Source organism: Lysobacter antibioticus (assembly GCF_001442535.1).
GTDB classification, from domain to species: domain Bacteria; phylum Pseudomonadota; class Gammaproteobacteria; order Xanthomonadales; family Xanthomonadaceae; genus Lysobacter; species Lysobacter antibioticus.
Genome location: NZ_CP013141.1, coordinates 4323022 through 4380692, shown reverse-complemented (window position 1 = coordinate 4380692; position 57671 = coordinate 4323022). Strand labels below are relative to the sequence as shown.

Genomic DNA, 57671 nt, shown 5'->3' with positions numbered 1-57671 from the left:
GGGTCGTCCTTGGCCGGCAGGTCGAACTGCGCGCCGGACCAGGAATTCTTGACCACGTCCCAACCGTAGGAGGCGCCGGCATCGTCGTGGACGATCAGCGCGGCGGCGGCGCCCTGGCGGGCGGCTTCCTCGAACTTGTAGGTCCAGCGGCCGTAATAGGTCATGCGCCGGCCTTCGAACAAGGTCGCGTCCTGGCTGTGGAAGCCCGGGTCGTTGACCAGGATCACCACGGTCTTGCCCTTGACGTCGACGCCGGCGTAATCGTTCCACTTCTGCTCGGGCGCGTTGACGCCGTAGCCGACGAAGACCAGGTCGCTGGCGGCGAGCTTGACTTCGGCTTGGCCGGTGCGCGTGCCGACGACCATGTCGCTGCCGAACTTGAGTTCGCGCGGCTGGCCCTTGACCTCGAGCTTGAGCGAGGTGGACTCGTCGGCGGTGGTCTCGACCATCGGCACGGTCTGGAAGTAGCTGTCGCCGTTGCCGGGCTTCAGGCCGAGGCGCTTGAACTGCGCTTCCAGGTACTGGACGGTCTTTTCTTCGCCGGCGCTGCCGGGCGCACGGCCCTCGAACTCGTCGGAGGCCAGCACCTTGACGTGCTGGGCGAAGTCGGCGGCATTGATCGCGCCGTCGAAGGCGTGATCGGCGGCGGTGCCGGGCGTCGCCGCCGGGGCATCGGCCGGAGCCTTCGCGTCCGGTGTTTCGGCCGGCTTGTTGCAGGCCGACAACACCAGGGCGGCGGCCACCAACGAGGTGGCGGTGAGGAGCGGGGTACGGGACATCAGACCTCCAGGAGCGGCCGGTGGGCCGGGGGTGGGGGAGGTCCATTCTAGGGGCAACGTCCAAGGGGCGTTGTCCCGTGCGTGGCCACTGGCGAAGGCGGTTCCCGCCCGCACACCCGGCCCGGCCCCTTCAGCGGACCGGGCCAGGCGGATCGACGGCTTACTCGGCCGGCGGCTTGGGCGTGTTGTAGGCGATCGCGGTGGCGCCGCGGATCGCGCCGGTCTTGGCGGTGGCGTGCACGTACAGGGTGACTTCGCGTTCGAACACCAGCGGGCCGTCGACGCGCGCGTTCGGGCCGATCACCACGCGCGGGTTGCGCGGCTTGAGCTTGATGCCGATGCCGCTGGGCTTGGTGTAATGGATGCCGCCGCTGACGTGGGAATTGACGCCGACAGTGACGTCGCCATTGACGGTTTCGATGCCGCCGGTGACGTCGGTGTCGACCAGGCCGATCGCGCCGTTGACGGTCTCGACATCGCCGCGCACGGTGCCGCCGCGGTCGACGAAGATGCCGCCGTTGACGGTTTCCAGGCCGCCGCCGGCGGTGAAGTCGGTGCCGGCGCGGATGCTGCCGTTGACCGTCTCCAGGCTGCCGGTCTGGCTGCGCGCGCCGACGTTGATACTGCCGTTGACGGTTTCGGCGTCGGCGACGCGGGCGTTGTCGCCGATCTTGATGCTGCCGTTGACGGTTTCCAGCGTGCCTTGGCTTTCGCCGGAGCCGACGGTGATGCTGCCGTTGACCTTGCTGATGCCTTCGGCGGCGAACGCCAGCGGCGAGGACAGAGCGATCAGGACCGAGAGGCTGAGAGTGAGGCGGGGGCTCGTCATGGCGTGTTCCGTTGTTTGGTGGACAGGGACTGAGATGCGGGCAATGCGCAAACGGTTTACGTGCGGGGAAAGAAATCCTGCATCGGCCGCCGCCGGGCTTTGAGGATCAAGCACTTGCCGGCGCTGCTTCGAGCCGGGCCGTGCTCGATCCGCCGTCGCGCGGCGGTTGTTCGGGGCTTCATGCCCCGCTTCGCTACAATCGCAGGACCCGCCCGTGGCGGCCCCTGCCCCAAGTCATAGGAACTCCCGACGTGTCAGCGCCTTCCCGCCCCAAGCCCGTAGTGTTGTTGATCCTGGACGGTTGGGGCCATCGCGACGATCCCGCCGACAATGCCCTGGCCCAGGCGACCCTGCCGAACTGGCACGCCCTGCTCGCGAGCGAACCGCATACCCTGATCCACACCGAGGGCCGTCACGTCGGCCTGCCGGACGGGCAGATGGGCAATTCCGAAGTCGGCCACATGAATCTCGGCGCCGGTCGCATCGTCTACCAGGACCTGACCCGCGTCGATGCGGCGATCGAGGACGGCAGCTTCTACGCCAACGAAGAACTGCGCGCGGCCTGCGCCGCGGCCAAGGCGAACGGCGCCACCTTGCAGGTGATGGGCCTGCTCTCGCCGGGCGGCGTGCACAGCCACGAGCAGCACATCTTCGCCATGCTCGAACTGGCCCGCCGCGAAGGCGTGGCCCGGGTTGCCGTGCATGCCTTCCTCGACGGCCGCGACATGCCGCCGAAGTCGGCTGCACCGAGCCTGGAGCGTCTGCAACAGGTGTGCGAGCGCGTCGGCAATGCGCACATCGCCTCGATCAGCGGCCGCTACTATGCGATGGACCGCGATCAACGCTGGGACCGCCAACTGCGGGCCTGGAATGCGATCGTCGACGCCGCCAGCGAACATCGTGCGGCGAGCGCACTCGAAGGGCTGGAGGCCGCCTATGCGCGCGGCGAGACCGACGAGTTCGTTGCTCCGACCGTGATCGGATCGAGTGCGGCGATGGCCGACGGCGATGCGGTCGTGTTCATGAATTTCCGCGCCGACCGCGCCCGCCAGCTGACCGCGGCCTTCGTCGATCCGACGTTCTCCGGCTACGAGGCGCGCCGGCCGAAGCTGTCGCGCTTCGTTTGCCTGACCGAGTACGACGCCAAACTGCCGGCGCCGGTCGCGTTCGGTCCCGACGACCTGCACAACACGCTCGGCGAACTGCTGGCCGCGAACGGCCTCACCCAGTTGCGCATCGCCGAGACCGAGAAGTACGCGCACGTGACGTTCTTCTTCAGCGGCGGCCGCGAGGAACCGTATGCCGGCGAAAGCCGCATCCTGATCCCGAGCCCGAAGGTCGCGACCTACGATCTGCAGCCGGAAATGAGCTGCCCCGAGCTGACCGAAAAGCTGGTCGCGTCGATCCGCTCCGGCGCCATCGACGTGGCGGTCTGCAACATCGCCAACCCCGACATGGTCGGCCACACCGGCGACCTCGGTGCGGCGATCAAGGCCGCCGAAGCGGTCGACCAGGCCATCGGCGCGGTCGCCGCGGCGGTACGCGAGGTCGGCGGCGCGCTGCTGGTCACCGCCGACCACGGCAACCTGGAAATGATGCGCGACCCGGAAACCGGACAGCCGCACACCGCGCACACGGTCGGTCCGGTGCCGTTCGTCTATCTCGGCTCGCGCAAGACCACGTTGCGTAGCGGCGGCGCCCTGCGCGACGTCGCCCCGACCATGCTCGACCTGCTCGGCCTGGCGCAACCGGCCGAAATGACCGGGCAGAGCCTGCTGGAGCGCTGATGGCCAATCTGCGCGATCTGCGCGGCTGGGGCGCGGCGGCGACGCAAGCGCTGGCGGCGATGACGCTGGTCGCGGCGTCGCTGCTCGTGCCTGCATCGGCCGCGATGGCGGCGGCGCAGAACAGCAGCCGCGAGACCGAACGCAAGCTCGAGAAGATCAAGACCGAGTTGAAGTCGGTCGCCGCCGAGCGTCGCCAACTCGAAGGCCAACGCGGCGACGCTTCGCAGCAACTGCGCGCCGCCGACGAACAGGTCGGTCATTCCAACCGCGCCCTGCGCGAGACCGAAACGCGTCTGGCGCGCGAGCAGGCCGCGTTGAAGGACCTGCAGACGCGTCGCGACGAGCTCAACGGCAAGCTCGGCTCGCAACGCCAGGAGCTCTCGCGCCTGTTGCGCGCGGCTTACGCGCAGGGCAACGACGCGCCGTTGAAGTTGTTGTTGTCGCAGGACAAGGTCGCCGACAGCGGCCGCATCCTGACCTACCACGGCTACGTCCAGCGCGACCGCGCACGCCGCATCGCCGAGCTCAGCACGCAAGTGCGCGAACTCGATGCGATCGAGCGCGAGATCGTCGAGCGCCGCGTCACCCTCGACAGCACCCGCAAGCAGCAGCGCAACCAGCTCGGCCAGCTGGAGAAAGACCGCAAGGCGCGTGCCGCGCTGGTCGCGCAAATCAACGAGAAGTACGAAGACCGCAGCACCCGCGAGCGCGAGCTCGGCCGCGATGCCAAGGGCCTGGAGCAATTGCTGGCGAAATTGCGCGCCGCCGCCGCCCGCGCCGAGGCGCAACGCCGCGCCGCCGCCAAGGCCAAGGCCGAACGCGAAGCGCGCGAGGCGAAAGCGGCAGCCACCGCGGCGGCTTCGGGCAAGCCCGCGCGCACGACCACGCCTCGCAAGCCGCCGGTCGCGGTCGCCAGTACGCCGCCGCCGCAGGTCGGCGGCCTGGGCTGGCCGGTGTCGGGCGCCTTGCTGGCCGGGTTCGGCGGCACCATGCCCGACGGCCGCAGCAGCGAGGGCCTGTTGATCGGCGCCGCCGCCGGCAGCACGGTCAAGGCGGTCAGCGACGGCACCGTGGTCTATTCGGAGTGGATGACCGGTTACGGCCTGCTGCTGATCATCGACCACGGCAACGGCTACATGAGCCTGTACGCGAACAACGACGCCCTGCTCAAGGACGCCGGCGCCGCGGTCAGGAAAGGCGAGGGCGTCGCCACGGTCGGCAGCTCCGGCGGCCATGGCCGTCCGGCCCTGTATTTCGAGCTGCGCCGCGGCGGCCAACCGGTCAATCCGAACACCTGGTTGCGACGCTGATCGCGCATTTAACAAAAGCTTGCAAACGCGCCGATTAACGTGCGCAGATAGCCGGTCGAACCCGGGCCGCCTGCCGCGGTCCAACCGGTACCTGTCTCGGAGCTTCGTGCATGTCCCTGCGTCATCCTTTGCGTAGTCTGCTTCCGCTCGCACTCGCGTTCGGCGCCGCTCCGGCCTTGTCGCAGCAGGCGCCTGCGCAGCCGCCACCGGTGCAGCAGGCGCCGGCGACTCAGGCGCCCGATGAGCCGGCGCCTGGCAAGCCGGCTCCCGATAAGCAGACTCCCGACAAGCAGGCCGCCGAACAACCGGCCGCGGACGAACCCGCGGCACAGCCGCCGACGCCGGATGCAGCGCCGGCCAAGGATCAGGAGGTCCCGCCGGCGCAGGCGCCGAGCAGGGATGCGCCGGCCAAGGACGCGCCCGGGCAGAAGGCGCCGGAACAAAAACCGGCGCAGGATAAACCTGCCGACAAGCCCGCCGACAAAGCCGTCGCCGGCAAGGGCAAGAAGGGCGACGACGCCAGCGATTCCAAGGTGCCGATCGAGGAGATCCGGCGTTACGTCGCTGTCTACAACGCGGTCAAGCAGGCCTATGTCGAACCGGTCGACGACGCCAAGCTGATGCATTCGGCGATCCGCGGCCTGTTGTTCGATCTCGATCCTCACAGCGTCTATCTCGACAAGGTGGCGGCCGAGGATTTCGACGAGCAGTCGCGCGGCGCCTACGACGGCATCGGTGTGGAACTGCAGCGCCAGCCCGACGGCAGCCTGCGGGTGATCTCGCCGATCGACGACACGCCGGCCGCGCGCGCCGGCATCAAGGCCGGCGACCTGATCACCGCGATCGACGGCAAGCCGTTCAAGGTCGACGAAGGCGACAGCTCCGGTCCCTTGCGCGGCGCGCCCGGCAGCAAAGTCGTGCTGACCATCGTGCGCGAGGGCCGCGACAAACCCTTCGACGTCACCGTCGCGCGCGAGACCATCCGCGTCGCCAGCGTCAAGGGCCGCATGCTCGAACCCGGCTACGGTTATGTGCGGGTCAGCGCGTTCCAGGCCGACACCGCGGCCGATTTCGAGAGCCAGTTGGAGAAACTCAAGACCCAGGCCGGCGGCAAGCTGCGCGGCCTGGTGATCGACCTGCGCAGCAACCCCGGCGGCCTGTTGACCTCGGCGGTGCAGATCGCCGACGACCTGCTCGAGAAGGGCAAGATCGTCAGCACCCGCGGCCGCATCGCAATCAGCGATGCCGAGTTCGGCGCGACCCCGGGCGATCGTCTCGATGGCGCGCCGGTGGTGGTCTTGGTCGATGCCGGTTCGGCCAGCGCCTCGGAAGTCTTAGCCGGCGCGTTGCGCGACAACGGCCGCGCGCGCGTGGTCGGCAGCCGCACCTTCGGCAAGGGCTCGGTGCAGACCGTGCTGCCGCTCGACAACGGCGACTCGGTCAAGCTGACCACGGCGCGTTATTACACCCCGAGCGGCAAGTCGATCCAGGCCCTGGGCATCATCCTCGACGTGCTGCTGCGCGCGGCCAAGAGCGAGGACGACAAGCGCCCGAGCTACTACAGCGAAGCGACCTTGCCCGGCCACCTGCATGGCGACGAAGAGGACGCGCCCGGCACCAACGCCGGCGAAGTGCTCGAAGGCGATGCGCCGATCGCCTCGGCCTTGGCCGAACTCAAGAAACCGGTCGCGACCGCGGCCGGCGACAGCAAGCATCGCTGAAGCAGACGTCGCTGAGGCAGGCGTCGCGCCGATCGCAACGCAAGCAAGGCCGCGCACAAACGAAGAACCCGGCCATTGGCCGGGTTCTTTCGTTGCGGCGCCTGAACCGTCGCCGGCGTTCGCTCAGCGCGGTTTGGCCGGCAGCGGGAATGGCGTCACCACTTTCTCGCCGGTGGTGGCGTCGCGGATCGCCGACTGGCCTTTGCGCTCGACTTCCTCGACCCGCACGATGCTCTGCATCGGCAGGTGCAGCACGCGGGTGCTGCCGAACTCGTCGCGCAGACGCTCCTCGGTCGGGTCGACCACCAGGCCTTCGTGCAGGTCGAAGACCAACTCGCTGACCTCGGTGAACCCCCACAGATTGCCCGAGGCGATCTTGCGCGCGTACAGCTCGTAGATCTTGCCGGCGTTGAGGAAGGTGACTTTGTAGAGGGTGGCCATGTGGAGCCGGGAATGGGGAATGGGGAGTCGGGAATCGTAGGAGCGACAACGCTGGTGCTGTGGTTAGCGTGGGGCCGGAGGCCAGGAACTCAAGACCGATCGAGGACCGCAGAGAGGCCGGGAATCGGGAATCGGGAATCGGGAATCGGGAATGGGGAATGGGGAATGGGAAAAGCAGAGTGCTACGGCCGACCCGCGTTAGCGGCCGCCGCCACGCCGCCGCTCTTACGATTCCCGAATCCCCATTCCCGATTCCCGGCCCCTAATCAATAGCCCCGCTTGCGCCGCAGCCGCCGTGCGATGCCGGCGCGGGCGATCAGGGCGAACGCGCCGCCGAAGGCGAAACCGGCCAGATGCGCCGACCAGGCCACCGCACCGAAGGCCGGGCCGATGAAGGTGAAGACCACCTGCAGCAAGGCCCAGACCCCGATCAGCAGCGGCGCCGGGACTTTGACGAACTGCAGGAACAACCCAAGCGGCACCACGACTCCGAGCTTGGCGTTCGGGAACAGGGCCAGGTAGGCGCCGATCAAGGCCGAGACCGCGCCGCTGGCGCCGATGATCAGCCGGTCGGGGGTGCCGATCGCGATCACCGCGGCCAGGTTGGCGACCGCGCCGCCGCACAGGAACAGCGCCAGCAGCCGCCAAGGCCCCATCGCGCGTTCGGCCGGCAGCCCGAAGATCAACAGGAATACCAGGTTGCCGAGCAGATGGGCCCAGTCGGCGTGCAGGAACAAGGCGCTGAACAGGCGCAGCGCGCTGCCATCGCGGATCGCCTCCCACCAGGCCAGCGGGCTCGACAGGCCGCCCGACAGCGCCCCCCACTCGAGCATGAGCCGGCGCTGCTCCGGGTCCGGCAGCACCACCGCCGAGACGATGAAGCACAGCCAGAGCAGCGCGAACAGCAAGGGGGTCGCCCAGCGCAACCGGGTCCGCTCGCGCGAGGGAATGGCGACGAACATGACCTCAGCTCCGTCCGTCGGGCACGGCCGGGCCAGCTCCCGGGAGGGGGCCAAATGGCGGAAACGTCCGTGGGGCGTGGCTTTGCGACATCGGTACGGTACGGGTTTGCGGCCTTGGGCGTATTGTTAGCGTTCGGTTAATAGCCGCGCTATAGTGCATACGGCGTCGTACGTCGGGAGGGGTTTCCGGCGGAACCGGGCCTAACCCGCGGCACCGTGTATACGGCCGTGTTAGACAAAAAATACTCCAACGGAGACTACACGCATGCAACCCTCACAACGCATCTCTCGCCTGACCGCACTCGCGCTCGGCATCGCCGGCGTCATCAGTGTCGGTTCGGCCGGTGCGACCGGCTTCCAGATCCGCGAAAACAGCATCCGCAACCAGGGCCGCAGCTTCGCCGGTAGCGGCGTGGCCAAGAACGACGCTGCCGTCGTGTCGAACAACCCGGCGGCGATGGTCAACGTGGACTCCACCACGATCCGCAGCGACATCACCATCATCGACCTCACCGCCAAGTTCACCGGCGGCGGTTCGGCCGCAGCCGGCAGCCCGCTGGCGCGTCCGCTCACCGGCGGCAACGGTGGCGACCCGGGCGACGCGACGCCGGTTCCGGCGCTGTCGCTGGTGGTGCCGCTGACCGGTTCGTTCGAGAAGCTGACCCTCGGCGCCAGCCTCAGCGCGCCGTTCGGCCTGAAGACCGAATACGACAAGGACTGGGTCGGCCGCTACAACGCCGTCGAGTCCGAAGTGAAGACCATCGACCTGACCTTCTCGGCCGCGGTCGCCCTGACCGACCGCTTCTCGGTCGGTGCCGGCCTGATCTACGAACGCGCCGAAGCCACCCTGACCAACGCCGTCGACTTCGGCTCGGCGATCTGCCGCGTCAGCGTCGCCGCCTGCGTGACCCCGAACCCGGTCGCCGCACCGTTCGGTCCGCAGAAGAACGACGGTTTCGCCAAGGTCAAGGGCGACGACTACGGCATCGGCTGGCTGGTGGGCTTCCACTTCCGCCCGACCGACAAGTTCTCGATCGGTTACTCGCACCGCTCGGAAATCGATCATGAGCTGGAAGGCACGATCGACTTCACCAAGCCGGGCAATGTCTCCGCGCTGTTCGCCGCGCGCGGCATCACCCAGTACAACAGCGGTCCGGGCGGCGCCAAGCTGACCACGCCGAGCGTGGATACGCTGAGCCTGCAGTACGAGTTCACCGATCAGTTCCGCATGATGGCCGACATCCAGGCCACCGATTGGCACTCGATGCAGTCGGTCGACATCGTCCGCGCCAACGGCACGCCGGTCACCAGCGAAGCCTTCGGTTGGGAAGACACGATGATGTACGCGCTCGGCGCCGAGTACGATCTCAGCGATTCGCTGACCCTGCGCGGCGGCGTCGCGATCGACGAAACCCCGACCAACGATCACGCCCGCACCCCGCGTCTGCCCGACAACGATCGCAACCTGTACTCGATCGGTCTGACCTGGAACGCCAACGAGCACCTGAGCGTGGATGCGGCCTATACCCGCATCACCATCGACAGCCCGACCATCAACACGGTCTCCAGCAGCGGTTCGACCCTGCAGGGTTCGTACAAGGGCCACGCCGACCTGTTCGGCCTGGCCGCTCAGTACAAGTTCTGATCGACGCCTCATCGCAGTAAACCAAAGCCCCGCTTCGGCGGGGCTTTTTTTGCCTGCGGTTTTCGCGCCGCTTCGGCAGGCAGCGGGGCGCCGCATGCCCGGGCCGGACGCGTATGCGAAAATCCCGCGTATACCGCCGCCTCCGAGTCCGAAGCGGCTTTGCGGCACTCGCCGCGCCTCCCAGCCCCGCCGCAGGCCGCGGCACAGGACGCCTCATTGAGCGCTGACGTCTCTTCCGATTCCCGCCGCATCCTGGTCGATACGTTGCTGTGCGGCCGTGCCCGACCTTATACGCGGCCCGGCAGCCTGAGCGCGATCGCCAAGACCCCGCTCGCGGGTCGTGTGCGCATCGGCGAGTCGGGTCTCGAAGGCGACGAGCAGGGCGACCGGCGCGTCCATGGCGGCCCCGACAAGGCCGTGCATCACTATCCCTACGATCACTACCGAGCCTGGCGCGAGGAACTCGGTCCGCATGCGCTGCTCGACCGCCCCGGCGCGTTCGGCGAGAACCTCAGCAGCAGCGGCCTGACCGAAGCCGAGGTCTGTCTCGGCGATCGGTTTCGTTGCGGCTCGGTGTTGCTGGAAGTCAGCCAGGCGCGCCAGCCGTGCTGGAAACTCAACGACCGTTTCGCGATCGCCGACATGGCGCGACGGGTGCAGGCCAGCGGCCGCACCGGCTGGTATTACCGCGTGCTCGAAGCCGGCGAGGTCGAGGCCGGCGATGCGCTGGACCTGGTCGAACGCGCGTGGCCCGACTGGAGCCTGCAACGCATCGCCACGATGCTGTACACGCGCACCCTGGATCGGGAGGAACTGCAGGCCGCGCTGGCGCTGCCGTTGGTGCCGTCATGGCGCAAGCTGGTCGAGGCGCGGCTCGCGCGCGGCGCGGTCGAGGATTGGAGCTCGCGCATCGAAGGCCCGGTTACTCCGTGAGGCCGAAATGCGTGTGTCGCAGCGTGCGTCGTAGTGCGCGGCGCAGCGAGTGCGATCCGTCCCTGCTATCTCTATGGTCGCGGCAGACGCTGCCGACGTCGCCTTCGGCGGCGTGTCCACCCCACCGATGCGGAGCCGTCGAGGCATGAGCGAGATCAAGTTCTCCAACGAGGAAAAGGCGCTGATCGTCGCCAAGCTGCAGCGCTACTTCAGCGAGGAGCTGAAGCAATCGATCGGCCGTTTCGATGCCGAGTTCATGCTCGACTTCATTGCCGACGAGATCGGCGCCTATTTCTACAACCGTGGCGTGCTCGACGCCCACGCGCTGTTGTCGGCCAAGTTCGAGGACATCGGCGACGCCTTCTACCAGCTCGAACAGCCGACCGACTTCAAGCGTTGATGTGGCCGCAGTACCGAGGACGAGCGCGGACGCCGCGGCGGTTTCGGACTTCTCATTCGGTGACGTGTCGGTTCGGCTTGGCTCGGCCTGCGTCGCCTTGAGTCACAAGCGCGGCCTCGTGTCGCCGATATGCCGGCATGCTTTTGCATCGCGCGGGGCACCGTGTGCCGCTCAGCTCGCCGGCGATTCGCGCCGTGTGCCCCCACTGTCTTGGGCGAAGCAGGCGCGCGCCGGCAGACTGATCACCAGCACCGCTTCCTGTTGGAATCGGCGTTTGTACTCGTCGGCGATCTCGACCACGCGCTGACGGCCGGCTGCGCTGTCGAGGTGAACCAGGTCGATCGCGCGCGAATCCTCGCGTTCGATCTCGCCGCTGGCGCCGCGCCACTGGCCTTGCGCCTGATAGATGGTCAAACCATCGGGGAAGCGCGGGGTGACGACCTCGGCGAGGAAGGCCTGCCATTGGCTGTCGCTGACCGGGCCGGACGGACTGTTCATGCCGAACAGCACCCGGTCGAGCCGGCGTTCGCCGCAGGCACTGGCGTCGCCCGGCTTGACCGGCAATGGAGCGAGCGAAGCGCAGGCCGTGAGTGCGCACAACAACGCGGCCGACAACAAGGATCTGCAGGACATCGGCGTAGCTCCGCGGGCGATGCAGCTATCTTGCGCGCGGCTCTGGCTTCGATGGGTCCGCCAGTAGGCGGTTATGCGATGCGTGTCGCAGAGCGGTGCAGGCCTGGATAGCGACGGCTTTGGGGTAGGAGCGGCGCGAGCCGCGACCCAACCGAAGAGGTGTGCGTCAGCGTCGCGCCCGGAGCCTGGACAGACGGGGAATCTCGCAAGGCAAGTCGAACGGCCGGGCTTCGGTTGCTGCGCTTTCGATCACCTTTCCGGTTGGTCGCGGCTTGCGCCGCTCCTACAGTGGAGCCGACGGGCACCGCCCCAAACGCGCACGGCGCGACCCGAGGGCCGCGCCGTGCGCGTTGCGTGGCCGCGTTTGGACGCGGCCGACGATGGGGTGCCGCGATCAGTCGCCGAGGGTCAGCAGCGAGGCATTGCCGCCGGCCGCGGTGGTGTTGACGGTGATGGTCTTCTCGGTGGTGAAGCGCGGCAGATAGTGCGGGCCGCCGGCCTTGGGGCCGGTGCCGGACAGGTTCTGGCCGCCGAAGGGCTGCACGCCGACGACCGCGCCGATCTGGTTGCGGTTGACGTAGCAGTTGCCGACCTTGACCCGCGCGCTGATGCGCTCGATGGTCTCGTCGATGCGCGAGTGGATGCCGAGGGTCAGGCCGTAGCCGGTCGCGTTGATCGCATCGATCACCGCATCCAGCTGATCGGCCTTCCAGCGGATCACGTGCAGCACCGGGCCGAACACTTCCTTGTGCAACTGGTCGAGCGACTTCAGGGTGTAGGCGCGCGGGGCGAAGAAGCTGCCGTGGGCGCTGTCGGCGTCGACCGCGACTTCGCCGATCTTCACCGCTTCCTTGTCCATGCGCGCAGCGTGCTCGACGAGCATCTTCAGCGCGTCTTCGTCGATCACCGGGCCGACGTCGGTCGACAGCAGGCCGGGGTTGCCGATCTTGAGCTCGGCCATGGCGCCGGCCAGCATCGTGGTGACCTTGTCGGCGATGTCTTCCTGCACGAACAGCACGCGCGCGGCCGAGCAGCGCTGGCCGGCCGAAGTGAAGGCCGAACCGATCGCGTCCTTGACCAGTTGCTCGGGCAGCGAGGACGAGTCGGCGATCAGCGCGTTCTGGCCGCCGGTCTCGGCGATCAGTACGCCGATGGCGGCGTCGCGCGCGGCCAGCGAGCGGTTAATGGCGCGCGCGGTGTCGGTCGAGCCGGTGAAGGCGACGCCGGCGACGCGCGGGTCGCGGGTCAGCGCCGCGCCGACGGTGGCGCCGTCGCCGGGCAGGAACTGCAGCACCGCTTCCGGCACGCCGGCTTCGTGCAGCAGTTTGACCGCGTAGTAACCGATCAGGTTGGTCTGCTCGGCCGGCTTGGCGATGACGCTGTTGCCGGCGGCGAGTGCGGCCGAGATCTGGCCGGCGAAGATCGCCAGCGGGAAGTTCCACGGGCTGATGCAGACGAACACACCGCGCCCGGACAGGTGCAGGGTGTTGGACTCGCCGGTCGGGCCCGGCAGCGCTTCCGGCGCGAACAGCTTGCGCGCCTGCTGACCGTAGTAACGCAGGAAGTCGACCGCTTCGCGCACTTCGGCGACGCCGTCGGGAATGGTCTTGCCGGCTTCCTTGGTGCACAGCGCGATGTATTGCGGCATGCGCTGCTCGAGCAGGTCGGCGGCGTGTTCGAGGATCGCGGCGCGGCTGGCGGCCGGGGTCGCATCCCAGGCTTCCTGCGCGGCGACCGCGTTCTTCAGCGCCAGCTCGACGGTGGCGCTGTCGGCGGCCTGCCACTGGCCGACGGTTTCGCGGCGGTCAGCCGGGTTGGTCACGGCGATGTTCGGGCCGGTGACGGTCGCGCCCGGCACCAGCGGCGCGGCGCGCCAGTCGCCGACGGCGGCGTTGACTTCGGCGGCGAGGGTCTGCAGTTGCTGGTCGTTGGCGAGATTGACGCCCATGGAATTGGTCCTTTCATTGCCGAAGCTGCGGTACAGGTCGGCCGGAAGCGGAATGCGCGGATGAGGAATGCTGGCGAACGCGGAGACGGTCTCGACCGGGTCCTGGATCAACTCGTCGATCGCGATGCTCTCGTCGGTGATGCGGTTGACGAAGCTGGAGTTGGCGCCGTTCTCGAGCAGACGGCGCACCAGGTAGGGCAGCAGGTCTTCGTGCGAACCGACCGGGGCGTAGACGCGGCAGGGCACGTCGAGGCGGTGCGAGGGAATGACCTCGGCGTAGAGGTCGTCGCCCATGCCGTGCAGCTTCTGGAACTCGTAGTGACGCTCGCGGCCCATCGCCTTGGCGCGCTGATGGATCGTGGCGATGGTCTGGGCGTTGTGGGTGGCGAACATCGGGTAGATCGCGTCGCTGGCTTCGAGCATGCGGCGCGCGTTGGCGAGGTAGGACACGTCGGTGTTCGGCTTGCGCGTGAACACGGGGTAGCCCACCTGTCCGTCGACCTGGGCGCGCTTGACCTCGCTGTCCCAGTACGCGCCCTTGACCAGGCGCACCGGAATGCGGCGGCCGGTCTTGCGGGCCAGGTCGGCGATGAAGTCGATCGCTTCCGGTGCGCGCTTCTGGTAGGCCTGGATCGCCAGGCCATAGCCTTCCCAGCCGTCGAGCGAGGCATCGGAATACGCCGCGGCGATGACATCGAGCGACATCTCCAGGCGGTCGGCTTCTTCGGCGTCGATGGTGAAACCGATGCCGTAGTTGCGCGCCAGCTGCGCCAGTTCGAGCACGCGCGGGGTCAGCTCGGCGAACACGCGTTCGCGCTTGGCATGTTCGTAGCGCGGATGCAGCGCCGACAGCTTGACCGAGATCGAAGGCGCGCCGAAAACGGCGTCCTTGTCGTTGGACGCGCTGCCCGACTGCGCGCTCTTGCCGATCGCGTGGATCGCGTCGCGGTAGGCCTGCAGGTAACGCAGGGCATCCTTGGTGGTCAGCGCGCCTTCGCCGAGCATGTCGAAGGAATAACGGTAGTTGGCGTTGTCGCCCTTCTTCGAGCGCGACAGCGCTTCGCCGATGGTGCGGCCCATCACGAACTGGTGGCCCATGATGCGCATCGCCTGGCGCACGGCCAGGCGGATCACCGGTTCGCCGACGCGGCCGACCAGGCGCTTGAAGGCGTTGTGGACGTCGCGCTTGGTGTCGTCGTTGAGGTCGACCAGCTTGCCGGTCAGCATCAGGCCCCAGGTCGAGGCGTTGACCAGTACCGAGTCCGATTGACCCAGATGACGCTTCCAGTCGGCTTCGCCGAGCTTGTCGCGGATCAGCTTGTCGGCGGTTTCCTGGTCCGGAATGCGCAGCAGGGCCTCGGCCACGCACATCAGCAGCACGCCTTCCTCGCTGCCGAGGTCGTACTGGCGCATGAAGGCTTCGATCGCGCCCTGGTCCTGGGCGCGGGCGCGCACGCGCTTGACCAGCTCGGCGGCGGTGGCCTGGGCGGCGTCGCGGTCGGCGGCCGGCAGGCGCGCCAGTTCGAGCAGGTGGCGGACGTGATCGGCTTCGTCGCGGACCCAGCCGGCGGTCAGGGCCGCGCGTGGGCCCGAAGGCGGTGCGGGCAGTTCGGGGCTGATCATGGCGGCTGCGGGCTGCGCGTTGGAAAGCGCAGCGCTCGAGCGCGCCGGCGGACCGTCGTGGGCGACGGTGGAAGAGACGTTGGTGGACATCGGACCCGGCACTGGGGTGGGAGTCCGGCATTTTAGAGCTTTCTATCGGTCGCGGCCTGTACCGGATCGGTTCGGGGCGGGCCCGGTGCGAGAGCGCCGTCGCAAGGCCGGCCAACCGGTCGGCCGCCGCCATCGGATGAGTGTCGTCGGATGGGCGCCGGAGCGGGCCGCCGCGGCTGCGGCGACCGGCCCGATCCGCGCGTTGCGCGCACTGGACCACCGCAACTTGCATCCGTCACGCCTGCGATCGGCCGTCGCCGACACTCATATGAGGCGCCGAACTGGCGCGCAAAGCTTGTCGCTGCGGGGCGCGGGCGGTTTCCGGACCGGTTGGGGCTAGCACCTCCGGGTTGCCGCAAGACGGGGCGGCCGCTACCATTTCTCGGTTATCCGTAGCGCCGATCCCGGCGTGATGGGCCCTCGACAGGGCTCGCCAGCCACCACTTCCGCACAGCCTCACGCCCAGGACATCGGCGCGGACGGGGCGGGAGGGGCAGCCCGCGGAGCACGAAAACGAAAACCACACTGATTTTTCGGGGCTCGAACTGATGAAAGCCGGTCGTTTCAAGCAGTGGGCAGCGGGCGTCGCCGCATCGGCGTTGCCTGTCCTTGCGTTTGCTCAGGCGGCCGATCCCAAGCCGTGGCAGCTGAATATGGGCAAGGGCGTGACCGCCCAGTCGATGAACGCCTACTCGGCGCACATGTTCGCGCTGTGGGTCTGCGTGGTGATCGGCATCCTGGTCTTCGGCGCTATGGCCGTGGCCATGTTCAGGTTCCGCAAGTCCAAGGGCGCCGTCGCCGACAAGGACTTCACCCACAGCACCAAGCTCGAGATCATCTGGACCGTGGTGCCGGTGGCGCTGCTGGTGTTGATGGCCTTCCCGGCCACCAGCAAGCTGATCGCGATGTACGACACCCGCAACGCGGCGATGACGGTCAAGGTCACCGGCTTCCAGTGGATGTGGAAGTACGACTACCTCGGCGAGAACGTCTCCTTCACCAGCCGCCTGGACCGCAAGAGCGACCAGCTGCGCCAGGCCGGCAAGCTCGTCACCAAGGCCGACCACGAGCATTACCTGCTCGACGTCGACAACGTCCTGGTGCTGCCGACCGACACCAAGATCCGTTTCGTGATCACCGCCGACGACGTCATCCACGCATGGTGGGTGCCGGCGCTGGGCTGGAAGCAGGACGCGATCCCGGGCATCGTCAACGAGGCCTGGACCGAAATTAAGGAGCCTGGCGTCTACCGCGGCCAGTGCGCCGAGCTGTGCGGCAAGGACCACGGCTTCATGCCGATCGTCGTGCGCGCCCTGCCCAAGGCCGAATACCAGCAGTGGCTGGCCGAGCAGAAGGCCAAGAACGCGCCGGCGGCCCCGGCTGCTGCACCCGCGGCCGCTCCGGCCGATGCCGCTCCGGCTTCCGCCGCAGCCCCGAACACCGACACCACGACCGCCGCGGCTCCGCACGCAGCGGTCGTCGGTTGATCGTCAGCACTCTTCAGAGGTAGGCCATGGCAGCCACGCACCCCGTCGCCGATCATCACGATCACCACGATGATCACGCCCACAAACAGGGCTTCATCGAGCGTTGGTTCTTCTCGACCAACCACAAAGACATCGGCACGCTGTACCTGATCTTCAGCTTCGTCATGTTCATCATCGGCGCCTTCATGTCGGTGATGATCCGCTGGGAGCTGATGGAGCCGGGCCTGCAGCATCTGAAGCCGGAAGTCTTCAACCAGATGACCACCATGCATGCGCTGGTGATGATCTTCGGCGGCGTGATGCCGGCCTTCGTCGGCCTGGCCAACTGGATGATCCCGCTGCAGATCGGCGCGCCGGACATGGCGCTGCCGCGCATGAACAACTGGTCGTTCTGGATCCTGCCGTTCGCCTTCACCCTGCTGCTGATGACCCTGTTCCTGGACGGCGGCGCTCCGGCCGGCGGCTGGACCCTGTACCCGCCGCTGTCGCTGCAAGGCGGCAACAACGTCGCTTTCGCGATCTTCGCCATCCACATGATGGGCATCAGCTCGATCATGGGCGCGATCAACGTCATCGCCACCATCCTCAACATGCGCGCCCCGGGCGTGGACCTGTTGAAGATGCCGATCTTCTGCTGGACCTGGCTGATCACCGCCTTCCTGCTGATCGCGGTGATGCCGGTCCTGGCCGGCGCGGTGACCATGCTGCTGACCGACAAGTTCTTCGCCACCTCGTTCTTCAACGCGGCCGGCGGCGGCGACCCGGTGATGTTCCAGCACATCTTCTGGTTCTTCGGTCACCCCGAGGTCTACATCATGATCCTGCCGGCGTTCGGCGTGGTCTCGGAGATCATCCCGACCTTCGCCCGCAAGCCGCTGTTCGGCTACCAGGCCATGGTGTACGCGACCGCTTCGATCGCCTTCCTCTCGTTCATCGTGTGGGCCCACCACATGTTCACCGTCGGCATGCCGCTCGGTGGCGAGATCTACTTCATGTTCGCGACCATGCTGATCGCGGTGCCGACCGGCGTGAAGGTGTTCAACTGGGTCACCACCATGTGGCGCGGCTCGATGTCGTTCGAGGCGCCGATGCTGTGGGCGATCTCGTTCGTGATCCTGTTCACCATCGGCGGTTTCTCGGGCCTGATGCTCGCGATCGTGCCGGCCGACTTCCAGTACCACGACACCTACTTCGTGGTCGCGCACTTCCACTACGTGCTGGTGACCGGCGCGCTGTTCTCGATCATCGCCGCGGTGTACTTCTGGTGGCCCAAGTGGACCGGCCGCATGTACAGCGAGCCGATGGCCAAGTTCCACTTCTGGTGGACGATGATCTTCGTCAACCTGCTGTTCTTCCCGCAGCACTTCCTGGGCCTGGCCGGCATGCCGCGCCGCATCCCGGACTACAACGTGGTGTTCGCGGACTGGAACCTGATCAGCTCGATCGGCGCGTTCGGCATGTTCGTCACGCCGTTCATGATGGCCTTCATCCTGCTGCGCTCGAAGAGCGTCGGCGCGAAGGCCGAAGCGCGAGCCTGGGAAGGCGCGCGCGGCCTGGAATGGACCGTGCCGAGCCCGGCGCCGCACCACACCTTCGGTACGCCGCCGGTGATCCGCGACGGCGATCTGGCCCACGGCGACATCACCCACTAAGCGATCAGGACACAGGACCCGCGACCGGCCGCGTATTCAGCGCTTCGATTCGATAGCGCGCTTGCGCGGTCCAGGCGAACCACGATGACCCAGTCCCACGACCAGCACGACCTCGCCCATCGCCGTTCGGCCGCGCGCCGCACGGCGCTGTGGTTCGGGCTGGCCGCGGTGGCGGTCTACGTCGCCTTCATCCTTACCGGGGTGCTGTCGCAATGAGCGCCGAAGACGCCAAGGCCAACGCCGAGGTCCGCCGCCAGGCGAGCCCGAAGATGACCCGGCTGATGGTGCTGGTCGCACTGGGCGCGTTCGGCTTCACCTTCGCCCTGGTGCCGATGTACCGCATCGCCTGCGAAAAGGTGTTCGGCATTCGCCTGGAACGCGGCGTGGTCGAGGCCCAGGCGGCGGCCGCGCCCGTCGCCGACCGCATCGTCACAGTGCAGTTCGACGGCAGCGTCAATTCCAAGCTGCCTTGGGACTTCAAGCCGCACCAGTTCAGCATGCAGGTGCGTCCGGGCGAGCAGTACGAGACCACCTACTACGCCCGCAACACCACCGACCGCGCCATCGTCGGCAGCGCCTCGCCGTCGGTCGCGCCGGCGCGGGCCTCGGGCTATTTCAACAAGACCGAGTGTTTCTGCTTCACCGCCCAGACCCTGCAGGCGGGCGAATCGCGCGACATGCCGGTGCGTTTCATCGTCGATCCGAACCTGCCGGCCGAGATCAAGACGATCACGCTGTCCTACACTTTCTCCAAGAACGACGTGCTCACGGCGCGCCTGCAGCAAGGATCGGTGTCCAAGACCGCGTCCTCGCCGCTGTCGGCGCCGTAAGCGGCTCAGCACCATTCAAACCAGCACCACTTATCACTGGAACGCCGCCATGGCCCACGCTCACACGCCAGACGCCAATATCTACTACGTGCCGCACAGCAGCCGCTGGCCGTTCCTCGGTTCGATCGGTCTGTTCACGACCATGATCGGCGTCGCCAGCTGGCTCAATGAAGTCAGCTGGGGCAAGCCGGTGTTCTTCGTCGGCCTGGCGATGATGGTCGGCGTGCTGTTCGGCTGGTTCGGCGACGTCATCCGCGAATCGGTGCGCGGCAACTACAACAAGCAGGTCGACGTCTCGTTCCGGATGGGGATGATCTGGTTCATCTTCTCCGAGGTGATGTTCTTCGCCGCTTTCTTCGGCGCGCTGTTCTACGCCCGCAGCCTGGCCCTGCCGTGGCTCGGCGGCGAAGGCGACGGCGTGATGACCAACAGCCTGCTGTGGCCGCAGTTCAGCGCCGCCTGGCCGAGCAGCGGTCCGGCCGCGGTCGGTGGCGTGTTCGAGACCATTCCGGCCTGGGGCCTGCCGCTGCTCAACACCCTGATCCTGCTGACCTCGGGCTCCACGGTCACCGCCGCGCACCACGCGCTCAAGGGCGGCCACCGCAAGGCGCTGTTGTTCTGGCTGGGCCTGACCGTGCTGCTGGGCTGCCTGTTCCTGTTCTTCCAGGCCGAGGAATACATCCACGCCTACACCGAGCTCAACCTGACCCTGGGTTCGGGCATCTACGGTTCGACCTTCTTCATGCTCACCGGTTTCCACGGCCTGCACGTGACCCTGGGCACGATCATGCTGGCGATCATCTGGTTCCGTTGCCTCAAGGGCCATTTCGACAAGGACAACCACTTCGCGTTCGAGGCGGTGGCCTGGTACTGGCACTTCGTCGACGTGGTCTGGCTGGGCCTGTTCCTGTTCGTCTACGTGCTGTAAGCGCGACGCGGCGGAATCGGCAAAATCACGACGAGGGCCGGCGCTGCCGGCCCTTCGTTTTTTGAGCGGACGGTGAGTGGTTCGCGGCGCAGCGGCCGCGGTGCGAAGCCGGCGCCGGCAGTTGGCTTACGTGTAACTTACAAGGACGTCATTCCCGCGGAGGCGGGAACCCAGTGACTTCGAACGTTCTCGTACGAAAGACTCTGGATGTTCGGCTGCGTCGAAGTAAGGCGGAGCCCGCCTTCGCGGGAATGACGTTGCGAAAGATGCGCCGCGGGCGCGGTTGCCGCTGCGTTGCGATCCGCCGGCCAAGCCCGGCCAGCCGGGATCAGCGCGGGTTGGAGCCGATCCCGTGCGGTTCGATCCAGCCCATCCACATCGCGAACAGGATGATGGCGATCAGCGCGATGGACAGCGCGATGCGACGGGTCAGCGCATTGACCGTGCGTTTGCTCTGGCCCTTGTCCACCAGCATGTAATACAGGCCTGCACCCAGGTTCCAGAGGATGACGATCAGGAAGCCGACCACCAGCAGGATCTTCAGCGACTCGTTCATCGCGGGCTCCTTAAGTGCGCGCAACGCGCGCGCGGTTGCATTTGCTGCGCGCAAAGCGCGCGCAGATGCGCTGCGTGGATTATCGCAGCCTGCCGGGAGGATGTGGTGAGCCGTCGCGGCACCTGGCTGTTCGGCTGGACGCTCGCGCTCGCCGCGATCGCACTGTTCGCCAACCTGGGGCTGTGGCAGGGCCGGCGTGCGGTCGAGAAGCAGGCCATGCTCGATGCTGCCGCAGCGGTCCTGAGCGAGCGCACTCCGCGGCCGTTGGCCGCTGCCGACGACCCGGTCCGCGCCCGCGACTACGACTGGGCGATGGGCCTGGGCCGGTTCGACCAGCGCGGCGCCCTGCTGCTCGACAACCAGCAGCGCAACGGCCGCGCCGGGGTGCGCGTCTATCGTATTTTCGTGCCGGTGCGGGGCGGGCCGTTGCTGGTCGACCTGGGCTGGTTGCCGCTCGGCGGCGATCGCAAGCTGCCGGCCATCCCCCAGCCCGAGGGCGAGTTGGCCGTGCGCGGGCTGCTGGCGCCGCCGCCGTCGACCGGTCTCGCACTGGGCCCGGGCATCGGCCGCGAAGGCGAGGGCTGGCTGCTGACCCGGGTCGACCCGAAGGCGATCGCCGAGGCCACTGGCCTGTCGGCGCCGCTCGCGCCGCGCGTGTTGCGCCTGGACCCCGCGCTCAAGCTCGGTTACGAGCGCGACCTGGAACTGCTCGCCAACACCTTGCCGCCGGACAAGCACCGCGGCTATTCGCTGCAGTGGTTCGCGCTCGCCGTGGCGGTGCTGGTCACCGCTCTGATCCTCACGTTCCGTTCCAAGCGCCTCCTTTCCGACGATGACCCCTCATGACCGATTCCGCCGGCTCCGCTTCCACCGATTCCGCTTCCGACGACCCCGTGTTTCATCGGCAGCGCAACCGTAACCGTTGGGTATTGGTGCTGATCGCCGCGTTCTTCTTCGTGCCGATGCTGATCGCCGGGGTCATGCGTTTCACCAACCACCACCCGGCGGTGAGCCGCCAGCACGGCGAACTGCTCGAGCCCAAGCCCGACTTGCGCGCGCTGCAGCCGCGCTTGGCCGACGGCAGCGTCTATGCCTGGAACCCGCCGGCGCGGATCTGGCGCATCGTGGTCGCGCCGGCGCCGGATTGCGCCGAGGCCTGCGTCGAGTTGTCGCAGCAGCTCGACACGGTCTGGCAGCTGTTCGGCAAGGACGCCGACCATGTCGAGGTGCTCTGGCTCGGCGAACCGCCGGCCGGCGCCAAGCGCCCGGCCAGCCTGCGCGTGCTCGGCCCCTCGCCGGAGCTGCGCGCGCACCTGCCGCGGCTGAACGACCCGGCCGGCGTGCCGCTGTACGTGGTCGACCCGAACGGCTTCGTGATTCTGCGTTACGCTCCCGGCACCGATCCCGGCGGGCTGCGCGCCGACCTGGCCAAGCTGCTGAAACTGATGTGAGCGGCGGCGCCGATCGGTCGCGCCGCGAGCCACGGCAAGAATGAGCGCGCCGGAGCGGGAGGTCGGGAACGGCATGAAACAAACCAAGTCGCCGGGACTCGACCGGCCGCACGAGTGTTGCAGCAGAGTTGGGTAGGAACGAGTTTCGAATGAGCGTAACCAACAAGCCCGGATCCTCCGATCCGTTTACGAACGGCCTGAGCAAGACCGGCCTGTCGAAGAATTTCCATCGCATCGCCTGGCTGGCGGTCGCGCTGGCGCTGTGCGTGATCGTGTTCGGCGCCTTCGTGCGCCTGTCCAACGCCGGCCTGAGCTGCCCGGACTGGCCGACCTGCTACGGCCGTGCGGCCTGGCCGACCAGCGCCCACGAGATCACCGACCACGTCGCCACCGCGATCCGTCCGGTCGAAGTGCACAAGGCCTGGCGCGAGCAGTTCCATCGCATGATCGCCGGCCTGCTCGGCGTGCTGGTGTTGATCCTGGCGTTGGTGTCGGCGCGCAAGCGTGCCTACGGGGTGCCGCAGGTGATCGCCGCGGCCGCGGTCGTGGCCGTCGCGATACCGCTGTACATGAAGGGCCAGCATGTCGCCGCCTCGGCGCTGGCGATCGTCGGCGAAGCCATCCTGCTCGCCGCGGCGCTGCGCTGGAGCAATACCGATCTGTCGCGGGTGTCGGCGCTGACCCTGGCGGTGATCATCTTCCAGGCCCTGCTCGGCATGTGGACGGTGACCTGGCTGCTCAAGCCGGTCGTGGTCATGGGCCATCTGCTCGGCGGCCTGCTGACCTTCTCGTTGCTGGTGTGGACCGCGTGGCGCGCGATCGGCCACCCGATCCGCCTGGCCGATGCGGCGAACGTACGCCGCTTGATCATGCTCGGCATCGCCGTGCTCGGCGTGCAGATCGCGCTCGGCGGCTGGACCAGCGCCAACTACGCTGCGCTGGCCTGCGGCAACGATTTCCCGACCTGCGTCGGCCAGTGGTGGCCGCGCCACGACTTCGGCGAAGCCTTCGTGCTGTGGCGCGGCATCGGCGTGGACTACGAAGGCGGCATCCTCGACGGCGAGGCCCGCATCGCCATCCAGCTCGCCCACCGCATCATGGCCGGGGTGGTGTTCGTGTATCTGCTGGGCCTGACGGTGAAGCTGTTGCGCACGCCCGGCATGCGCGGCTGGGCGAGCCTGCTCGGCGCGCTGACCCTGGCCCAGGTCGGCCTGGGCATCGCCAACGTCAAGCTCGGCCTGCCGCTCGCGGTCGCGGTGGCGCACAACGCCGGCGCCGCGCTGCTGCTGTTCGCGCTCGTCTCTTTGCTCGCACGCCTGCGCACGCCGGAGCCCTGATGAATACCGCCAAGCGCCCGACCGCCAAGCAGTACTGGGACCTGACCAAGCCGCGCGTCGTCGCGCTGATCGTCTTCACCGCCTTCGTCGGCATGTTCCTGGCCGTGCCGGGCTGGCCGCCGCTGCGTGAGTCGGTGCTCGGCTTCTTCGGCATCTGGCTGGCCGCCGCTTCGGCGGCGACCATCAACCAACTGCTGGACTCGCGCATCGACGCCAAGATGGCGCGCACCTCGTGGCGGCCGATCGTCGCCGGACAGGTTTCGCCGACCCAGGCACTGGTGTTCGCGCTGATCCTGGCGGCCCTGTCGATGACCATCCTGGTGGTCTGGGTCAACGCGCTGACCGCGTGGCTGACCTTCGCCTCGCTGATCGGCTACGCGGTGGTCTACACCGTGTTCCTGAAGCGGGCCACGCCGCAGAACATCGTCATCGGCGGCATCGCCGGCGCGGCGCCGCCGCTGCTCGGCTGGGCCGCGGTCACCGGCATGCAGGGCGAGTGGGACTGGGCCCATGCGCTGTTGCTGGTGCTGATCATCTTCGTGTGGACGCCGCCGCATTTCTGGGCCCTGGCGATCTTCCGCCGCGCCGACTATGCGCGGGCGATGGTGCCGATGCTGCCGGTCACCCACGGCGTCGAATACACCCGCTGGCAGATCCTGTTCTATACGATCCTGCTGACGGTGGTCTCGGTGCTGCCGTGCGTGTTCGGCATGAGCGGCTATTTCTATCTGTTCGGGGTGTTGGTGCTGGACGCGGTGTTCCTCTACCACGCCTGGAAGCTGATGAACCCGCCCGACGAGCTGTACGCGATGCGGGTTTTCAACTACTCGATCGTCTACTTGATGGTGTTGTTCGCATTCTTGCTGATCGATCACTGGCTGCCGTCGTCGATGCAGTCGGCGCCCTTGTTCGAGCTGCAGCGGATGCGTTGATCGTCCGCGCCGCGCAGGCGCCCAATCGCGCGCGCCGCACCGGCGCCCAATCGCTAGAGGAAGGTCGCCGATGAGAAACCGGATCGCGTGCTCGATCATGGCGCTGTTGCCGCTGTCGGCGGCCAATGCCGCGCAGGCGCAGGACGCCGCGCCGCCGCCGCGCGAACTGGTGGTCACCGCGGCCAAGCTGTTCGATTCGCGCAGCGGACGCCTGCTCGACAACCCGCAGGTGTTGATCCGCGACGGCCGCATCGTCGAGGTCGGCCGTGCCGGCGATGCCGCGCCGGCCGGTGCCAAGCGCCTCGACCTGGCCGGCATGACCCTGCTGCCGGGCCTGATCGACATGCACACCCATCTCGATGCCGACCCGACCTACGGCGGCTATACCAGCCTGCAGTTCAACGACCGCTTCTGGTCGGTGCTCGCGGTCAAGCACGCCCAGGACACGCTGGCCGCCGGCTTCACCACGGTGCGCAATCTCGGCGCCGACGCCTGGAACGACGTCGGCCTGCGCCAGGCCATCGACGAGGGCAAGCTCAGCGGTCCGCGCATCGTCTCGGCCGCCTACGGCTTCGGCGCCACCGGCGGCCATTGCGACTCGACCTTCTTCCCGCCGTCGATGCAGCAGCGCAGCCCCTTCAACGCCGACTCGCCCGAGCAGGCGCGCCAGCGCGTGCGCGAGCTGCGCAAGTACGGCGCGCAGGTGATCAAGATCTGCGCCACCGGCGGCGTGTTTTCGCGCAACACCGAACCCGGCCAACAGCAGCTGAGCCTGGAGGAAATGAAGGCGGTCGCCGACGAGGCGCATCGCTGGGGTCTCAAGGTCGCCGCGCACGCGCACGGCACCAGCGGTATCAAGGACGCGATCCGCGCCGGCATCGACACCATCGAGCACGCCAGCCTGATCGACGAGGAAGGCATCCGCCTGGCCAGGCAGCACGGTACCTGGTTATCGATGGACATCTACAACACCGACTACACCCAGGTCGAGGGCAAGAAGAACGGCGTGCTCGAAGACAACCTGCGCAAGGACCGCGAAGTCGCCGACATCCAGCGCGAGAACTTCCGTCGCGCCCATCAGGCCGGAGTGAAGATGGTCTACGGCACCGACACCGGGGTCTATCCGCATGGCCAGAACGGCCGCCAGTTCGCGGTGATGCAGCGCTACGGCATGAGCGCGGCGCAGGCCATCCAGGCGGCGACCGCGAACGCGGCCGAAGCGCTGGGCAGCAAGGACGTCGGGGTGATCGAGAAAGGCCGCTGGGGCGACATCATCGCGGTCGCCGGCGACCCGACCCGGAACGTCGCCTTGCTCGAAGCCGTGCCGGTGGTGATCAAGGGCGGCGAGGTGGTCAAGGACGCGCGCTGAGCGGTTCGGCCGAGCGCGGCGGGATTCAGTCGGCGACCTGTTCCGGCAACACCGCGGTTTTCGCTTGGCGCGCATAACGGCGCGCGACATGCGCGCAGACGATCAGCTGGATCTGATGGAACACCATCACCGGCAGCACGATCGCGCCGAGCGCGCTGCTCGCGAACAGAATCTTGGCCATCGGCACGCTGGTGGCCAGGCTCTTCTTGGAACCGCAGAACACGATCGCGATTTCGTCCTCGCGCGAAAAGCCGAGGCGACGCGCGGCGAAGGTCGTGGCGAGCATGACCACCGCGAGCAGCAGCGCACACACGCCGAACACGACGTACAAGGCCTGCACCGGCGTGCTCTGCCACAGCCCGGTAGCGACCGAGGCCGCGAACGCGGTGTAGACCACCAGCAGCACCGTGCCCTGGTCGGTGTAGCGCAACAGCGCGCGCCGGCGTTCGACCCAGCCGCCGATCCAGCGCCGCAGCAGATGCCCGGCGACGAACGGGAACAACAGCTGCAGCATGATCTTGGCGATGGCCTCGGCCGGATGCGCCATCGCGCCTTGCGCGCCGGCCAGCGCAGTCATCAGCAAGGGCGTCAGGAACACGCCGAGCAGGCTCGAGGCCGAGGCGCTGCACACCGCCGCGGGCACGTTGCCGCCGGCCATCGAGGTGAAGGCGATCGAGGACTGCACGGTCGAGGGCAGGGTGCACAGGAACAGCAGCCCCAGATACAACTCCGGCGTCAGCAGGCGCCCGGACAAGGGCTTCAGCGCCAGGCCGAGCAAGGGAAACAGCACGAAGGTGCTGGCGAAGATCAGCAGATGCAGGCGCCAATGCAGCGCACCGGCGAGAACCGCCTCGCGCGACAGGCGCGCGCCGTGCAGGAAGAACAGCGCGGCGATGGCGATATTGGTGAAGCCGTCGAGCGCCGTGGCCGGCGCGCCGCCGAGCGGAAACCACCAGGCCAGCGCGACCGCCGCCAGCAGGGCCAGGGTGAAGCTGTCGACGCGCAGTCGCTGGAGAAAACTCATCCGATGCTCGCCTCGAAGGGACGCTCGGGCAGACGTCTGCATTCTGACGGCAGGGCGCAGAGCGGTCCACGGCGCAGGCCGGCACTGCTTCAAGGGGTAGGAGCGGCGCGAGCCGCGACCCAACGCGGCGATGATCGATAGCGCAGCGGCCGAAGACCGGCCGCTGCACCGGCTTTGGTTGTTCGAGTCGTTTTCCGGGCCTCGGGAAGAGGCGCTGACGTACACCTCTCCGGTTGTCGCGGCTTGCGCCGCTCCTACCCAGGAGCGGCGCGGGCTCGCTCAGTGCCTCAGCACGGACGTACGCGCTCGGCGATCTCGGCGACGCTGTCGGGGGTGACGTACCAGCGGCCCGGGTCTTCGTATTCGAAGTCGATCGCGACTTCGGCGTCGGCACGGTGGATGCGCACGATGCAGACCCGCCACGGCGCCTTGCCGGCGACCTGGGTGACCTTGCGCAGTTGTTCCAGGCGGTTCTCGATCTCGACGCCCGACGGCGTCAGCGGTTCGCCCGGCTGGCCCTTGTCGTAGCGGAAGCCGTTGAGGCGGCTGATGCCGTCGCCGTACCAGGCGATCAGCGCGTATCCGTCCCAGGGCCGTTCGCTGGCCTTGGGGTCGACCACGATCAGGCGCGCGATCTCGCCGAGCAATTCGTCTCTGTTCATGTCCTGCCTTGAGCGTGTCGATTTAGGAAGCGGCTGCGATCAGGTCATCCATCTGCCCGGCGTCGACCCGGTCGTAGCTCTGGCCGGCGCGGTTCTCGAAGGTGACACGCTGATCGTAAACCCTGCCGCCGTCGACGGGATCGATCACGTCGTAGGAAATGCGAACACGGTCCGGTCGGTCGGCGTCCTGCGGGGTCAGGTCGATGCTGATGCGCACATCCATGCCCTTGTCGACCCAGGCCGCCCACTCGTTCTCGAGCGTCTTGTAGGCGCCCATGTTGAAGTTGCCGTTCTGCGGGAACAGGTTCTTCAGGCCCTGGTCGGTGACGAAGCGGTGGCCGAACACATGCCCGCCCTGGTCGCCTTCGACGCCGCGGTCGGCGGCGGTGCGCTGCGCCTGGGTCTCCTCGTCGCTGCGCTCGATGCCGCTGAACACGGTACGCAGGGTGCCTTCGGCATGGATCGGCCGGCCCTCGTCGTCGACGGTCCAGCGCGCGTCGTTGACCTCGCCGGTGTCGGGGTTGGTGACCGTCGCCGAAATCTCCTCGGTATCGCCGCGTGCGCGCTCGTCGAGGCCGAGCCAATCCTTAAGCCGGCCGATGAGACCCTCGGCGGTATCGGCGAGGCCGTTGTCCGCGCCCTCGGCATAGGCCGCGCGCACCTCGGGGCCGCTGCGGCGTTCGACCGCTGCGGCGATGCCGTCGCGACCGAACGCGGCCTCCAGCTTGCGCAACTGCGGCGCGTCGAGCTTGCCGGCGAGCTCGTTGGCAAGGGTTTCGCGCTCGGCCACGGGCATTGCCTCGACCTCGCTGCGCAGGCCGCTCAGTTGCGGCGCGCTCAGCGCATCGACCGCGGCGCGTGCTTGCGCCGGATCGGCGCTGCTCAAGGTTTGCGCGGTGGATGCAGTGGGCGGTTCGATGCTCGGCGACGAGCCGCTGAGGTGGAGGTTCGGGCTGATCGGGTCGGTCATCGGGCGGGGCCTGGACTGCGCGCGTCAGCCTCGAATCTAGCCACAAAGCGGCGCTGCGCCCATTGGGGAAAACCCCAGGAAAACGTGACAGTTCAAAGACTTCGCGCTTGCGATGGGCGTATCTCGGTCACTTCCCGCCGATCAGATGCTGCTGCCAGAACGTCATCATCGCCGCGCCGAAGTAGTCGGTGTTGGCCTTCTTGTGGAAGCCGTGGCCTTCGTCGTCGAACATCAGAAACCACACCGGCACGCCGTTGCCGCGCACCGCCTTCACGATCTGCTCGGCCTCGGTATAGGGCACGCGCGGGTCGTTGCGGCCCTGGGCGACGAACAGCGGCGCACGGATCTTGCGGGCGTTCCTGAGCGGCGAGATGCGATCGAACACCGCCTTCATCTCGGGCACGCGCTCATCGCCGTACTCGGCGCGGCGAAGGTCGCGTCGATACGACTCGGTGTTGCTGAGGAACGTGCTGAAGTCGGAGATGCCGACCACGTCGACGCCGGCGCGGATGCGGTCGCTGTAGTGCATCAGCGAGGCCAGCACCATGTAGCCGCCATAGCTGCCGCCATACACGCCGACGCGTTGCGCATCGAGTTCGGGCTGGGCGCCGATCCAGTCGAGCAGCGCGCCGATGTCCTTGACCGAGTCTTCGCGCTTCTCGGCATTGTCCAGGCCCAGGTAAGTGCGGCCGTAACCGGCCGAACCGCGCACGTTCGGTACCAGCATCGCCACGCCGAGTTCGTTGGCGAGGAACTGCGCATTGGCGTTGAAGATCGGCTGCGATTGCGCTTCCGGGCCGCCGTGGATCTGGATCACCACCGGCAGCTTCGTGCCGGCCGGGACCTGCGCCGGCCGGTAGTAGAACGCCGGGATCGTGCGAGGCCGGCCGTCGACGCGGTCGAAGGTCGGATAGCGGATCAAGCTCGGGGTGACGAAACGGCCGGCATCGAGCCCGCCGACCTCGCTGCGGGTCCAGCGCACCAGCCGCTGAGTCGCCAGCTCGATCACGTAGATGTCGCTCGGCGAGGTCGCGGTGTTGATCGACACGGCGATGCGCCGGCCGTCGGGCGAGAACTCGGCGCCGCCGATCACCCCGATGGGCAGCGCCGGCAGCTTTAGCTCTCGGTGATCGGGCAGCGACAACACGTGCAGCTTGCCGATGCCGTCTTCGTTGCTGACGAACAGCAGGTGGCGGCCGTCCTCGGCCAGGCTGAGGTTGCCGACGTCCCAGGGAATGCCGGCGCTGAGCACCTCGAACCTGCCGCTAGCCGGTTCGTGGCGGCGCAAGCTGGCGAACTCCTGCGGCTTGCCGTCGAGGATTTCGTCGGAGACGTAATAGACCGCCTGGCCGTCCCTGGAGAAACGGAAATCGCTGATCGCCGCCTTGCCGCCGTCGACCGGGAACAACTGCAGCTTGCCGGTCTCCAGGTCGACCAGGCCCGGATAGGTTTCGCTGGCCGAGACGTACTTGATCACCAGCAACTGCTTGCCGTCGGGCGAGAAGTCCGACGCGCTCCAGGTGCCGCCCTCGGCGACCATGGCGCGCGTCTTGCGGGTGGCGAGATCCATCACCCACACGTCGATGTCGCGGCCGTTGCGCGCGGTGCTGCTGTAGGCGAGCTGCTTGCCGTCGTGCGAGAAGCGCGCGTCCTGGTTGCGCGATTTGCCGTCGGTGAGCAGGGCGGTCTCGCGCGTGGCCAGGTCGAACCAGTGCAACTGCCAGAACTCGTTGCCGCCGACGTCCTTGCCGAACACGAAGCCATCGAGCGGCTTCGGCGCGGCGTCCAGGCTGTTGAGCGGTTCGCGATGGAAGGTCAATTGCTCGCGCATGCCCAGCGGTTCGCAGACGCGATGCGCCTGTTGGGTTTCGGCGAAGCGCGTGGCGATCAACAGGCAGCCCTCGCCGGTCCAGCCGCCGAGGCTGGCGCCGCGGGTGTTCTGGTAGCGTTCGAGGCGTTCGAGCAGGGCCGGGGCGAGCGCCGGCACGTTCTCGCTGACGCGGTTGCCGGTGTGCTCGCGCACGACGCTGTCTTTTGCCACCTGCGTGGCAAGGGCGGGAGAGACGCAGGCCAAGGCCAGCGCAGCGACGGACATGGCGTGGCGCAGCGACATCGGCGTTCTCCCGGGAAGGATGCGGCGCGCTGCCGCAGCGGAATTCTGGCGTACGCATACCGAGCTTAACGCGCCCACCGCGATGCGATCCGTCCCGAAAGTCACGGCTGGAGCGCTGGTGCGTTTGCCTTAGAGTGCCGCGACAGCGCGTGACCAAGCGCACGAATCGCCGCATCCGCGCGCGAGGGCTCATCCAGGGAGGATTCGATGATCGACAGAAGGACGTTTCTGATCGGCGGCGCGGGCGCGCTCGCCAGTGCGTGGGCCGGCGGCCGCGCCTGGGCCGCGGCGCCGCGCTGGGCGCCGTATGCGGACGCGATGGTGGTCGACGGCTGCGGCTTCATCGCCGGCGAAGACGGGGCGCCGGGCGCGGCGCTGTCGCCGCAACTCGTCGACGAGGCGCGCCGCAGCGGCCTGCGCGTGATCCAGATCACGGTCGGCCCGGTCGCGCAGTACGAAGGCGCCTACGAGGAAACGGTGCGCAGCATCGGTTTCTGGGAGAACGAAATCCTCGCCCATCCCGAGGTGTTCATGGCGGTGCGCAACCGCGCCGACCTGGACACCGCGCGGCGCGAGAAGAAACTCGGCGTGGTCTATCAATTCCAGGACAGCGCGCCGATCGGCGAGAAGCTCGAGCGCGTCGACGACTTCCACCGGCTCGGCGTGCGCACCGTGCAACTGACCTACAACCTGCGCAACCTGGTCGGCGACGGTTGCCTGGAGCCTGGCAACGCCGGCCTCAGTCGCTTCGGCCACAGTCTGGTCGAACGCCTCAACGAGCGGCGCATCCTGGTCGACCTGGCCCACAGCGGGCGCCGCACCGCGGCCGAGGCGATCGCCGCGTCGAAGGCGCCGGTGTTGATCAGCCACACCGGTTGCGCGTCGCTGGTCGAGCGGCCGCGCAACAAGACCGATGCCGAACTGCGCGCGGTTGCCGACGGCGGCGGCGTGGTCGGTATCTATCTGATGCCGTTCCTGCGCGTAAGCGGCCAGACCACCGCGGCCGACGTCATCCGCCACCTCGAACACGCCTTGAAGGTCTGCGGCGAAGACCATGTCGGCATCGGCACCGACAACCTCGTCTCGCCGGTGCGCCTGAGCGAGAAGTACAAGCAGCAGCACCGCGAGGCGATCCGGGAACGGCGCCGGCTCGGCATCTCGGCGGCCGGCGAAAGCGAAGAGGTGTATTTGTTCGTGCCCGATCTCAACACGGTCGACCGTTTCCAGACCCTGGCGGTGTTGCTGTCGGCGCGCGGCCATTCCGATGCGCGCATCGGCAAGATCCTCGGCGGCAATTTCGCCCGGGTGATGGGTGAGGTGTGGGGATGAGAAGCGTCGCCTCTACAGGGTAGGAGCGGCGCGAGCCGCGATTGCGAGCCGTCGGCTGCAACGAACCGGTACAGGTTGGGATCAATCCGTAGGTGTGCGGCAGCGTTCTGCCCGAATACCGGGCAGACAGCGTGCTACGGCCAAAGCAGGACGAATGGCCGGGCTTCGGTTGATGCGCTTTCGATCACTTCTGCGGTTGGTCGCGACTTGCGTCGCTCCTACCCGAGAGCAGAGCGGCGGCTTCAGCTATTCGGCGCTTTCGCCAACCGCGCCTGCTGCAGCGACAGCAGCTCGCGTTTTTCCTCGGTGCTCAGGCCGACCTCGCGGTGCTGGTGCTGCAACTCGGCCAGGCGCTGTTCGATGGTCTGTTTGTCGAGTTGAGCGACCGCATCGAGAAACTCGCGCTGCAAGGTGTCGTCGTCGCCGGGGAAGCTCTGGCTGGCGAGCTTCTGCAGGGCGCCGGCCTGTTCGTGGCCGGCGAATTGTTCGAGCAGGGCGCCGGTGCTGATTTCCGGGCGTTGCTGGACCAGGTCGACGATCTCGACGAGCAGGTCGATGCCGGGCTGGCGCAGTTCGGCGAAACGGTAGGGCGGGGTTAGCGCGGCGGCCAGCGACGGCTTCTGCAGCAACACCGAGATCGCGCTGCGCACCAGGCTGCGCTTGGGCGTCGGCGCGTGGCGCCCGCCGCCATGGGCGCGCTGGGCCGGCACGTGGGTGTCCGGTGTCGAGGCGCGCGCGCCGACGCCGGTCAGTTCGGTCAGGCGCTGCTTCATCAGGTCGCCGAAAGCGCCGTCGGGAATCTGCGCGAGCAGCGGCTTGGCGCGCTCGGCCAGGCGGCCCTTGCCTTCGAGGGTATTGAGGTTGACGTCGGCGGCCAGCGAGTCGAACAGGAATTGCGACAACGGCGTGGCCTCGCGCAGGCGGCGGTCGAAACCGTCGGCGCCTTCCTGGCGCACCAGCGAATCCGGGTCTTCGCCGTCGGGCAGGAACAGGAAGAAGGCCTGGCGCCCGTCCTTCATGCGCGGCAGCACCGACTCGACCGCCTTCCAGGCCGCGCCGCGTCCGGCGCGGTCGCCGTCGAAACAGAAATACACGTCGGCGGCGTTGCGAAACAACAGCTCGGCGTGATCGGGCGTGGTCGCCGTGCCCAGGGTCGCCACGGCAGTGTCGACGCCGTGCTGGAACAGCGCGATCACGTCCATATAGCCTTCGACGACGATCAGGCGCGGGATCTTGTTATGGGTCTGGCGCACCTGCCACAGGCCGTAGAGTTCGCGGCCCTTGTGGAACAGCGGCGTCTCCGGCGAGTTGAGGTACTTCGGGCCGTCTTCCTTGTCGAGCACGCGGCCGCCGAAGGCGATGGTGCGCCCGCGCCGGTCGTGGATCGGGAACATCACCCGGTCGCGGAATTTGTCGTAGACGCGGCCGCTGTCGTTCTTCGAGAACAGGCCGGCGCGTTCGAGCAGTTTCATGCGCCGATCGTCGGTGCCGAGCGCGTCGCGCAAGGCGTTGAAACCGTCGGGTGCATAGCCGATGCCGAAGCGTTCGCGGATGTCGGCGCTGACGCCGCGGCTGTCGAGATAACCCTGGGCCTTGCCGCTGTGGCCGTATTGTTTCTGGAAGAAGCGCGATGCCGCTTCGACCGTGCTGAACAACTCTTGGGTGTCGGAGTCTTCGTTGCGCGCGCGGGTGTCGCGCGGCACTTCGACGCCGACCCGCTTGGCCAAGTCCTCGACCGCATCGAGGAATTCGAGGCGGTCGTAGTTCATCAGGAAGCTGATCGCGGTGCCGTGCGCGCCGCAACCGAAGCAGTGATAGAACTGCTTGGTCGGCGAGACCGTGAACGAGGGCGAGCGCTCGTCGTGGAACGGACAGCGCGCCGAGTATTCCTTGCCCTGGCGTTTCAACGGCACGCGCGTACCGATCACCTCGACGATGTCGGTGCGCGCCAGGAGGTCGTCGATGAAACCGTCGGGAATGCGGGCCATGCGTAGGGCGCCCGCGAAGGGGCGGCGTTGCTCGTCGTGGTCTAACGGAGAAGGTGTCTAGGATGCCATGCGCGGCCGGCCCGCGACGGTTCGGGTCGTGGCCGCTGCGTGTCGAATCGGCGGTGTCGTCGCTTCAAGCGCTGAGTTCGCGGCGTGGCCGGTCAAGTGCCGGGTTCGCGGCGCCGCCGCTCAGGCCCCGGACGCGTCGAGGCCGGCGATGGCGCGTTCGTCGGCCAGGCGCCTGCGCACGCGGGCGTGCTCGTCGAGCATGGCGGTGATCAGGGCGCCGAGCAGGAACACCACGGCGCAGTAGTACATCCACACCAGCATGATCACCAGGCCGCCGGCCGGGCCGTAGGCGGTGCCGAGGCTGGCTTGGCCGAGGTAGAGGCCGATCGCGCTGCGTCCGAGCATGAACAGCCCCGCGGTCAGGGCGCCGCCGAACAAGGCCCGGCGCCGGCTGACCGGGCGGTCCGGCAGCCAGCGGTACATCGCCGCGAACACCAGGGCGTAGAGCGCGAACGAGACGATCGCGGCGAACACCGGCAGCAGGTCGGGCACGTAGGCGATCAGCAACTGCAGCGCCGCCTGCACCGCCATCGACACCACCAGCAGGAAGCCGACGCTGATGACCATGCCGAACGACAGCAGGCGCTTGCGCAGCCAGGCGGCGAGGCCGCCGAGGCGCTTGGCGTCGCTACGGAACACCCGGTTGAGGGCGGCCTGCAACTGGCCGAACACGGCCGAGGCGCCGACCAGCAAGGCCAGCGTGCCCAGCAGGGCCGCCAACGAGCCGGTGCCGGGGCGGTTTTCGGCGTTGGCGACGATCAGGCGGGCGGTGCTCTCGACCTGATCGCCGACCAGCAGGCCGATCTGGCGGAAGAATTCTTCCTGCGCCGAGGGGTACAGCGCGGTGGTCAGCCACAGCACCATCAGCACCAATGGCGCCAGCGACAGCAGGGTGTAGAAGGACAGCGCCGCGGCCAGGGCGAGGATGTCGTAGTCGATGAAACGCTGGGCGAACTTGGCCACCCAGCTTTGCTCCAGGCGCGCCTGCAGGGCGTGGATGCGCTGCATCGGGCCATGGTCGGCCGCTTCGGCCGCCGCGACGGCATCGCGCTCGGGTGGGCGCTCGCTGGAAAGAGGTTGGGGTGGGGTCGAGGGCATGCGGCTCGCGATGACGGCGCGTGGATCGCCGGTTTCAGTATCCGGGGCCCAGGTTAGCGAGGCGTGGGCGCGGTGTGGAGGCGCCGGACGAAAACGGCCGGGCCCGAGGCCCGGCCGTTCGCCATAGCCGCCGATAACCGTCGCGATCGGCGGCTATCCGCAGCTATCGGTTGCGATCAGTCCCTGAAGTAGTGATCGCGTTCGGAACCTTCGTAGCGGCCGTCGCGCAGGCAACAGTTCCTTGAACCTCCGCGTGGAGCCGCACGGGCAAGGATCGTTGCGGCCCAGTTTCTCCAGCAGTTCCTTGTCGCCGTGGACCAGGCGCGGGCCGCGCTTGACGCGGGTTTCGGACGGGAAGCCCTTGCGGCGCTTACGCGTGATTTCGCGGGTCGGCTCGAAAGCAGACGGCGTTGGGGTCGTGACGCTTCATGGTGCACCTCCGGGTGTGCGGCCCTTGCGGGCGGGTTCTTGCGGTTGCGGGTTGGTTCGACGGGTCCTCACCCAACCCCTCTTCGGCAAGCGAGTGAGCGGGGCGAGCGAGCGGGGTCGCCAGACTCGACGAAACCGTCCTGGCAGGCAGGCCAGTCCCCTCTCCCGCTCGCGGGAGAGGGCTGGGGTGAGGGCCGGCCCGAAGCCAGGCCTTCACCTTTCGAGCGAACTCAGCCCGCCAGGCGCTTCTTAGCCAGCGCCGAGACCAGGCCCATATCGGCCTTGCCGCCCAGCTTGGCCTTCAGCGGGCCCATCAGCTTGCCCAGGTCGGACGGCGCGGCCGCACCGACTTCGGCGATGACTTCCTCCAGCACGACCAGGATCTCGGCCTCGCCGAGCTTGGCCGGGACGTAGCGTTCGATCACCACGATCTCGTCGCGTTCGATCGAGGCCAGGTCCTCGCGCGCGGCCGCCTCGTACTGGCTGACCGAGTCGCGGCGCTGCTTGATCATCTTGTCGAGGATCGCGATCACCGCGGTGTCGTCGAGCTCGATGCGCTCGTCGACTTCCTTCTGCTTGAGCGCGGCGTTGATCAGGCGGATCACGCCGAGGGACTGCTTGTCGCCGCTCTTCATCGCGGCCTTCATGTCGTCGGTGAGGCGTTGCTTGAGGTTCATGGTCTGACCTTAGTGTTGCGGAAAGGGGAGGGCCGCCGGCATGCGCTGCACCGGCCCAAGGGCCCGGCACGACGGACGCGGCAGCGTGATGCGGTTCCGGTTCGCGGCGACGGAAACGCAAAAAGCCGGCAGCGCCCGAGGCGCAGCCGGCTTGATGGTCGTTCCCCGCAAACGCCGGCGCTGAAGCCGGGTCGCGCGGAACGAACGATCAGTACAAGCGCTGGCGCTTGGTGACGTCGCGCGACGCGCGACGCGCCTGGCGCTTCACCGCCGCGGCGGCCTTGCGCTTGCGCTCCTGGGTCGGCTTCTCATAGAACTCGCGCTTGCGGGTTTCAGCCAGTACACCGGCCTTCTCGCAGGTGCGCTTGAAGCGACGCAGGGCAAACTCGAAAGGCTCGTTTTCGCGGACTTTGACGCTGGGCATACGTAATCTCGTTAACGGGAACCGGCCCGGGCAGACCGGGAGAGCCGCGCATTATAGCGATGCTCCTGCGGAAGGTGCAACATAGGCACCCATGAATCCGACATTCTCCCAGAAATCGGCGCGCCGAGCAGGGTGCCGATGAAAGTCCTGGGCATCGAAACCAGCTGCGACGAGACCGGTGTGGCCGTTTACGACACCGATGCCGGCCTGCGCGCCCATGCGCTGTACAGCCAGATCGCCCTGCACGCCGAGTACGGCGGGGTGGTCCCGGAGCTGGCCAGCCGCGACCACGTGCGCAAGCTGCTGCCGCTGATCCGCCAGACCCTGGCCGAGTCCGGCCTGGACGTGAACGAGCTCGACGGGGTCGCCTACACCGCCGGCCCCGGCCTGGTCGGGGCCTTGCTGGTCGGGGCCGGGGTGGCGCGCGCGCTGGCCTGGGCCCTGGACGTGCCGGCGATCGGCGTCCACCACATGGAAGGCCACTTGCTGGCGCCGCTGATGGAGGACGACCCGCTGGGCCGCCCGCAGCCGCCGTTCGTGGCCCTGCTGGTCTCCGGCGGGCACACCCAGTTGGTCGCGGTCGACGCGATCGGCCAGTACCGCCTGCTCGGCGAGACCCTCGACGACGCCGCCGGCGAGGCCTTCGACAAGACCGCCAAGCTCATGGGCCTGCCGTACCCCGGCGGCCCGCAGCTGGCGGCGCAGGCCGAGCTCGGCCGTCCCGGCCTGTTTAAGTTCGCCCGCCCGATGACCGACCGCCCTGGCCTGGACTTCAGCTTCAGCGGCCTCAAGACCCAGGTCCTGCTGGCCTGGCGCAACAGCGACCAGAGCGACCAGACCCGCGCCGACATCGCCCGCGCGTTCGAGGACGCGGTGGTCGACACCCTGGCGATCAAATGCGGGCGTGCCCTCGATGCGGCCGGCTGCGACACCCTGGTGGTGGCCGGCGGCGTCGGCGCCAACCGGCGCCTACGCGCCAAGTTGGCGACGATGGCGGAAAAGCGCGGCGGCCGGGTCTGTTTTCCGCGTCCGGCGTTCTGCACCGACAACGGCGCGATGATCGCCTACGCCGGCGCCTTGCGCCTGCAGGCCGGCCAGTTCGAAAGCGCGGCGGTGAAAGTGACCCCGCGCTGGGACATGGCGTTGTTGCAGGCGGTTTAGCCGGAAATCGGGAATGGGGAATCGCAACGTCGCGCGATCCCGCCTACCATCCCTGCCCTTACGATTCCCTACTCTCGATTCCCCATTCCCGGCGCCCCATGGACCACGTTTTCATCGAAGGCCTCGAAATCGAGGCCGTGATCGGCATCTACGACTGGGAGCGGCGGATCCGCCAACCCCTGGTGTTCGATCTCGAGATGGCTTTCGACAACCGCGTGCCCGCGGCCAGCGATGCGATCGGCGACACCCTCGACTACAAGGCGATCAGCGATCGCATCGTCGAGTACGCATCGCAGTCGCAGTTCGGTCTGGTCGAGACCTTGGCCGAACGCGTCGCCGCGATCGTGCTGGAGGAATTCGGTGTGCGCCGGGTCCGGCTCAAGCTCAGCAAGCCCAGCGCGATCCGCAATGCGCGCGCGGTCGGGGTGTTGATCGAACGCAGCCGCTGAGAAAGCGCGATGCAATACTTGCTGCGTGTGCCCGGCGCGATGCCGGGCGCGCACTAGTGTGCTTAGTTTTGAGCGCTCATCTCAAGGATGCGAAAAGTGAAGAAAGTACGTGATGTCTTGATGCAAGTGGGGGCGTTGATAGTGGCTTCGGCTATGGCGCCACTCGCGATGGCGGCCGACAAATGGTCCATTGGTTTCAATGAGCCCTATATTGCCCAGTATCTGATGGAGCGGGGTTTCGATTGCAAGGAAACCATTGGCGGAAGCGTGGTCGATGTGCCCTGCAACACCAATATGAGGCCAGTATCCTTCGATCGGATCAGTCGACGGCTGTTCGATCTGGCCGACAAACAACATGTCGGGGCGTTCCGTGAAATCATTCCGGTTTCGCTGCTTCATCCCGAACGCACGAACACGGATCGCTACAGCTACGTCGCCGACGTAGTGAATCTCTACGAAGATTACAACCTGCACCTGATTCTGACCTTCGGTACCCCCGTGCCGAACTGGATGAGCGGCGGCAGCCATTTCGCTCCGATGCCGGAATCCGACACGACCTGGACTCAGCTCAAGAACAACCTCTCCTGGGAGATGGGTGGTCTGGTCAATTACTTGGCCAACGACCCGCGCATCAGCCGCGAATGGCTTCGCACTCGCCTCTACGTCGAGGGATTCAACGAGTTCGACAGTGTCGCCGGGGTCAGGCCCGATGGCAGTGTGAGCACCGTGTTTTCCACACCGGAACGCGCGGCCGATCTGCAGGGTGGAATCAACTTCGTTCTTAACCATTATGGGGTCGTTACCAACCAGACGACGCCATCGATTACCGGTGCCCACGAAACGTTTCTCAACAATGCGGGCGGGGACTGGAGCATCAGCGCGCGCAACTACATGGGGGCGTACTACGCGGTCGGTGGCGGTGGCTATCCGAACGTGCACCTGTATCGCAGCGGAGGTTCGCCGCCGACGGCGGACAAGATGCTGAGCGCGCTGCGCGCCGGAATCGTCGAGGTCGGAAAATTCGTGCCAACCGCGTATCGCGGCAAGATGCTGCTCGGCGAAGTCGGCTCCTTCGATCTGACTTCGTTCTGCTCACCGCCGCAGCCGCACGTGGGGCTGCCGATTGCCGAGCGTGATTCGCTGTATCGCAAGATCGCAGCCGATCCGACCATCGGTAACGCGACCCACATGATTACGTTCTGGCGGCTGATGAACCTGCCGATGGGCTCGGTCCCGGGCCATCCGTGCGAGCCGACTTATGGCGTCGTCCATGACGACGACTCGGGCTACAAGCAGGTCGGCCTGGAGCTGTTCGATTACCTGAAGCACTGAGTCCAATGCGGCGGGCCGGCCTCTCCGGTCGGCCTGCCGGCGTGTCGGCCCGCTGAGTCCTGGTTGCGGCATGCGTTCATGGAGGGGGCGGTCGCTCCGTTGCTGCATGCCTTCCTCTCGCACCGCCGAGGCGCCTATCGGGCGTCCCTCCCCGCCTGCACCACTTGCGATTTCCCACCGCAGGTTCGACGATGCCCCCGGGATCAAACATGGGGGCATGAGATGTTCGAGAAACTTTCGCGCAGCTGGGAACTCGCCAAGGCCAGCGCCGCGGTGCTCAATTCGGATCGCGAACTATTGGTGTTCCCGGTGGTGTCGGCGGTGTGCGTGCTGATCGTGCTGGCGACCTTCCTGATCCCGGCCGCGGCGCTGGAGATCTTCTCCGACGGCTACGGCCCCGGCGCCGCGCTGTTCGCCTTCACGTTCTACTTCTGCCAGTACTTCGTGATCATCTTCTGCAACTGCGCCCTGGTCAGCGCGGCGATGATCCGCCTGGAAGGCGGCGACCCGACCGTCGGCGACGGCTTCCGCGCCGCGGCTTCGCGCCTGCCCGCGATCGCCGGCTACGCTGCCATCGCCGCGACCGTCGGCATGATCCTGCAGGCCCTCAAGGACCGCGACAACAACTTCATCGTGCGCATGATCGGCGGCGCGCTCGGCGCGGCGTGGACCATCGCGACCTTCCTGGTGGTGCCGGTGCTGGTCGCCGAAGACGTCGGTCCGATCGATGCGGTCAAGCGCAGCGTGAGCATGTTCAAGCGCACCTGGGGCGAAAGCGCGGCCGGCATGGTCGGGATCGGCCTGGCCACCGGCCTGGCGATGGTCGCCGTCGGCGTGGTCGGTTTCGGCCTGGCCTACGTGCTCGGCCTGGTGTCTTCGGCCCTGGCGGTGCTGTTCGGCGCGGTGACCGTGCTCGCCTTGCTGGCCCTGGCGGTGTACCAGAGCGCGCTCGGCGGCGTGTATTCGGCAGCGCTGTACCGTTATGCGGTCGACGGCGAAATGCCGGCCGGTTTCGAAGGCCTGCAACTGGAAGCGCGCGGCCGTTGAGCCGCGCTCAGGCGATCGGCTCGTCGCCGTTCGCAAAACCGACCAGGATCTGGTCCTCTTCGTCGGCCCGGTCCGGGTAGAACCAGACCAGGGCCGCATCGCCGACGCGCGGCAACCGCACCGGGTCGAACAGACCGGTCTTGGTCACCCAACGCTCGACGCCGGCGTGGTCGGTGAAGCGGACGACGAAGCGCAGGCGCATCTCGTGGTAGATCTCCACGCCGGTGTCGTGGACCTCGGTGATCGCCGCGTCCGCGCGCCGGCCTTCGGCGAGCAGGCGCCGGATGCGTTCGGCACGCGCTGCGTGGCGGCGGTGCGCGCGCCAAGCCAGGCCCGCGCAGCACAGCGCCGCCAGCGCCAGCGAGGCCGGCAACCAGTACTGCGCGCTCCAGCCGAGCCAGGCGATGAAGTCCCAATCCGGGGCGGGCGTGCCCGGCGCATCGGCGAACGAACCGACCCGCAACGGCGCGACCCACGAGTCGCCCGCGCCGCGCCAGAAGCCCACCGCGCACGCGAGCAGGGTTGAAGCGAACTGGCCCCAGGTGCTCGCGGCCAGACCGTATAGCTCCTTGAGCACGTAGCTCAGCAGGAAGCCGGCGATGAAGCCGCCGAACGACCCGACGAACACGCCGAAGAACCACGCCGGCGCGACGTTGTCCGGATACAGGCTCGGCGGCAGATAGGCTTCGGCGATCGGATAGCGGATGGTGTCGGCGAGCGAATAGGCGAACAACGCCCACAGGCTCCAATAGATCAGCACGAGGATCCACAGCCCGGCGCCGGGCCGGGGCGGTCGTTGCATGCGTTCGAGCGCTTGCCGGCGACGTTCGACGGCCGGATCGACGGTGCTCATGGGCGGGCTTCCGTGCGGGACGCGGCCATCTTGCACGGATGCGATGAAACTGAAACGCGCACACCCCCCGAATGCCGCCGATTTAGTACCAAAGCGCTAGCCGCGCGGGCGCCCGGCAGCGTCGCGCAAGTCTGCGTTCAGCCTGTCCGGCGCCGGCCTTCGCGATTCGCCGCGGCTGCGCCGGGGCCGTATCCTGTCGGCCTGTTTCCGATGCGCCTGCGACGCCGCCACTCACGTGAATTCCTTCGATCTGCCGACTCCCGATGCCGATGCGCTCGCCCACAGTACGCGCCTGGCGGCCCTGATCCGCGAGCAGATCCTCGCCCACGGCGGCGCGATCCCGTTCTCGCGTTTCATGGAGCTGGCGCTGTATGCGCCGGGTCTGGGGTATTACAGCGCCGGCGCGAGCAAGTTCGGCGCAAGCGGCGATTTCGTCACCGCGCCGGAGATCGGGCCGATCTTCGCCGCCTGCGTGGCCGAAGCGGTGGCGCCGGTGTTGCAGCAGATCGGTCCGTCGGCGCGCTTTCTCGAACTCGGCGGCGGCACCGGCGCGTTCGCCGAAGTCGCGCTCAAGCGCCTGCTCGAGCTGGACGCCTTGCCCGACCGCTACGCGATCCTGGAACCGAGCGCCGAGCTGCGCCATCGCCAGCGCGAACGCCTGCGCGAACGGCTGGTGCCGCCGTTGTTCGATCTGCTCGAATGGCCGGACGGGCCGTTCGGCGACGAGTGGGACGGCGTGCTGTTCGCCAACGAAGTCATCGATGCACTGCCGACGCCGCGCTTCGCGATCCGCGACGAGGAAGTGTTCGAGGAATACGTGGTGATCGACGGCGACGGTTTCGCGCGCGAGTTGCGCCCGGCCGACGATTTTCTCGCCCAGGCCGTGCGCATCGCCGAGCGCCGCCTCGAACATCCGCTCGCCGAGGGTTATCGCTCCGAGCTGTTGCCGCAATTGCCGTACTGGATCCAGGCGGTCGCCGGCGGTCTGCGCAACGGCGCCATGCTGTTCGTCGACTACGGTTATGCGCGCGCCGAGTTCTACGCGCCCGATCGCGTCGATGGCACCTTGCGTGCGTTCTATCGCCACCGCATGCACGGCGACCCGCTGCTCTGGCCGGGCCTGCAGGACCTGACCGCCTCGGTCGATTTCACCGCTCTGGTCGAGGCCGGCGTCGCCGCCGGTTTCGATCTGTCCGGCTACTGCTCGCAAGCCAGTTTCCTGCTCGGCAACGGCCTGGCCGGGGTGTTGCAGCGGATCGAGCAGATCGAGGACGAACTCGAGAAGCAGCGCCGCCTCAACGAGGTCAAGCGCCTGACTTTGCCGAGCGAAATGGGCGAGTGCTTCCAGGTCATGGGCTTCGAGAAGGGCGTCGAGTTCGGCGTGGCCTTCATGGCCGGCGACCTGAGTTTCCGTCTGTGAGCCGGGTAAGCGGACACGAGGCGCGCGGCGCGCTGCGCGCATTCGAGCGGCCGGCGCTGTGGTGCGCGATCGGCGTGGCGATGATCGCAGCGGTCGCCGCTGCGACCCTGTTGCCGGCGCACGATCTGCCGCCGACGCCGTTCTCGGGGTTCGACAAGATCGAACATTTTTCCGCGTATGCGGCGATGTCGGCGTACGCGACGATGCTGTTCGCGCGCCTGCGCCCGCAGGCGATCGCCGCGGCCGGCCTGATCGCGCTCGGCGTGGCGCTGGAATTCGCCCAGGCCGGCCTGACCGATTCGCGCACCGGCGACGCCATCGATGCCGCCGCCAACAGTCTCGGCGTGTTCGCCGGCCTGTTCGTGTCGCTGACCCCGGCCTCGCGCTGGCTGCAAAGGTTGGACCGCCGGCTGGCGCGTCGGCCGGCCTGAGGTTTCGCGCACTGGGTCCGGAAATCGGCAATCAGCGGCGATTTCGACCCGCCGCTGTTCAGGATCGCCGGCCCGATGATCGGACGAAATAACCGATTACCGACCCATCGATAAGTAGAAAACGGTCACAAAGACATATTTGGCACAGTTAGACAGCCGCTTGCGCAACGGTTAAAAATTTGTGAGGCTCGCCGCGGGCTCTGCAGAGCCTGACCTCATCCTCGCAAGGAACCGACCATGTCCGTAGTGCACCGCAACCGTCTGGCGCTGGCCGTAGCCGCCGCCGTGGCCGCCAGCGCCTTCGTTGTTCCTTCCGCTTTCGCCCAGGAGCCCGCCGCTCCGGCCAGCCGCGAAGCGACGACCCTCGACGCGGTGCAGGTGACCGGTTCGCGCGCGCGCGGCCGTGCCGCCGAAGAGACCGCCGCTCCGGTCGACGTGATCGGCAAGGAAGAATTGAACGCCACCGGCGCGACCGAGATCGGTCAGATCCTGCAGATGCTGGAGCCCTCGTTCAATTTCTCCCGCACCTTCGTCAGCGACGGCACCGACATCCTGCGTCCGGCCACGCTGCGTTCGCTCGGCCCCGACCAGGTGCTGGTGCTGGTCAACGGCAAGCGCCGCCACCAGCAGGCGCTGGTCAACGTGCAGCAGACCATCGGCCGCGGTTCGGCCGGTACCGACATCAACGCCATTCCGCTGTCGGCGATCGAGCGCATCGAAGTGCTGCGCGACGGCGCCGCGGCGCAGTACGGTTCGGACGCGATCTCCGGCGTGATCAACATCATCCTCAAGAAGCAAACCGAGGAAACCCAGCTCTCGTTCCAGGCCGGCAAGTACTACGCCGGCGACGGCGCCAACTACCAGGGCTCGGTCAACACCGGGGTCAAGCTCGGCGGCGACGGCGGCTACCTCAACCTGTCGCTGGAATACCGCGACCGCGCCGAGACCAACCGTGCCGGCCCCGACAGCCTGCGCGTGAACCCGCCGCGCGTGACCCAGCGTCTCGGCGACGCCGACGCCACCGACGCCTACTTCTGGTTCAACGGCGGCCTGCCGGTCGGCAACGGCGAGCTGTACTGGTTCGGCGGCCTGTCCAGGCGCGAAGGCGATTCCTCCGGCTTCTTCCGCAGCCCGGGCGACAACCGCACGGTGCCGGCGCTGTACCCGAACGGCTTCCTGCCGAACATTCTGACCACTGTCGACGACCATTCGCTCGCGGTCGGCTACAAAGCCCCGATCAACGACAATTGGGACTGGGACATCTCGATCAACCGCGGCCGCAGCAAGTTCGGCTTCGAAGAAAGCAACTCGGTCAACGTGAGCTGGTGGTACGAGCCCAAGCCGGGCGGCGGCATCTACGCCGAGTCGCCGACCAAGGCCGACACCGGCACCCTGCAGTTCGACCAGACCACCTTCAACCTGGATTTCCGCGGCACCCTGAAGGGCTTCAACGACAACCCGCTGTACCTCGGCACCGGCCTGGAATACCGCCAGGACGACTACCAGATCCGCCCCGGCGCGCCGGTGACCTACACCTACGGCCGCACCAACAACCGCGCGATCCCGATCTTCGGCCAGACCGGCGACACCGCCCAGCCGGGCATGCAGGGCTTTCCGGGCTTCTCGCCGAACGAAGCCGTCGACGACGGCCGCCATAACTACGCCGTCTACTTCGACGCCGAAACCAACCTGACCGACCGCTTCCTGCTCGGCGGCGCGGTGCGTTACGAGGATTACTCCGACTTCGGCAACACCACCACCGGCAAGCTCTCGGCGCGTTTCGACGCGACCGAACAGTTCGCCGTGCGCGGTACCGTCTCGACCGGTTTCCGCGCGCCGGGCGTGCAGCAGCTGTTCTACAGCCAGCGCTCGACCAACCTCAACGCCGCCGGCGTGCTCACCGACACCCTGACCGCGCGCCAGGACAGCGCGGTGACGCGCGCCTTCGGCATCGAGCCGCTCAAGGAGGAAACCTCCAAGAGCGCCTCGCTGGGCTTCGTGTTCAAGCCGAACGACCGCTTCTCGCTGACGATGGACGTGTTCCGCATCGACATCGACGACCGCATCATCTTCTCCAGCAACATCCAGCCCGAGAGTGTCGGCACCAACGGCCAGCCCTGCGCCCCCGGCAACGGCAACTGCCCGATCCGCGCGATCCTCGATCCGATCGGCGTCGGCCAGGTGCTGTTCTTCACCAACGCCATCGACACCCGCACCACCGGCCTGGACGTGGTCGCCAGCCACAACACCGAGTTCGCCGGCGGTTCCAAGCTCAACCTCACCGCGCTGGTCCACTTCAACAAGACCGAGGTCAAGGACCGCCGCTCGCAGTCGACGATCCTGTCGCCGGAAGCGCTGTTCGACGACACTCAGGTGACCCTGATCCAGGACGGCCAGCCGCGCGCCCACCACGTGCTGCAGAGCGTGTACGAGATCGGCAAGTGGGAATGGACGGCGCGTGCGAACTACTACGGTTCGGTGGCCGGCGAAGGCTTCACCCCGGGCACCAAGCAGCGCTGGGGCGGCAAGTGGCTCGGCGATCTGGCGGTGCGCTACAAGTTCAACGACAAGACCAGCCTGACCGTCGGCGGCAACAACATCTTCGACACCTACCCCGACAAGTGGGACACCGTCACCGGTGCGCCGTTCCCGCAGCTCGGCTTCAAGTACGGTTGGGAAACCCTGCCGTTCGGCATGAACGGCGGCAGCTACTACGCCCGGATCGATTACCGGTTCTGATAGCGGCACCTTTGCGAAACCGAAACCGCCGCGCACCCGCGCGGCGGTTTTTTTTTGCGGCGTCGAACGGCCCGCCAACCCTGTAGGAGCGGCGTAAGCCGCGACGCGTTACGGCCGTCGCGTTGGTAGAGGCGATGTCGTGGCTGTTTTGGGTAGGAGCGATGCGAGTCGCGACCAAAAGCACAGGCGTACGCAAGCGCCCTCGACGAAGATTCGATAAACCGGCAACCGATCCGGAAAGCCACCGATTGGCCGAGCTTCGGATGCAGCGCTTTCGATCACCTCTGCGGTTGGTCGCGGCTTGCGCCGCTCCTACTCCGGAGGTGGCTCGGCGGCGGGCTTGCGCACGGCGGCGATCGCCGCGATCCGCGCGCGCCGCACCGCTTCGCCGACCTCGGGGCCGGCCAGGCCCGGGGCGACTTCGTTCGCGCGCACTTTCATCGCCGCGCGCACCGCTTCGCGCAAAGCCGCGCCCGACGGATACGGTTCGTCCTGCAGCCCCAGGCGGCCGCGCTTGTCGGCCTCGCACACCAGGCTCATCTGTTCGATGCGCTTCGGGTTGCGGAAACCGTCGCAGCGCGCGATCAGTTCGTAGACGCTGCGCGGCCGCATCTCGGCAAGGCGGTGCACGTTGAGGTGTTCGCGGCAGACCGCTTCGGCGAGCAGGCGATGCTCGGTCGGCACCTTGAGGCGCTCGCACAAGGCCTGCAAGGGCTCCAGGCCGCCGTGTTCGTGGCCGTGATGGCGCGGCAGCAGCTCGGCCGGCGTCAGCGCTTTGCCGAGGTCGTGGGTCAACGCGGCGAAACCGATCAGGTCGTCGCCGGGCGCGAGCTGCGCGGCCATGTCGAGCACCATCTCGGTGTGGATGCCGGTGTCGACTTCGGGGTGGTACTCGGGGCGCTGCGGCACGCCGTACAAGGCCTCGACCTCCGGCAGCACCACCGCCAGCGCGCCGGCGTCGTGCAAGGTGCGCACGAACGCCGAGGGCCGCGTGCAAGTCAGCGCGCGCCGCAGTTCCTGCCAGACCCGCTCGGCGACCAACGCCGACAGCTCGCCGGATTCGGCCATCTGCCGCATCAGCGCCATGGTTTCCGGGGCGACGCTGAAGCCATGCTCGGCGAAGCGGGCCATGAAGCGCGCCGCGCGCAGCACCCGCAGCGGGTCTTCGACGAAGGCGGGGCCGACATGGCGCAGCACCCGCGCTTCGATATCGCGCGCGCCGCCGTAGGGGTCGACCAGGCGGCCGTCGTCGGCGCGGGCGATCGCGTTGATGGTGAAATCGCGGCGGACCAGATCGTCTTCGAGCGTCACCGAGGGATCGGTGTCGACGACGAAGCCGCGGTAGCCGCGCCCGGACTTGCGTTCGGTGCGCGCCAGCGCGTACTCCTCGCCGGTCTTCGGGTGCAGGAACACCGGGAAATCGCGGCCGACCGCCTTGAAGCCGGCGGCGAGCATGGCCTCGGGCGTTTCGCCGACGACCACGTAATCGCGATCGCCGGCCGGCAGGCCGAGCAGGGCGTCGCGGACCGCGCCGCCGACGAGATAAGTTTTCATGTTCGTCTCCGCGGGGTTCGGGACTCGGGACTCGGGACTCGAAAGAGCGCCGCTGCCGGCCCGGCAGCGCACCCGAAATACTGTTTTACGATTCCCGATTCCCGATTCCCGATTCCCGATTCCCGATTCCCGATTCCCGGCCGCTCAGCGCGGCGAATTCTGCGCGAGCAGGGCGACGATGTCTTCGGCACCGGCGCTGCGGCCGAGGTGACGGGTGATCGGCGTCGCCTGACCCGACACCCACAGGCGCAGCTCGGCTTCCAGGTCGAAATGGCCGGCGGTCTCCAGCGAGAACATCACGATGCTGCGATACGGCAGACTGAGGAATTCGGTCTTGCGGCCGGTGACGCCTTGCTTGTCGACCAGGATCAGGCGGCGATCGGTGAACACGATCAGGTCGCGGACCTCGCCGAACGCGCGCTGCACGGTTTCGCCGGGCGCGAGCAGGGGTTGGAAGTCTTCGCCGACTTTCTCGGCGGATTTGGCGCCGGCATGGCCGAGCAAGGTATCGAGCAGCCCCATGGGGATCTCCTTGTGATGGGCAGTGGCCTGCATCCTAGCGCGCACTGGGTGCGGCGGCGATGACGCCTTGCTTTAAGGGTAGGAGCGGCGCGAGCCGCGACCAACCGCAGAGGCGTACGCAAGCGCCCTCGACGAAGATTCGATAGCGGCACAACCGATCCGGAAAGCGACCGTCTGTCCGGGGCTTCGGATACGCAACGCTTTCGGTCACTCTCACGGATTTCCGCGCCGGCTCGGGTGGTTGCGCGGTCGCGACTTACGGCGCTCCTACCCCCAAACGCGTCGCCGCTCCTACCCATGGATACATGGCTTAATCGCTGCGCGCCGTCAGCCCCAGGATTTCCGGCAGATGCGACAGCACCGGGGTCGGGGCGATGCCCAGCTTCAGCAAACCATTTTCGACGCTGGTCGAATCGGTCTGCAGCGAGCGCCAGTTGTCGCGGCTGATCGGTTTGCCCGGTAGCCATTCGCCGATCTCGGCCTGCAGCTTGCCGAGCGATTCCGGCAGCGGCAGCACCGCGCGCAGGCGTCGGCGCGCACGCGCGGTCGCGCGCACGATCTCGGCGAGCGTCATCACCTCGGGGCCGACCAGGTTGTAGCTGCGGCTGACGTGGCTGTCGTCGGCGAGGGCGTTGACGAAAGCCTGGGTGACATCGCCGATCCAGACCGGCTGGAAGCGCGCGTTGGCGCGTCCCATCGGCAACAGCGGCGCATAGCGCAGCAGGCCATCGAAGCGGCAGAACAGGCCGTCGCCGGGGCCGGCGATCACCGAGGGGCGGAACAAGGTCCAGGCCAGCTTGGAGGCGCGCACGCGCTGCTCGGCGCGGCCGCGCGATTCCAGGTAATGGCTGTGGCCGGTGCCGGCGTTGAGCGCGCTCATCTGCAGCAGCCGCGACACGCCCATGTCGCGCATCGCTTCGAGCAAGGCGTCCAGCAGTTCGACGTAGACATGCTCGAAGCCGGCGCCGCTGTCGCCCTGTTCGTTGAGGATGCCGACCAGGTTGACCACCGCGTCGACGTCGTCGAGCACGGCGCGCAGGAAATCCGGGTTGCCGATGTCGCCCTCGATGATGCTGGCGTCGCGCGACAGCAGTTTTTTCTTGGCCGGGTCGACGCCGCGGCTCAGCACGGTGATGCGGTATTGCTCGCGCAGCAGATGCTCGACGAGATGGCGGCCGACGAAACCGGTACCGCCGAGAATCAGAACATGACGACGGGGCATGGCGGCAGGCTCACTCTTGTTCGGCCGGCGCCGGCGCGGTCGCGGCGGCGCTCGCCGCCGGGCAGGCGAAGGACTTGCGCTTGCCGGCGGCGATGCCGCGCATGCGGTCGCTGACGTTGTGGGCGTCGCCGTTGAGGCGCCAGTCGTAGATCACGCTGAAGGCGAGCACGCGGGCGACGTACTCGCGGGTCTCCTTGTAGCTGATGGTCTCGATCCAGAACTCCGGCTCCATGCCCGGGCGCTGCGACTGCCAGCGCGCCAGCGGCGCAGGGCCGGCGTTATAGCCGGCCATGGCGAAATAGGGTTGGCCGCCGTACTTGTCGAGCAACTGACGCAGGTAGGCGGTGCCGAGGATGATGTTGGTGTCGGAGTCGTACAGGCTGGCGGCGCCGCCCCAGGGCAGGCCCAGGCTCTTGGCGACGGCCGCGCCGGTGCCGGGCAGCACCTGCATCAGGCCCATCGCGTTGGCGCCCGAGCGCGCGGTCGGGTTGAAGATGCTCTCGGCGCGGATTTCGGCGGCGACCCAGGCCGGGTCGATGCCGTTCTTGGCCGACTCGCGGCGGATCGTGTCGCCGTGGTGCAGCGGGAAGCGCAGGTAATACAAGCGCTGTTCCTGCGGGGTCTTATTGAGCGAGAACACCGCGCGATCGAACCAGTTGTAGCTCTGCGCCACTTCGATGGCGATGCGGCGCTGGGTGTCGTCGAAGCGGCTCAGCGCGTCGTCCCATTCGCGCACCGCCCAACCGGCGCGTTCGATCCGGAACAACCCCATCGCCCGCTGCAGGGCCGGGTCGCGCGCGATCGCGGCCTTGGCCGCGGCGCTGTCGGTCGGTTGCAGCGGGCACAGCGCATACGGCGCGCCGAGCCGGTCGGCGGCCATGAAGCCGTGGAAGTCGGTCTTCTTCGCCGCTTCGCGATAGAGCCGGTCGGCGCCGGCCTTGTCGCCGGCGCGTTCGCTGAGGTGGGCCTCGAAGTACTGCCAGCGCGAATCGCCGCGTTGCTTGGCGCCCATCTTCTTGATCGCGGCGAGTGCGCCGGCCCAGTCCGAGCGCGCCATCGCTTCGCGCGCGCGCCACTCGTGCAGGCGTTCGTCGTAGGCGACCTCGGGCACTGCATTGAGGCGGCGCGCCGACTCGGCTTCGTAGGAGGCCACCGACCACAGCGCGGTCTGGTACAGCACGCGGCCGCGGTCGGCGTCGCTGAAGCCGAGTGCGCTGGCGTATTTCGGCAACTGCTGTTCGGCGGCGGCCGGCTGCGCCTTGGCGAACTTGGCCAGGCCGTAGGAGGCGATCTTGCGGCTGCGTTCGGTCTTCGGCCACGACAGCGCGCGTTCGTTGACGTTATCCAGGAACGCGGCGTAGTCGTTCGCTTGTGCGAGCTGATCCGCCGGCAGGCCGCGCGCGGCCGAACGCATCACCGCCGGCTGCCATTCGGCGGCCGCGGCTTCGATGCGCTCCCAACGCAACTCCGGCGACAACCCACCCTGGGCCGCGAGCACCGCGAACGGGCCGTCGCAACTGTCGGGCAGGGACTTGCCGCTGCTGCGCCAGATCGTTTGCGCTTCGCGCGTCCAGCTCTCGTCGGTGCGGCCCAGGGCCTGGCGCGCGTTCAATTCGGCGCAGCGCAGGCTGATGCTGCGTTCCTTGCCGGTGGCGCTCTTCGGCGTCCACGCGGCGATGAAGCTCGGCCAGTCTTCGCGGCGCGCGGTCGCCGCCAGCCAGATCTCGCGGAAGGCTTCGCCCGAAGCTTCCTTGCCGCGACGGGCGAGGAAATCCTGGGCCTGGCCGTTGTTGACCGTGTCGATGCCGCGGCGCAGGTTGGCGTACTCGACCCAACCGTACAGCGGATGCCGCGCGAGATCGACGTACTGGCCGCTGTCGAACGGGCCGCGTTCGGCCGCTTCGATCGCCGCGCGCAGGCGCGGCAGCAGCGGGTCGACCGCGGGCGCCGGCAAGGCGTTGACCACCGGTGCCGGCTTGACCGCGGCCTGGGTCGGCGCCGACGCCGTGGTCTGGGCGCAAGCGGTGGTGGCGAGGGCCGCGGCGAGCGCGGCGATGGCGAGTGGGTAGGGGCGTGGCAGCATCGCCGGACTATAGCCCAGCACGCATGAATGTCTTATGTGAACATTCGCTGTAGTGCGGCGGCCGTGATGCGTCGCATGCGAAGTGCGTCGCAGCTTGCCCGGCTCTCGCTCGAAGAGCGAACTGCGCATTCGCATCGTTGTTGCCGCGCCGTTGCTGCTTCAGGATCGTCGAGGCGATGCGAAGGTTCGGCGCGATCGGGCTCGTGCAGTCGATCGTTGTCACAGGTTCGTCTTGCGGCCGCGCCTGCGAAGCGGCGCATCGCGGCAGGCGTTCGCGGCGCGGCGCTGCGACCATGTAGGCTCGACCCTGATCTTGCGGAGCATTCGACGGTGACAGCCTGGTTGGTCTTTCTCGCATTGGGCGCGGTGGCCGGCGTGCTCGCCGGCTTGCTCGGCATCGGCGGCGGCCTGGTGCTGGTCGCCGCGCTCGCCTGGCTGGCGCCGCTCATGGGCATTCCGCAGGAAGCCGCCATGCATACCGCGTTGGCCAGTTCGCTGGCCAGCATCGTGTTGACCGCGACCGCCTCGGCGCGCGCGCATGCCAAACGCGGCAGCGTGATGTGGCCGACCGTGCGCTGGATGGTGCCGGGGCTGCTGCTCGGCGGTTGGCTCGGCAGTTTCGTCGCCGTGCGCATCGACGGCGATTGGCTGCGCTTGATCGTCGCCGGTTATTGCCTGATCGCCGCGGCGCAGTTGCTGTTCGGCAAGAACGGCGCGCCGCTCGCCGACGGCGCCCCGCCGCCGCAGGGGCCTGCCGCTGTCGGCCGCGGGCGTCGGCATCGGCGCGGTGTCGGCGGTGGTCGGCATCGGCGGCGGCAGCATGACCGTGCCGCTGTTGGTCTGGCGCGGCGTCGCCCCGGTGCGCGCGGTCGGCACGTCTTCGGCCTGCGGCGTGGCGATCGGCCTGGCCAGCGCGGTCGGCTACGCCTTCAACGCCCCGCCCGGGGCCTTGCCCGAGCACGCCATCGGCTACGTCTACCTGCCGGCGGCGATCGGCGTCGCCATCGCCTCGGTGTTCGCCGCGCCCTACGGCACCCGGCTCGCCCACAGGCTGCACGGCGACACCCTCAAGCGGGTGTTCGCGGCGTTCCTGATCCTGGTCGCGGTCAGCCTGCTGCTCGGCGGCTGAAGCGCGACCGCGGTCGCGTTTGCGGGCCCGGCCCGGCCTGGACCGGGGTATTAACTGAACAGGGGAGGCGCGTTCGCGCATAGGCGACGCACGTCTCAAGCCGGGTCCGATCCCGATCAGAAATGCGACCCAGTTGGCAAGTAGTCCCTATTTGCGCCTTGTGGCGGATTCACGAATTGTTTACAACCTCCCGGTGCCGTCCGCATGGATGGGCGGCGTGCCAATAGCCATCAGAGCTACAGCCACATTCTTGAGGGAGAGAGAGTCGATGAAAGTGTCGCGTCGTCATGCCTTGGCGAAAGCCATTCAGTTGTCCCTGCTGGTCGCCCTGCCGGGGCTCGCAGCCGCCCAGGAAGCCGCGCCTGCCCGAGACGCCACCACGCTGGACACCGTCCAGGTCACCGGCACTCGCATCAAGAAGGCCGAGATCGAAAGCCAGGTCCCGGTCCAGACCCTCACTCGCGACGACATCGAGCGCACCGGTCTGACCTCGATCGGCGACGTGGTGCAGGAACTCACCGGCGCCGGTTCGGCGCTCAACACCAAGTTCAATTCCTCCGGCAACTTCGGCTTCTCGCCCAACGGCGACGGCGTCGGCGCCGGTTCGGCCCAGGTCGACCTGCGCCACCTCGGTCCCAAGCGCGTCCTCGTCCTGGTCGACGGCATGCGCTGGGTCAACGAGTCCTCGGCTTCCGGCGTGGGCGCGGCGACCGACCTCAACACCATTCCGCTGGCCATCGTCGAGCGCATCGAAGTGCTCGAGGACGGCGCGTCCTCGCTGTACGGCTCCGACGCGATCGCCGGTGTGGTCAACATCATCACCCGGCGCAACTTCGACGGCGGCCAGATCACCCTCAACTACGGCCAGTACGGCGAAGGCGACGGCGAGCTCAAGGGCTTCGACGCGGCCTGGGGCTACAACACCGACCGCGCCAACCTGTTCCTGGGCTTGAGCTACGTCGATCAGGACCCGGTGTTCTCGCGCGACCGCGAACTCTCGCGCGTGCCGGTGCCGGGCCTGGGCGTGGAAACCGGCAGCTCGGCGACGCCGAACGGCCGCTTCATCATCACCCCGGCGACCGCCAGCACCGCCTGCCCGCTGACCGACACCGACGACGATCCGAGCACCCCGTCGATCCCGTTCTGCAACATCACCACGCCCAACGGCAGCAGCTTCCCGAACGGCGTGCGCTACCCGCAGGACTTCATCGGTTTCACCGGCGCCAACCGCTACAACTTCGCCGAACAGAACATGCTGCTGACGCCGTCCAAGCGCACCGGCGTGTTCGGCCAGTTCCGCTACCACTTCAACGACAACGTGCAGGCCTACGTCAAGGCGCTGTACAACCGTCGCGAGTCGGTCAACCAGGCCGCGCCGGAACCGCTGTTCCTGGGCCTGGACGCCGGCACCGGCAACCCCTGGTCCGAGCACATCACGGTCTCGCGCCTTAATCCGTATAACCCGTTTGGCTTCGACCTGACCACCGAGGGCGCCAACCCGAACCTGGTGCTGATCGGCCGTCGTCCGGTCGAAGGCGGCCCGCGCATCTTCGAGCAGGAAGTCGACACCAAGTACATCGCGGCGGGCGTGGAAGGCAGCTTCGATGTCGGCGACCGCACCTACTTCTGGGACGTCAACTTCGCCAGCAATAAGAACGAAGCCGAGCAGACCAACCGCGGCAGCTACAACATCCGCAACATCAACATCGCCGTGGGCGACCCGGCCGTGTGCGCCGCGACCCCGGGCTGCGTGCCGCTGAACCTGTTCGGCGGCCCCGGCACGATCACCCCGGCGATGCTGCAGTGGATCAGCCCGATCGTGCGCGACCGCAGCGAGCAGAAGCTGCAGACCTTCACCGCCAACCTGTCCGGCGACCTGTTCGAAGCCTGGGCCGGCCCGCTGTCGTTCGCCGCCGGTTACGAATACCGCAAGTACGAAGGCTTCTATTCGCCCGATCCGATCACCGTGGCCGGTTTCTACAACGGCACCCAGTCGCTGCCGACTCAGGGCGAGTACGATGTCAACGAAGCCTACGTCGAGCTCAACCTGCCGTTGATCAAGGAAGGCAGCTTCGGCAAGAGCCTCGACCTGAGCCTGGCCGGCCGCTACTCGGATTACTCGACCTTCGGCGGCCAGTTCACCCCGAAGTACGGCCTGCGTTGGCAGGTCGCCGATGAGTTCCTGCTGCGCACCACCTACGCCGAAGGCTTCCGCGCGCCGTCGATCGGCGAGTTGTTCGGCTCGGCCAGCCGCGCCGACTTGCAGCTCAGCGATCCCTGCCTGATTTCGATCACCGGCTCGCCGGCGACCGGCAACCGCGCCAACTGCGCCGCCCTCGGCGTGCCGGCCGGCGCGACCCAGGCCAACAGCCAGATCTCGGTGCAGACCGGCGGCAACCCGGACCTCGAGCCGGAAACCGCGCGCAGCTTCACCGCCGGCTTCGTCTACAGCCCGGCCTGGGCCGCGGGCGTGCCGTGGTCGGACAAGTTCGACTTCGAAGTGACCTTCTACCGTCACTCGCTCGAAGGCGCGGTGCAGGCGATCGACGCCCAGACCCAGCTCAACCTGTGCGTGCAGACGCTCGACCCGACCTACTGCGGCGGCATCACCCGTTCCAGCGTCGGCGGCATCAACTCCTTCGAGAACAAGCTGACCAACCTGGGTTCGATCAAGACCTCCGGCTGGGACGTGGACTTCTTCTGGACCCTGCCGGAAACCTCGCTCGGCCAGTTCAAGGTCAGCTGGCAGAACACCTTCGTGACCCAGTACGACGCCGTCGGTGCGGCCGGCCAGGTGCAGCCGCGCCGTCCGGGCGTGGAAGTCAACGACAGCGCGATCCCGGAGTGGACCTCGAACGCGAGCCTGTCGTGGAAGCGCAACGCCTGGACCGCGTCGTGGACGATCCGCCACATCTCCGACATGACCGAAATCTGCCAGGCCTCGGCGCTGGATTCGCCGTACTGCGACAACCCGGTCACCGGCGACAACAAGCTCGATGCGATCACCTACCACGACTTGCAGGTGGGTTATCACATCGACTGGCTGAAGGGCCTGCAGATCACCGGTGGCGTCAACAACGTCGCCGACAAGGATCCGCCGGTGTGCCTGTCGTGCTCGCTCAACGGTTACGACGCCTCGACCTACGACATCCCGGGCGGCCGTTTCTTCTACCTGCGCGCCGATCTGCGCTTCTGATCGACGCACCGCGACCGGCGCCGCCGGTCGCGGGTAGGACAAGCCTGAAACACGAACGGCCGGTGCATGCACCGGCCGTTTTGTTTTGTCGGCGAGGTGTTCTGTCGCTTTGAGCCCACGCGCTTCTTGTAGGAGCGGCGTAAGCCGCGACCGCGGGAGGTCAATCTCGCATCGTGTCCGACTGGAGCCCAGGGTAGGAGCGACGCGAGTCGCGACCGCGCTGTAACGGGTTCGCGGCGTATCTCTCAAGCGAGATCCAGATCAAGATCAAACGCCAAAAGCTTCCGCCACTAAAGCGGCGGGCTACTTTCTTTTGTCATAAGCAACAAAAGAAAGGTAACCAAAGAAAAATGCTTTTCTTTGAATCACAAGCCCGCACGAGCGTTGCCGACGCAGGGATTTTTCATACGGGACATCCTTGTCCCGATGAAAAACGGCCCGCATCCCTGCGCGCCGCCCTCCGGGTCTTCGATTGCCTTCGCGAGTGCGGGACGACGCACGGCAACGGCAGAATCTTTACGGCAACGGCAACGGCAACGGCAACGGCAACGGCAACGGCGGTTGTCGTTGCGATGCTCTCGGGGTAGGAGCGGCGCAAGCCGCGACCGCGCCGCTGCAGTTTGTGTCGACGCCGGTATCTGGCCACGAATGCATCTGCCTCGTTGCTTCTATTGTCGTATCGCTGTGGCCACGTAAGAGCCGTCGTGGCGTGCGATTACGCGGTCGCGGCTTGTGACCGAAGGAAATCCAGTAGGACGCCGCTCCTACCCAAGAGCAGCGACGGCTGTTGCCGTAGGTTTTTGCGGTTGTTGTTGCCGTTGCTGTGCGTAGTCGCGCACTAGCGAAGGCAAACGAAGACCCAGAGGGCGGCGCGCAGGGACGCGCGCCGTTTTTCATCGGGACAGGGATGTCCCGTATGAAAAATCCCGGCGTCGGCATCGAACGTGCGGGCCTGTGATTCAAAACAAAGCATTTTTCTTTGGTTACCTTTCTTTTGTTGCTTATGACAAAAGAAAGTAGCCCGCCGCTTTAGTGGCGGAAGCTTTTAGCGTTTGATCCTGATCTTGAATGAGCGATCCGCCGCGAACCCGTCGCAGCGCGGTCGCGACTCGCGTCGCTCCTACCCTGGGCTCCAGCCGGAAACGATGCGAGATTGATGTCCCGCGGTCGCGGCTCACGCCGCTCCTACAGAGGGCAGTGTCGCGGCTATGTTCGCGCAATAGCGACGCTACTCGGAGCGCAACGCGCTATGCGGGACGTCGAGCTCCAGCGACAGCGCCAGATGATCGGACAGGGCGGCGGGCACGGCGCGGGCGCCGGCGAAGCCGAGGCCGTCGCCGAGCAGGATGTGGTCGATCGCGCGCTGCGGACGCCAGCTCGGGAAGGTCGGCAGGGCGCTCGACGGCGGCTGCAGGCGGGTGTTGCGGAACAAGGCCTGCATCTCGGGACGATCGGCCGAGCAGTTGAAGTCGCCCATCAGCACGGCGTGCGGGTGGTCGTGCAGCAATTCGGCGATGAAGGCCAACTGCGAGGCGCGCGAGGTGGCGCCAAGCGATAGGTGCGCCACCGCCACGGTCAGGCCGTCGTCGTCGTCGCCGTAGTGGGCGATCAGCACGCCACGGCCGGAGATGCGCCCGGGCAGGGGATGGTCGACGACCTCGCGCGGTTCCAGCTTGCTCAACAGACCGTTCGCGCTGGAGGCGACGCTGCCGACGCGGCGGTTGGGCTGGTGGCTCCAGTACTCGAAGCCGGCGCGCTGGGCGAGGTAGTGGGTCTGGTTGGTGAAGCCCGAGCGCAGACTGCCCGGGTCGCTTTCGTTGAGGCCGACGATGTCGTGCTCGCCGGCCAACTGGGCGATGGTGTCGAGGCTGCCGCGCTTGTTGCCGGCGGGCAGCACGTGCGACCAGCTGCGCGTCGCGTAATCGCTGTAGCGACGCGTGCTGGAGCCGGCCTGGATGTTCGCGCTGAGCAGGCGCAGCCGGCGTGTATTCATGCGGGGATGCGTCGGGCGCGCGGCCCGATCAGCCCTTGCTCGCCGGAGCCGGGGCGGCCGCCGCCGGAGCCGGCGTGGTGGCCGGCGCAGCTGCGCCAGCCGGTGCTTCGGCCG

At 67.7% G+C, this 57671-nt stretch carries 45 protein-coding genes and 3 pseudogenes (1 of these 48 running past the window's edge); 26 read left to right on the top strand and 22 right to left on the bottom strand.

From position 1 onward, the window contains the following. Together GLA29479_RS17805 and GLA29479_RS17800 are read right to left on the bottom strand one after the other, a co-directional pair. Positions 1-779 carry the 5' portion of a M28 family metallopeptidase gene (locus GLA29479_RS17805; RefSeq protein WP_057972388.1) on the bottom strand. 988 nt of this gene lie to the left of the window's left edge, so 779 of the gene's 1767 nt are visible here — the first part of the coding sequence; the start codon lies at positions 777-779; the stop codon falls past the left edge of the window. A gap of 160 nt (positions 780-939) precedes the next feature. Further along, the gene (locus GLA29479_RS17800; protein ID WP_057919364.1) at positions 940-1608 is read right to left on the bottom strand and encodes a DUF4097 family beta strand repeat-containing protein; all 669 of its coding nucleotides are present in this window, start codon (positions 1606-1608) and stop codon (positions 940-942) included. A gap of 251 nt (positions 1609-1859) precedes the next feature. Between GLA29479_RS17800 and gpmI the strand changes: the two genes are divergently transcribed. The 3 genes and pseudogenes from gpmI to GLA29479_RS17785 form a co-directional block, all read left to right on the top strand. After that, a complete protein-coding gene (gene gpmI, locus GLA29479_RS17795) occupies positions 1860-3395 on the top strand; it encodes a 2,3-bisphosphoglycerate-independent phosphoglycerate mutase (RefSeq protein ID WP_057972387.1) in 1536 nt (511 codons plus the stop codon). Continuing rightward, positions 3395-4705, top strand: a complete 1311-nt coding sequence (locus tag GLA29479_RS17790; RefSeq protein ID WP_082638787.1) for a murein hydrolase activator EnvC family protein — start codon at positions 3395-3397, stop codon at positions 4703-4705. Before gpmI ends, GLA29479_RS17790 begins: the two co-directional genes overlap by 1 nt. A gap of 473 nt (positions 4706-5178) precedes the next feature. Continuing rightward, positions 5179-6544: pseudogene (locus tag GLA29479_RS17785) on the top strand (S41 family peptidase); the annotation flags it as partial. 5 nt (positions 6545-6549) lie between these two features. Here the strand turns inward: GLA29479_RS17785 and GLA29479_RS17780 are convergent. Next, on the bottom strand, positions 6550-6867 hold the full coding sequence (locus tag GLA29479_RS17780; RefSeq protein ID WP_057972386.1) for a DUF1820 family protein: 318 nt from the start codon (positions 6865-6867) through the stop codon (positions 6550-6552). Between the two features lie 266 nt (positions 6868-7133). Beyond that, positions 7134-7829 carry a rhomboid family intramembrane serine protease gene (locus GLA29479_RS17775; RefSeq protein ID WP_057972385.1) on the bottom strand — a complete coding sequence of 232 codons (696 nt, stop codon included), beginning with the start codon at positions 7827-7829 and terminating at the stop codon, positions 7134-7136. A gap of 265 nt (positions 7830-8094) precedes the next feature. Here GLA29479_RS17775 and GLA29479_RS17770 point away from each other — a divergent pair, with 265 nt between their 5' ends. The 3 genes from GLA29479_RS17770 (at position 8095) to GLA29479_RS17760 (ending at position 10807) form a co-directional block, all read left to right on the top strand. Then, entirely contained in the window at positions 8095-9474 is a 1380-nt protein-coding gene (locus GLA29479_RS17770; protein ID WP_057919362.1) for an OmpP1/FadL family transporter, read from the top strand. A gap of 216 nt (positions 9475-9690) precedes the next feature. Then, complete coding sequence (locus tag GLA29479_RS17765) at positions 9691-10407, top strand: MOSC domain-containing protein (protein ID WP_057972384.1); 717 nt, start codon at positions 9691-9693, stop codon at positions 10405-10407. Between the two features lie 145 nt (positions 10408-10552). Then, on the top strand, positions 10553-10807 hold the full coding sequence (locus tag GLA29479_RS17760; RefSeq protein ID WP_057919360.1) for a DUF2164 domain-containing protein: 255 nt from the start codon (positions 10553-10555) through the stop codon (positions 10805-10807). 171 nt (positions 10808-10978) lie between these two features. Here GLA29479_RS17760 and GLA29479_RS17755 read toward each other — a convergent pair whose 3' ends face one another. Next, positions 10979-11440 carry a DUF3574 domain-containing protein gene (locus GLA29479_RS17755; protein WP_082638785.1) on the bottom strand — a complete coding sequence of 154 codons (462 nt, stop codon included), beginning with the start codon at positions 11438-11440 and terminating at the stop codon, positions 10979-10981. A gap of 394 nt (positions 11441-11834) precedes the next feature. Further along, a complete protein-coding gene (putA, locus tag GLA29479_RS17750; protein WP_057972382.1) occupies positions 11835-15011 on the bottom strand; it encodes a bifunctional proline dehydrogenase/L-glutamate gamma-semialdehyde dehydrogenase PutA in 3177 nt (1058 codons plus the stop codon). Between the two features lie 638 nt (positions 15012-15649). Between putA and coxB the strand changes: the two genes are divergently transcribed. From coxB to GLA29479_RS17730, 5 genes are all read left to right on the top strand, one after another. Beyond that, on the top strand, positions 15650-16588 hold the full coding sequence (coxB, locus tag GLA29479_RS17745) for a cytochrome c oxidase subunit II (RefSeq protein WP_057972381.1): 939 nt from the start codon (positions 15650-15652) through the stop codon (positions 16586-16588). Between the two features lie 26 nt (positions 16589-16614). Next, positions 16615-18240, top strand: a complete 1626-nt coding sequence (gene ctaD / locus GLA29479_RS17740; protein WP_057919358.1) for a cytochrome c oxidase subunit I — start codon at positions 16615-16617, stop codon at positions 18238-18240. A gap of 84 nt (positions 18241-18324) precedes the next feature. After that, entirely contained in the window at positions 18325-18456 is a 132-nt protein-coding gene (locus tag GLA29479_RS25995) for a hypothetical protein (RefSeq protein ID WP_257720580.1), read from the top strand. Next, the gene (locus tag GLA29479_RS17735; protein ID WP_082638784.1) at positions 18453-19070 is read left to right on the top strand and encodes a cytochrome c oxidase assembly protein; all 618 of its coding nucleotides are present in this window, start codon (positions 18453-18455) and stop codon (positions 19068-19070) included. Before GLA29479_RS25995 ends, GLA29479_RS17735 begins: the two co-directional genes overlap by 4 nt. 49 nt (positions 19071-19119) lie before the next feature. Then, positions 19120-19998 carry a cytochrome c oxidase subunit 3 gene (locus tag GLA29479_RS17730; protein ID WP_057919357.1) on the top strand — a complete coding sequence of 293 codons (879 nt, stop codon included), beginning with the start codon at positions 19120-19122 and terminating at the stop codon, positions 19996-19998. Positions 19999-20326: 328 nt separating this feature from the next. On the opposite strand, the gene GLA29479_RS17725 is transcribed toward GLA29479_RS17730, so the two are convergent. Continuing rightward, positions 20327-20554 (bottom strand): twin transmembrane helix small protein, encoded by a 228-nt coding sequence (locus GLA29479_RS17725; protein WP_057919356.1) that lies wholly within the window; start codon positions 20552-20554, stop codon positions 20327-20329. A gap of 105 nt (positions 20555-20659) precedes the next feature. On the opposite strand from GLA29479_RS17725, the gene GLA29479_RS17720 reads away from it, so the two are divergent. From GLA29479_RS17720 to GLA29479_RS17700, 5 genes are all read left to right on the top strand, one after another. Then, positions 20660-21400, top strand: coding sequence for an SURF1 family protein (locus GLA29479_RS17720; protein ID WP_057973255.1), 741 nt, complete (start codon positions 20660-20662; stop codon positions 21398-21400). Beyond that, complete coding sequence (locus GLA29479_RS17715; RefSeq protein WP_425599950.1) at positions 21397-22005, top strand: hypothetical protein; 609 nt, start codon at positions 21397-21399, stop codon at positions 22003-22005. Before GLA29479_RS17720 ends, GLA29479_RS17715 begins: the two co-directional genes overlap by 4 nt. A gap of 149 nt (positions 22006-22154) precedes the next feature. Beyond that, positions 22155-23342, top strand: a complete 1188-nt coding sequence (locus GLA29479_RS17710; RefSeq protein ID WP_057972380.1) for a COX15/CtaA family protein — start codon at positions 22155-22157, stop codon at positions 23340-23342. Beyond that, positions 23342-24274, top strand: a complete 933-nt coding sequence (gene cyoE, locus GLA29479_RS17705; protein WP_057919353.1) for a heme o synthase — start codon at positions 23342-23344, stop codon at positions 24272-24274. The genes GLA29479_RS17710 and cyoE overlap by 1 nt, the downstream gene beginning before the upstream one ends. Positions 24275-24344: 70 nt before the next feature. After that, complete coding sequence (locus GLA29479_RS17700; protein WP_057972379.1) at positions 24345-25643, top strand: Xaa-Pro dipeptidase; 1299 nt, start codon at positions 24345-24347, stop codon at positions 25641-25643. A gap of 25 nt (positions 25644-25668) precedes the next feature. Here GLA29479_RS17700 and GLA29479_RS17695 read toward each other — a convergent pair whose 3' ends face one another. The 4 genes from GLA29479_RS17695 to GLA29479_RS17680 all read right to left on the bottom strand — a co-directional run bounded on the left by GLA29479_RS17695 (position 25669) and on the right by GLA29479_RS17680 (position 30412). After that, positions 25669-26667: a bile acid:sodium symporter family protein gene (locus GLA29479_RS17695; RefSeq protein WP_057972378.1), complete on the bottom strand. Its 999-nt coding sequence runs from the start codon at positions 26665-26667 to the stop codon at positions 25669-25671. 287 nt (positions 26668-26954) lie between these two features. Next, positions 26955-27329 (bottom strand): hypothetical protein, encoded by a 375-nt coding sequence (locus GLA29479_RS17690; protein WP_031371293.1) that lies wholly within the window; start codon positions 27327-27329, stop codon positions 26955-26957. Between the two features lie 22 nt (positions 27330-27351). After that, the gene (locus GLA29479_RS17685) at positions 27352-28299 is read right to left on the bottom strand and encodes a DNA/RNA non-specific endonuclease (protein ID WP_057972377.1); all 948 of its coding nucleotides are present in this window, start codon (positions 28297-28299) and stop codon (positions 27352-27354) included. Positions 28300-28426: 127 nt separating this feature from the next. Then, positions 28427-30412, bottom strand: a complete 1986-nt coding sequence (locus GLA29479_RS17680; RefSeq protein ID WP_211265000.1) for a S9 family peptidase — start codon at positions 30410-30412, stop codon at positions 28427-28429. A 207-nt stretch (positions 30413-30619) separates the two neighbouring features. On the opposite strand from GLA29479_RS17680, the gene GLA29479_RS17675 reads away from it, so the two are divergent. Next, on the top strand, positions 30620-31741 hold the full coding sequence (locus GLA29479_RS17675) for a dipeptidase (protein WP_057972376.1): 1122 nt from the start codon (positions 30620-30622) through the stop codon (positions 31739-31741). Between the two features lie 242 nt (positions 31742-31983). Here GLA29479_RS17675 and dnaG read toward each other — a convergent pair whose 3' ends face one another. The 5 genes from dnaG to rpsU form a co-directional block, all read right to left on the bottom strand. Continuing rightward, positions 31984-33729, bottom strand: coding sequence for a DNA primase (dnaG, locus tag GLA29479_RS17670; protein WP_057972375.1), 1746 nt, complete (start codon positions 33727-33729; stop codon positions 31984-31986). Positions 33730-33918: 189 nt separating this feature from the next. Then, on the bottom strand, positions 33919-34806 hold the full coding sequence (locus tag GLA29479_RS17665) for a YihY/virulence factor BrkB family protein (protein WP_031371288.1): 888 nt from the start codon (positions 34804-34806) through the stop codon (positions 33919-33921). A gap of 243 nt (positions 34807-35049) precedes the next feature. Then, positions 35050-35184 (bottom strand): SEC-C metal-binding domain-containing protein, encoded by a 135-nt coding sequence (locus GLA29479_RS26155; RefSeq protein WP_425478954.1) that lies wholly within the window; start codon positions 35182-35184, stop codon positions 35050-35052. 371 nt (positions 35185-35555) lie between these two features. Then, entirely contained in the window at positions 35556-36002 is a 447-nt protein-coding gene (locus GLA29479_RS17660) for a GatB/YqeY domain-containing protein (RefSeq protein ID WP_057972374.1), read from the bottom strand. Between the two features lie 208 nt (positions 36003-36210). Continuing rightward, the gene (gene rpsU, locus GLA29479_RS17655; RefSeq protein ID WP_031371286.1) at positions 36211-36426 is read right to left on the bottom strand and encodes a 30S ribosomal protein S21; all 216 of its coding nucleotides are present in this window, start codon (positions 36424-36426) and stop codon (positions 36211-36213) included. Positions 36427-36564: 138 nt separating this feature from the next. Here rpsU and tsaD point away from each other — a divergent pair. The 4 genes and pseudogenes from tsaD to GLA29479_RS17635 all read left to right on the top strand — a co-directional run. Then, positions 36565-37612: pseudogene (gene tsaD / locus GLA29479_RS17650) on the top strand (tRNA (adenosine(37)-N6)-threonylcarbamoyltransferase complex transferase subunit TsaD); the annotation flags it as partial. Positions 37613-37685: 73 nt separating this feature from the next. Then, on the top strand, positions 37686-38036 hold the full coding sequence (folB, locus tag GLA29479_RS17645; RefSeq protein ID WP_057972372.1) for a dihydroneopterin aldolase: 351 nt from the start codon (positions 37686-37688) through the stop codon (positions 38034-38036). Positions 38037-38132: 96 nt separating this feature from the next. Continuing rightward, positions 38133-39368: a hypothetical protein gene (locus tag GLA29479_RS17640; protein WP_144436593.1), complete on the top strand. Its 1236-nt coding sequence runs from the start codon at positions 38133-38135 to the stop codon at positions 39366-39368. Positions 39369-39590: 222 nt separating this feature from the next. Next, positions 39591-40415 carry a DUF6159 family protein gene (locus GLA29479_RS17635; RefSeq protein WP_057972370.1) on the top strand — a complete coding sequence of 275 codons (825 nt, stop codon included), beginning with the start codon at positions 39591-39593 and terminating at the stop codon, positions 40413-40415. 7 nt (positions 40416-40422) lie between these two features. Here the strand turns inward: GLA29479_RS17635 and GLA29479_RS17630 are convergent, their stop codons facing one another. Then, positions 40423-41268 (bottom strand): hypothetical protein, encoded by an 846-nt coding sequence (locus tag GLA29479_RS17630; protein WP_057972369.1) that lies wholly within the window; start codon positions 41266-41268, stop codon positions 40423-40425. A gap of 235 nt (positions 41269-41503) precedes the next feature. Between GLA29479_RS17630 and GLA29479_RS17625 the strand changes: the two genes are divergently transcribed. The 3 genes from GLA29479_RS17625 (at position 41504) to GLA29479_RS17615 (ending at position 45858) form a co-directional block, all read left to right on the top strand. Beyond that, positions 41504-42688, top strand: coding sequence for a class I SAM-dependent methyltransferase (locus GLA29479_RS17625; RefSeq protein WP_082638782.1), 1185 nt, complete (start codon positions 41504-41506; stop codon positions 42686-42688). Further along, positions 42685-43119, top strand: a complete 435-nt coding sequence (locus GLA29479_RS25420; protein ID WP_057972367.1) for a hypothetical protein — start codon at positions 42685-42687, stop codon at positions 43117-43119. The genes GLA29479_RS17625 and GLA29479_RS25420 overlap by 4 nt, the downstream gene beginning before the upstream one ends. Positions 43120-43356: 237 nt before the next feature. Then, entirely contained in the window at positions 43357-45858 is a 2502-nt protein-coding gene (locus tag GLA29479_RS17615) for a TonB-dependent receptor plug domain-containing protein (RefSeq protein ID WP_057972366.1), read from the top strand. A 312-nt stretch (positions 45859-46170) separates the two neighbouring features. On the opposite strand, the gene GLA29479_RS17610 is transcribed toward GLA29479_RS17615, so the two are convergent. The 4 genes from GLA29479_RS17610 to GLA29479_RS17595 form a co-directional block, all read right to left on the bottom strand. Next, positions 46171-47412 (bottom strand): multifunctional CCA addition/repair protein, encoded by a 1242-nt coding sequence (locus GLA29479_RS17610; RefSeq protein WP_057919339.1) that lies wholly within the window; start codon positions 47410-47412, stop codon positions 46171-46173. Positions 47413-47556: 144 nt separating this feature from the next. Beyond that, on the bottom strand, positions 47557-47934 hold the full coding sequence (locus GLA29479_RS17605; RefSeq protein ID WP_057919338.1) for a PH domain-containing protein: 378 nt from the start codon (positions 47932-47934) through the stop codon (positions 47557-47559). 310 nt (positions 47935-48244) lie between these two features. Continuing rightward, entirely contained in the window at positions 48245-49156 is a 912-nt protein-coding gene (locus GLA29479_RS17600) for a complex I NDUFA9 subunit family protein (protein ID WP_057972365.1), read from the bottom strand. 10 nt (positions 49157-49166) lie between these two features. Further along, the gene (locus tag GLA29479_RS17595; protein WP_082638781.1) at positions 49167-51239 is read right to left on the bottom strand and encodes a lytic transglycosylase domain-containing protein; all 2073 of its coding nucleotides are present in this window, start codon (positions 51237-51239) and stop codon (positions 49167-49169) included. A gap of 27 nt (positions 51240-51266) precedes the next feature. Here GLA29479_RS17595 and GLA29479_RS25810 point away from each other — a divergent pair. Both GLA29479_RS25810 and GLA29479_RS17585 read left to right on the top strand, forming a co-directional pair. After that, a pseudogene (locus GLA29479_RS25810) lies at positions 51267-52368 on the top strand (sulfite exporter TauE/SafE family protein). 268 nt (positions 52369-52636) lie between these two features. Further along, the gene (locus tag GLA29479_RS17585) at positions 52637-55564 is read left to right on the top strand and encodes a TonB-dependent receptor (protein WP_057972364.1); all 2928 of its coding nucleotides are present in this window, start codon (positions 52637-52639) and stop codon (positions 55562-55564) included. Between the two features lie 1228 nt (positions 55565-56792). On the opposite strand, the gene GLA29479_RS17580 is transcribed toward GLA29479_RS17585, so the two are convergent. Then, positions 56793-57557 (bottom strand): endonuclease/exonuclease/phosphatase family protein, encoded by a 765-nt coding sequence (locus GLA29479_RS17580; protein ID WP_036149715.1) that lies wholly within the window; start codon positions 57555-57557, stop codon positions 56793-56795. Positions 57558-57671: the final 114 nt, after the last annotated feature.

What these genes read in the sequence shown, in the direction of transcription:
- GLA29479_RS17800 (WP_057919364.1), bottom strand. Translation starts at nt 1,608, where the DNA reads ATGACGAGCCCCCGCCTCACTCTCAGCCTCTCGGTCCTGATCGCTCTG.
- GLA29479_RS17790 (WP_082638787.1), top strand. Translation starts at nt 3,395, where the DNA reads ATGGCCAATCTGCGCGATCTGCGCGGCTGGGGCGCGGCGGCGACGCAA.
- GLA29479_RS17780 (WP_057972386.1), bottom strand. Translation starts at nt 6,867, where the DNA reads ATGGCCACCCTCTACAAAGTCACCTTCCTCAACGCCGGCAAGATCTAC.
- GLA29479_RS17775 (WP_057972385.1), bottom strand. Translation starts at nt 7,829, where the DNA reads ATGTTCGTCGCCATTCCCTCGCGCGAGCGGACCCGGTTGCGCTGGGCG.
- GLA29479_RS17770 (WP_057919362.1), top strand. Translation starts at nt 8,095, where the DNA reads ATGCAACCCTCACAACGCATCTCTCGCCTGACCGCACTCGCGCTCGGC.
- GLA29479_RS17760 (WP_057919360.1), top strand. Translation starts at nt 10,553, where the DNA reads ATGAGCGAGATCAAGTTCTCCAACGAGGAAAAGGCGCTGATCGTCGCC.
- GLA29479_RS17755 (WP_082638785.1), bottom strand. Translation starts at nt 11,440, where the DNA reads ATGTCCTGCAGATCCTTGTTGTCGGCCGCGTTGTTGTGCGCACTCACG.
- putA (WP_057972382.1), bottom strand. Translation starts at nt 15,011, where the DNA reads ATGATCAGCCCCGAACTGCCCGCACCGCCTTCGGGCCCACGCGCGGCC.
- coxB (WP_057972381.1), top strand. Translation starts at nt 15,650, where the DNA reads ATGAAAGCCGGTCGTTTCAAGCAGTGGGCAGCGGGCGTCGCCGCATCG.
- ctaD (WP_057919358.1), top strand. Translation starts at nt 16,615, where the DNA reads ATGGCAGCCACGCACCCCGTCGCCGATCATCACGATCACCACGATGAT.
- GLA29479_RS25995 (WP_257720580.1), top strand. Translation starts at nt 18,325, where the DNA reads ATGACCCAGTCCCACGACCAGCACGACCTCGCCCATCGCCGTTCGGCC.
- GLA29479_RS17735 (WP_082638784.1), top strand. Translation starts at nt 18,453, where the DNA reads ATGAGCGCCGAAGACGCCAAGGCCAACGCCGAGGTCCGCCGCCAGGCG.
- GLA29479_RS17730 (WP_057919357.1), top strand. Translation starts at nt 19,120, where the DNA reads ATGGCCCACGCTCACACGCCAGACGCCAATATCTACTACGTGCCGCAC.
- GLA29479_RS17725 (WP_057919356.1), bottom strand. Translation starts at nt 20,554, where the DNA reads ATGAACGAGTCGCTGAAGATCCTGCTGGTGGTCGGCTTCCTGATCGTC.
- GLA29479_RS17715 (WP_425599950.1), top strand. Translation starts at nt 21,397, where the DNA reads ATGACCGATTCCGCCGGCTCCGCTTCCACCGATTCCGCTTCCGACGAC.
- GLA29479_RS17710 (WP_057972380.1), top strand. Translation starts at nt 22,155, where the DNA reads ATGAGCGTAACCAACAAGCCCGGATCCTCCGATCCGTTTACGAACGGC.
- cyoE (WP_057919353.1), top strand. Translation starts at nt 23,342, where the DNA reads ATGAATACCGCCAAGCGCCCGACCGCCAAGCAGTACTGGGACCTGACC.
- GLA29479_RS17700 (WP_057972379.1), top strand. Translation starts at nt 24,345, where the DNA reads ATGAGAAACCGGATCGCGTGCTCGATCATGGCGCTGTTGCCGCTGTCG.
- GLA29479_RS17695 (WP_057972378.1), bottom strand. Translation starts at nt 26,667, where the DNA reads ATGAGTTTTCTCCAGCGACTGCGCGTCGACAGCTTCACCCTGGCCCTG.
- GLA29479_RS17690 (WP_031371293.1), bottom strand. Translation starts at nt 27,329, where the DNA reads ATGAACAGAGACGAATTGCTCGGCGAGATCGCGCGCCTGATCGTGGTC.
- GLA29479_RS17685 (WP_057972377.1), bottom strand. Translation starts at nt 28,299, where the DNA reads ATGACCGACCCGATCAGCCCGAACCTCCACCTCAGCGGCTCGTCGCCG.
- GLA29479_RS17680 (WP_211265000.1), bottom strand. Translation starts at nt 30,412, where the DNA reads ATGTCGCTGCGCCACGCCATGTCCGTCGCTGCGCTGGCCTTGGCCTGC.
- GLA29479_RS17675 (WP_057972376.1), top strand. Translation starts at nt 30,620, where the DNA reads ATGATCGACAGAAGGACGTTTCTGATCGGCGGCGCGGGCGCGCTCGCC.
- dnaG (WP_057972375.1), bottom strand. Translation starts at nt 33,729, where the DNA reads ATGGCCCGCATTCCCGACGGTTTCATCGACGACCTCCTGGCGCGCACC.
- GLA29479_RS17665 (WP_031371288.1), bottom strand. Translation starts at nt 34,806, where the DNA reads ATGCAGCGCATCCACGCCCTGCAGGCGCGCCTGGAGCAAAGCTGGGTG.
- GLA29479_RS17660 (WP_057972374.1), bottom strand. Translation starts at nt 36,002, where the DNA reads ATGAACCTCAAGCAACGCCTCACCGACGACATGAAGGCCGCGATGAAG.
- rpsU (WP_031371286.1), bottom strand. Translation starts at nt 36,426, where the DNA reads ATGCCCAGCGTCAAAGTCCGCGAAAACGAGCCTTTCGAGTTTGCCCTG.
- folB (WP_057972372.1), top strand. Translation starts at nt 37,686, where the DNA reads ATGGACCACGTTTTCATCGAAGGCCTCGAAATCGAGGCCGTGATCGGC.
- GLA29479_RS17635 (WP_057972370.1), top strand. Translation starts at nt 39,591, where the DNA reads ATGTTCGAGAAACTTTCGCGCAGCTGGGAACTCGCCAAGGCCAGCGCC.
- GLA29479_RS17630 (WP_057972369.1), bottom strand. Translation starts at nt 41,268, where the DNA reads ATGAGCACCGTCGATCCGGCCGTCGAACGTCGCCGGCAAGCGCTCGAA.
- GLA29479_RS17615 (WP_057972366.1), top strand. Translation starts at nt 43,357, where the DNA reads ATGTCCGTAGTGCACCGCAACCGTCTGGCGCTGGCCGTAGCCGCCGCC.
- GLA29479_RS17610 (WP_057919339.1), bottom strand. Translation starts at nt 47,412, where the DNA reads ATGAAAACTTATCTCGTCGGCGGCGCGGTCCGCGACGCCCTGCTCGGC.
- GLA29479_RS17605 (WP_057919338.1), bottom strand. Translation starts at nt 47,934, where the DNA reads ATGGGGCTGCTCGATACCTTGCTCGGCCATGCCGGCGCCAAATCCGCC.
- GLA29479_RS17600 (WP_057972365.1), bottom strand. Translation starts at nt 49,156, where the DNA reads ATGCCCCGTCGTCATGTTCTGATTCTCGGCGGTACCGGTTTCGTCGGC.
- GLA29479_RS17595 (WP_082638781.1), bottom strand. Translation starts at nt 51,239, where the DNA reads ATGCTGCCACGCCCCTACCCACTCGCCATCGCCGCGCTCGCCGCGGCC.
- GLA29479_RS17585 (WP_057972364.1), top strand. Translation starts at nt 52,637, where the DNA reads ATGAAAGTGTCGCGTCGTCATGCCTTGGCGAAAGCCATTCAGTTGTCC.
- GLA29479_RS17580 (WP_036149715.1), bottom strand. Translation starts at nt 57,557, where the DNA reads ATGAATACACGCCGGCTGCGCCTGCTCAGCGCGAACATCCAGGCCGGC.